Source organism: Pseudomonas sp. P4_B4 (assembly GCF_056402255.1).
This window is the reverse complement of record NZ_JBFUHS010000013.1, coordinates 1-55,231: the sequence shown is the minus strand read 5'-3', so window position 1 is coordinate 55,231 and position 55,231 is coordinate 1. Positions and strand designations below refer to the sequence as shown.

General features: G+C 60.5%; 59 protein-coding genes and 1 pseudogene (1 of these 60 cut by a window edge). 40 read left to right on the top strand and 20 right to left on the bottom strand.

Annotation, left to right across the window (positions count from 1 at the left end; genetic code table 11):
- On the top strand, positions 1–1,654 hold the 3' portion of the coding sequence (locus AC1DVE_RS15550) for an amidohydrolase (protein WP_477784021.1). The gene continues 185 nt to the left of window position 1, outside the view; the window shows 1,654 of its 1,839 coding nt (coding positions 186–1,839); its start codon lies beyond the left edge, outside the window; the stop codon is at positions 1,652–1,654.
- 70 nt (positions 1,655–1,724) lie between these two features.
- Positions 1,725–2,351, top strand: a complete 627-nt coding sequence (gene ycaC / locus AC1DVE_RS15545; protein WP_007977200.1) for an isochorismate family cysteine hydrolase YcaC — start codon at positions 1,725–1,727, stop codon at positions 2,349–2,351.
- A gap of 125 nt (positions 2,352–2,476) precedes the next feature.
- Here ycaC and AC1DVE_RS15540 read toward each other — a convergent pair whose 3' ends face one another.
- Entirely contained in the window at positions 2,477–3,904 is a 1,428-nt protein-coding gene (locus AC1DVE_RS15540) for a mechanosensitive ion channel domain-containing protein (RefSeq protein WP_477784020.1), read from the bottom strand.
- Positions 3,905–4,049: 145 nt separating this feature from the next.
- On the opposite strand from AC1DVE_RS15540, the gene AC1DVE_RS15535 reads away from it, so the two are divergent.
- Positions 4,050–4,946: a LysR family transcriptional regulator gene (locus AC1DVE_RS15535; RefSeq protein WP_223537891.1), complete on the top strand. Its 897-nt coding sequence runs from the start codon at positions 4,050–4,052 to the stop codon at positions 4,944–4,946.
- Between the two features lie 96 nt (positions 4,947–5,042).
- On the opposite strand, the gene AC1DVE_RS15530 is transcribed toward AC1DVE_RS15535, so the two are convergent.
- The 3 genes from AC1DVE_RS15530 to gspG all read right to left on the bottom strand — a co-directional run bounded on the left by AC1DVE_RS15530 (position 5,043) and on the right by gspG (position 7,469).
- Positions 5,043–5,660, bottom strand: coding sequence for a hypothetical protein (locus AC1DVE_RS15530; RefSeq protein ID WP_477784019.1), 618 nt, complete (start codon positions 5,658–5,660; stop codon positions 5,043–5,045).
- Positions 5,661–5,832: 172 nt separating this feature from the next.
- Positions 5,833–7,020 carry a type II secretion system F family protein gene (locus AC1DVE_RS15525; RefSeq protein WP_223458482.1) on the bottom strand — a complete coding sequence of 396 codons (1,188 nt, stop codon included), beginning with the start codon at positions 7,018–7,020 and terminating at the stop codon, positions 5,833–5,835.
- 14 nt (positions 7,021–7,034) lie between these two features.
- On the bottom strand, positions 7,035–7,469 hold the full coding sequence (gspG, locus tag AC1DVE_RS15520) for a type II secretion system major pseudopilin GspG (protein WP_223458484.1): 435 nt from the start codon (positions 7,467–7,469) through the stop codon (positions 7,035–7,037).
- Positions 7,470–7,675: 206 nt separating this feature from the next.
- On the opposite strand from gspG, the gene AC1DVE_RS15515 reads away from it, so the two are divergent.
- Positions 7,676–8,284: a lytic transglycosylase domain-containing protein gene (locus AC1DVE_RS15515; protein WP_223458486.1), complete on the top strand. Its 609-nt coding sequence runs from the start codon at positions 7,676–7,678 to the stop codon at positions 8,282–8,284.
- A gap of 114 nt (positions 8,285–8,398) precedes the next feature.
- Here the strand turns inward: AC1DVE_RS15515 and AC1DVE_RS15510 are convergent, their stop codons facing one another.
- Positions 8,399–8,563: a hypothetical protein gene (locus AC1DVE_RS15510; protein WP_223458488.1), complete on the bottom strand. Its 165-nt coding sequence runs from the start codon at positions 8,561–8,563 to the stop codon at positions 8,399–8,401.
- 40 nt (positions 8,564–8,603) lie between these two features.
- Between AC1DVE_RS15510 and AC1DVE_RS15505 the strand changes: the two are divergent.
- From AC1DVE_RS15505 to AC1DVE_RS15440, 14 genes and pseudogenes are all read left to right on the top strand, one after another.
- Positions 8,604–8,849: pseudogene (locus AC1DVE_RS15505) on the top strand (hypothetical protein); the annotation flags it as partial.
- 27 nt (positions 8,850–8,876) lie between these two features.
- Positions 8,877–9,533, top strand: coding sequence for an SCO family protein (locus AC1DVE_RS15500; protein WP_223458490.1), 657 nt, complete (start codon positions 8,877–8,879; stop codon positions 9,531–9,533).
- Positions 9,530–9,997 (top strand): thioredoxin domain-containing protein, encoded by a 468-nt coding sequence (locus AC1DVE_RS15495; protein WP_223533531.1) that lies wholly within the window; start codon positions 9,530–9,532, stop codon positions 9,995–9,997. The genes AC1DVE_RS15500 and AC1DVE_RS15495 overlap by 4 nt, the downstream gene beginning before the upstream one ends.
- A 9-nt stretch (positions 9,998–10,006) precedes the next feature.
- Positions 10,007–11,557 carry a cytochrome c/ABC transporter substrate-binding protein gene (locus AC1DVE_RS15490; RefSeq protein WP_223543377.1) on the top strand — a complete coding sequence of 517 codons (1,551 nt, stop codon included), beginning with the start codon at positions 10,007–10,009 and terminating at the stop codon, positions 11,555–11,557.
- 390 nt (positions 11,558–11,947) lie between these two features.
- Entirely contained in the window at positions 11,948–12,481 is a 534-nt protein-coding gene (locus AC1DVE_RS15485; protein WP_223458496.1) for a response regulator, read from the top strand.
- An 84-nt stretch (positions 12,482–12,565) separates the two neighbouring features.
- Positions 12,566–14,272: a GspE/PulE family protein gene (locus AC1DVE_RS15480; protein WP_223458498.1), complete on the top strand. Its 1,707-nt coding sequence runs from the start codon at positions 12,566–12,568 to the stop codon at positions 14,270–14,272.
- Positions 14,253–15,056 (top strand): hypothetical protein, encoded by an 804-nt coding sequence (locus tag AC1DVE_RS15475; RefSeq protein WP_223458500.1) that lies wholly within the window; start codon positions 14,253–14,255, stop codon positions 15,054–15,056. The genes AC1DVE_RS15480 and AC1DVE_RS15475 overlap by 20 nt, the downstream gene beginning before the upstream one ends.
- A gap of 1 nt (position 15,057) precedes the next feature.
- The gene (locus AC1DVE_RS15470; protein ID WP_223458502.1) at positions 15,058–15,603 is read left to right on the top strand and encodes a PilN domain-containing protein; all 546 of its coding nucleotides are present in this window, start codon (positions 15,058–15,060) and stop codon (positions 15,601–15,603) included.
- Positions 15,590–16,138, top strand: a complete 549-nt coding sequence (locus tag AC1DVE_RS15465; RefSeq protein ID WP_223458504.1) for a type IV pilus inner membrane component PilO — start codon at positions 15,590–15,592, stop codon at positions 16,136–16,138. Before AC1DVE_RS15470 ends, AC1DVE_RS15465 begins: the two co-directional genes overlap by 14 nt.
- Complete coding sequence (locus tag AC1DVE_RS15460) at positions 16,138–16,656, top strand: hypothetical protein (protein ID WP_223458505.1); 519 nt, start codon at positions 16,138–16,140, stop codon at positions 16,654–16,656. The genes AC1DVE_RS15465 and AC1DVE_RS15460 overlap by 1 nt, the downstream gene beginning before the upstream one ends.
- Positions 16,653–18,479 carry a secretin N-terminal domain-containing protein gene (locus AC1DVE_RS15455; RefSeq protein ID WP_223458507.1) on the top strand — a complete coding sequence of 609 codons (1,827 nt, stop codon included), beginning with the start codon at positions 16,653–16,655 and terminating at the stop codon, positions 18,477–18,479. Before AC1DVE_RS15460 ends, AC1DVE_RS15455 begins: the two co-directional genes overlap by 4 nt.
- A 2-nt stretch (positions 18,480–18,481) precedes the next feature.
- Entirely contained in the window at positions 18,482–18,955 is a 474-nt protein-coding gene (locus tag AC1DVE_RS15450; RefSeq protein WP_223458509.1) for a type II secretion system protein, read from the top strand.
- 4 nt (positions 18,956–18,959) lie between these two features.
- Positions 18,960–19,334: a type II secretion system protein gene (locus AC1DVE_RS15445; protein ID WP_223458511.1), complete on the top strand. Its 375-nt coding sequence runs from the start codon at positions 18,960–18,962 to the stop codon at positions 19,332–19,334.
- Positions 19,309–19,848: a type II secretion system protein gene (locus tag AC1DVE_RS15440; protein WP_223458513.1), complete on the top strand. Its 540-nt coding sequence runs from the start codon at positions 19,309–19,311 to the stop codon at positions 19,846–19,848. The genes AC1DVE_RS15445 and AC1DVE_RS15440 overlap by 26 nt, the downstream gene beginning before the upstream one ends.
- A gap of 1,119 nt (positions 19,849–20,967) precedes the next feature.
- Here the strand turns inward: AC1DVE_RS15440 and ppnN are convergent.
- A complete protein-coding gene (gene ppnN / locus AC1DVE_RS15435) occupies positions 20,968–22,341 on the bottom strand; it encodes a nucleotide 5'-monophosphate nucleosidase PpnN (protein ID WP_223458515.1) in 1,374 nt (457 codons plus the stop codon).
- Positions 22,342–22,575: 234 nt separating this feature from the next.
- Here ppnN and AC1DVE_RS15430 point away from each other — a divergent pair, with 234 nt between their 5' ends.
- Positions 22,576–23,103: a DUF3087 family protein gene (locus AC1DVE_RS15430; RefSeq protein ID WP_223458517.1), complete on the top strand. Its 528-nt coding sequence runs from the start codon at positions 22,576–22,578 to the stop codon at positions 23,101–23,103.
- Between the two features lie 84 nt (positions 23,104–23,187).
- Positions 23,188–24,732 carry a sensor domain-containing diguanylate cyclase gene (locus AC1DVE_RS15425; RefSeq protein ID WP_477784018.1) on the top strand — a complete coding sequence of 515 codons (1,545 nt, stop codon included), beginning with the start codon at positions 23,188–23,190 and terminating at the stop codon, positions 24,730–24,732.
- A gap of 10 nt (positions 24,733–24,742) precedes the next feature.
- Here AC1DVE_RS15425 and AC1DVE_RS15420 read toward each other — a convergent pair whose 3' ends face one another.
- From AC1DVE_RS15420 to AC1DVE_RS15400, 5 genes are all read right to left on the bottom strand, one after another.
- Entirely contained in the window at positions 24,743–25,660 is a 918-nt protein-coding gene (locus AC1DVE_RS15420) for a LysR family transcriptional regulator (protein ID WP_223533534.1), read from the bottom strand.
- 107 nt (positions 25,661–25,767) lie between these two features.
- Entirely contained in the window at positions 25,768–27,432 is a 1,665-nt protein-coding gene (locus tag AC1DVE_RS15415; protein ID WP_477784017.1) for a condensation domain-containing protein, read from the bottom strand.
- A gap of 191 nt (positions 27,433–27,623) precedes the next feature.
- Complete coding sequence (locus tag AC1DVE_RS15410; protein WP_223458525.1) at positions 27,624–27,989, bottom strand: DUF2784 domain-containing protein; 366 nt, start codon at positions 27,987–27,989, stop codon at positions 27,624–27,626.
- Between the two features lie 60 nt (positions 27,990–28,049).
- Positions 28,050–28,925 (bottom strand): 4-hydroxy-tetrahydrodipicolinate synthase, encoded by an 876-nt coding sequence (dapA, locus tag AC1DVE_RS15405; RefSeq protein ID WP_223533536.1) that lies wholly within the window; start codon positions 28,923–28,925, stop codon positions 28,050–28,052.
- Between the two features lie 285 nt (positions 28,926–29,210).
- Entirely contained in the window at positions 29,211–30,146 is a 936-nt protein-coding gene (locus AC1DVE_RS15400; RefSeq protein WP_223533537.1) for a GGDEF domain-containing protein, read from the bottom strand.
- A 168-nt stretch (positions 30,147–30,314) separates the two neighbouring features.
- On the opposite strand from AC1DVE_RS15400, the gene AC1DVE_RS15395 reads away from it, so the two are divergent.
- From AC1DVE_RS15395 to AC1DVE_RS15385, 3 genes are all read left to right on the top strand, one after another.
- Positions 30,315–31,013: an AzlC family ABC transporter permease gene (locus AC1DVE_RS15395; protein ID WP_223458531.1), complete on the top strand. Its 699-nt coding sequence runs from the start codon at positions 30,315–30,317 to the stop codon at positions 31,011–31,013.
- A complete protein-coding gene (locus tag AC1DVE_RS15390) occupies positions 31,013–31,324 on the top strand; it encodes an AzlD domain-containing protein (protein ID WP_167362889.1) in 312 nt (103 codons plus the stop codon). The genes AC1DVE_RS15395 and AC1DVE_RS15390 overlap by 1 nt, the downstream gene beginning before the upstream one ends.
- Before the next feature lie 64 nt (positions 31,325–31,388).
- The gene (locus tag AC1DVE_RS15385) at positions 31,389–31,535 is read left to right on the top strand and encodes a hypothetical protein (RefSeq protein WP_008051909.1); all 147 of its coding nucleotides are present in this window, start codon (positions 31,389–31,391) and stop codon (positions 31,533–31,535) included.
- 60 nt (positions 31,536–31,595) lie between these two features.
- On the opposite strand, the gene AC1DVE_RS15380 is transcribed toward AC1DVE_RS15385, so the two are convergent.
- A complete protein-coding gene (locus AC1DVE_RS15380; RefSeq protein ID WP_223458533.1) occupies positions 31,596–32,276 on the bottom strand; it encodes an SOS response-associated peptidase family protein in 681 nt (226 codons plus the stop codon).
- 197 nt (positions 32,277–32,473) lie between these two features.
- Between AC1DVE_RS15380 and AC1DVE_RS15375 the strand changes: the two genes are divergently transcribed.
- Positions 32,474–33,373 carry a polysaccharide deacetylase family protein gene (locus AC1DVE_RS15375; protein WP_223533539.1) on the top strand — a complete coding sequence of 300 codons (900 nt, stop codon included), beginning with the start codon at positions 32,474–32,476 and terminating at the stop codon, positions 33,371–33,373.
- A 95-nt stretch (positions 33,374–33,468) separates the two neighbouring features.
- Here AC1DVE_RS15375 and AC1DVE_RS15370 read toward each other — a convergent pair whose 3' ends face one another.
- Entirely contained in the window at positions 33,469–34,356 is an 888-nt protein-coding gene (locus tag AC1DVE_RS15370) for a LysR family transcriptional regulator (protein WP_116263588.1), read from the bottom strand.
- A 127-nt stretch (positions 34,357–34,483) separates the two neighbouring features.
- Between AC1DVE_RS15370 and AC1DVE_RS15365 the strand changes: the two genes are divergently transcribed.
- The 10 genes from AC1DVE_RS15365 to AC1DVE_RS15320 all read left to right on the top strand — a co-directional run bounded on the left by AC1DVE_RS15365 (position 34,484) and on the right by AC1DVE_RS15320 (position 43,088).
- A complete protein-coding gene (locus tag AC1DVE_RS15365) occupies positions 34,484–35,623 on the top strand; it encodes a muconate cycloisomerase family protein (protein WP_056723540.1) in 1,140 nt (379 codons plus the stop codon).
- A gap of 10 nt (positions 35,624–35,633) precedes the next feature.
- Positions 35,634–35,924 (top strand): muconolactone Delta-isomerase, encoded by a 291-nt coding sequence (catC, locus tag AC1DVE_RS15360; protein ID WP_060541777.1) that lies wholly within the window; start codon positions 35,634–35,636, stop codon positions 35,922–35,924.
- A 52-nt stretch (positions 35,925–35,976) separates the two neighbouring features.
- A complete protein-coding gene (gene catA, locus AC1DVE_RS15355; protein ID WP_223533540.1) occupies positions 35,977–36,906 on the top strand; it encodes a catechol 1,2-dioxygenase in 930 nt (309 codons plus the stop codon).
- A gap of 196 nt (positions 36,907–37,102) precedes the next feature.
- Complete coding sequence (locus AC1DVE_RS15350) at positions 37,103–38,062, top strand: AraC family transcriptional regulator (RefSeq protein ID WP_477784016.1); 960 nt, start codon at positions 37,103–37,105, stop codon at positions 38,060–38,062.
- Positions 38,063–38,357: 295 nt separating this feature from the next.
- On the top strand, positions 38,358–39,722 hold the full coding sequence (benA, locus tag AC1DVE_RS15345; protein WP_223533541.1) for a benzoate 1,2-dioxygenase large subunit: 1,365 nt from the start codon (positions 38,358–38,360) through the stop codon (positions 39,720–39,722).
- The gene (benB, locus tag AC1DVE_RS15340) at positions 39,719–40,207 is read left to right on the top strand and encodes a benzoate 1,2-dioxygenase small subunit (protein ID WP_223533542.1); all 489 of its coding nucleotides are present in this window, start codon (positions 39,719–39,721) and stop codon (positions 40,205–40,207) included. The genes benA and benB overlap by 4 nt, the downstream gene beginning before the upstream one ends.
- A gap of 10 nt (positions 40,208–40,217) precedes the next feature.
- The gene (gene benC, locus AC1DVE_RS15335) at positions 40,218–41,231 is read left to right on the top strand and encodes a benzoate 1,2-dioxygenase electron transfer component BenC (RefSeq protein WP_223533543.1); all 1,014 of its coding nucleotides are present in this window, start codon (positions 40,218–40,220) and stop codon (positions 41,229–41,231) included.
- Between the two features lie 24 nt (positions 41,232–41,255).
- Positions 41,256–42,029 carry a 1,6-dihydroxycyclohexa-2,4-diene-1-carboxylate dehydrogenase gene (locus AC1DVE_RS15330; RefSeq protein WP_223533544.1) on the top strand — a complete coding sequence of 258 codons (774 nt, stop codon included), beginning with the start codon at positions 41,256–41,258 and terminating at the stop codon, positions 42,027–42,029.
- 42 nt (positions 42,030–42,071) lie between these two features.
- Positions 42,072–42,770: an alpha/beta hydrolase gene (locus AC1DVE_RS15325; protein ID WP_223458549.1), complete on the top strand. Its 699-nt coding sequence runs from the start codon at positions 42,072–42,074 to the stop codon at positions 42,768–42,770.
- Between the two features lie 117 nt (positions 42,771–42,887).
- Complete coding sequence (locus AC1DVE_RS15320) at positions 42,888–43,088, top strand: SPOR domain-containing protein (RefSeq protein ID WP_223458552.1); 201 nt, start codon at positions 42,888–42,890, stop codon at positions 43,086–43,088.
- A gap of 51 nt (positions 43,089–43,139) precedes the next feature.
- On the opposite strand, the gene osmE is transcribed toward AC1DVE_RS15320, so the two are convergent.
- Together osmE and AC1DVE_RS15310 are read right to left on the bottom strand one after the other, a co-directional pair.
- Positions 43,140–43,490, bottom strand: a complete 351-nt coding sequence (osmE, locus tag AC1DVE_RS15315) for an osmotically-inducible lipoprotein OsmE (RefSeq protein WP_223458554.1) — start codon at positions 43,488–43,490, stop codon at positions 43,140–43,142.
- 13 nt (positions 43,491–43,503) lie between these two features.
- Positions 43,504–43,743 carry a hypothetical protein gene (locus AC1DVE_RS15310; protein WP_223458556.1) on the bottom strand — a complete coding sequence of 80 codons (240 nt, stop codon included), beginning with the start codon at positions 43,741–43,743 and terminating at the stop codon, positions 43,504–43,506.
- Positions 43,744–44,048: 305 nt separating this feature from the next.
- On the opposite strand from AC1DVE_RS15310, the gene AC1DVE_RS15305 reads away from it, so the two are divergent.
- Positions 44,049–44,384, top strand: coding sequence for a hypothetical protein (locus AC1DVE_RS15305; RefSeq protein ID WP_223458558.1), 336 nt, complete (start codon positions 44,049–44,051; stop codon positions 44,382–44,384).
- Positions 44,385–44,485: 101 nt separating this feature from the next.
- Here the strand turns inward: AC1DVE_RS15305 and AC1DVE_RS15300 are convergent, their stop codons facing one another.
- Positions 44,486–45,046 (bottom strand): RrF2 family transcriptional regulator, encoded by a 561-nt coding sequence (locus AC1DVE_RS15300; protein WP_223543374.1) that lies wholly within the window; start codon positions 45,044–45,046, stop codon positions 44,486–44,488.
- 310 nt (positions 45,047–45,356) lie between these two features.
- Here AC1DVE_RS15300 and AC1DVE_RS15295 point away from each other — a divergent pair, with 310 nt between their 5' ends.
- From AC1DVE_RS15295 to AC1DVE_RS15275, 5 genes are all read left to right on the top strand, one after another.
- Positions 45,357–46,559, top strand: coding sequence for an NAD(P)/FAD-dependent oxidoreductase (locus AC1DVE_RS15295; RefSeq protein ID WP_223543373.1), 1,203 nt, complete (start codon positions 45,357–45,359; stop codon positions 46,557–46,559).
- A 136-nt stretch (positions 46,560–46,695) separates the two neighbouring features.
- Positions 46,696–47,985, top strand: coding sequence for an NAD(P)/FAD-dependent oxidoreductase (locus tag AC1DVE_RS15290; protein ID WP_223543372.1), 1,290 nt, complete (start codon positions 46,696–46,698; stop codon positions 47,983–47,985).
- A gap of 25 nt (positions 47,986–48,010) precedes the next feature.
- The gene (locus tag AC1DVE_RS15285; protein WP_223458565.1) at positions 48,011–48,565 is read left to right on the top strand and encodes a helix-turn-helix domain-containing protein; all 555 of its coding nucleotides are present in this window, start codon (positions 48,011–48,013) and stop codon (positions 48,563–48,565) included.
- 20 nt (positions 48,566–48,585) lie between these two features.
- Complete coding sequence (locus AC1DVE_RS15280; RefSeq protein WP_223533545.1) at positions 48,586–49,932, top strand: glutamine synthetase family protein; 1,347 nt, start codon at positions 48,586–48,588, stop codon at positions 49,930–49,932.
- Between the two features lie 17 nt (positions 49,933–49,949).
- The gene (locus AC1DVE_RS15275; RefSeq protein ID WP_223533546.1) at positions 49,950–50,195 is read left to right on the top strand and encodes a hypothetical protein; all 246 of its coding nucleotides are present in this window, start codon (positions 49,950–49,952) and stop codon (positions 50,193–50,195) included.
- On the opposite strand, the gene AC1DVE_RS15270 is transcribed toward AC1DVE_RS15275, so the two are convergent.
- From AC1DVE_RS15270 to AC1DVE_RS15255, 4 genes are all read right to left on the bottom strand, one after another.
- The gene (locus AC1DVE_RS15270; RefSeq protein WP_477784015.1) at positions 50,185–50,541 is read right to left on the bottom strand and encodes an EF-hand domain-containing protein; all 357 of its coding nucleotides are present in this window, start codon (positions 50,539–50,541) and stop codon (positions 50,185–50,187) included. The genes AC1DVE_RS15275 and AC1DVE_RS15270 overlap by 11 nt on opposite strands.
- Before the next feature lie 105 nt (positions 50,542–50,646).
- Positions 50,647–51,066, bottom strand: a complete 420-nt coding sequence (locus AC1DVE_RS15265) for a hypothetical protein (RefSeq protein WP_223456814.1) — start codon at positions 51,064–51,066, stop codon at positions 50,647–50,649.
- Positions 51,063–53,702 (bottom strand): hypothetical protein, encoded by a 2,640-nt coding sequence (locus AC1DVE_RS15260; protein ID WP_477784014.1) that lies wholly within the window; start codon positions 53,700–53,702, stop codon positions 51,063–51,065. Before AC1DVE_RS15260 ends, AC1DVE_RS15265 begins: the two co-directional genes overlap by 4 nt.
- A 32-nt stretch (positions 53,703–53,734) precedes the next feature.
- The coding region (locus AC1DVE_RS15255) for a DUF2345 domain-containing protein (protein ID WP_477784013.1) at positions 53,735–55,231 on the bottom strand (1,497 nt) is incomplete at its 5' end.

The window sequence follows — 55,231 nt, the reverse complement described above, 5'->3', positions numbered from 1 at the left end:
GCTCAACGACTCGCACTTGCACCTGATCCGTGGCGGCCTGAACTACAACCTCGAACTGCGTTGGGAAGGCGTGCCGTCACTGGCCGACGCCTTGCGCATGCTTAAGGATCAGGCTGATCGCACGCCAACGCCACAGTGGGTGCGGGTGGTCGGTGGCTGGAACGAATTCCAGTTCGCCGAAAAGCGCATGCCGACCCTGGCGGAGCTCAACCAGGCCGCGCCAGACACGCCGGTGTTCGTGCTGCACCTGTACGACCGCGCCTTGCTCAACCGTGCCGCGTTGCGCGTCGCCGGTTACACCCGCGACACGCCGAACCCGCCGGGTGGCGAGATCGTGCGTGACGCCAATGGCGAGCCGACCGGCATGCTGGTGGCGCGGCCCAACGCGATGATTCTGTACTCGACCCTGGCCAAGGGGCCGAAGCTGCCGCTGGAGTATCAGGTCAACTCGACCCGGCAGTTCATGCGCGAACTCAATCGCCTGGGCCTGACCAGTGCCATCGATGCCGGCGGCGGTTTCCAGAATTACCCGGACGATTACCAGGTGATCGAACAGTTGGCGAAGGACGAGCAACTGACCGTGCGCATCGCCTACAACCTGTTCACCCAGAAGCCCAAGGAAGAGTTGACCGACTTCAAGAACTGGACCGGCAGCGTGAAGCTGCACCAGGGCGACGATTACCTGCGGCACAACGGCGTCGGGGAAATGCTGGTGTTCTCGGCGGCGGACTTCGAAGACTTCCTCGAACCGCGTCCGGACCTGCCGCAAACCATGGAAGCCGAACTGGAACCGGTGGTGCGCCACCTCGTCGAGCAACGCTGGCCGTTCCGTTTGCACGCCACCTACAACGAATCCATCAGTCGCATGCTCGACGTGTTCGAGAAGGTCAACCGCGACATTCCGTTCAACGGCTTGCCGTGGTTTTTCGACCACGCCGAAACCATCACCCCGCAGAACATCGAACGGGTGAGGGCGCTGAGTGGCGGCATTGCGATTCAGGATCGCATGGCGTTCCAGGGCGAGTATTTCGTCGAGCGTTACGGCGCCAAAGCGGCCGAAGCCACGCCACCGATCAAACGCATGCTAGCCGAAGGTGTGCCGGTCGGCGCCGGTACCGACGCGACGCGGGTGTCGAGCTACAACCCATGGACCTCGCTGTACTGGATGGTCAGCGGCCGCACCGTCGGTGGTATGGAATTGCACGCCGAAGGCCTTTCACGCCTGACGGCGCTGGAACTGTTCACCCACGGCAGCGCCTGGTTCTCGTCGGAGCAAGGCAAGAAGGGCCAGATCAAGGTCGGGCAATTGGCCGACGTCGCGGCCCTCAGCGCGGATTTCTTCAGCGTCGATGAAGAGGCGATCAAGTGGATCGAGTCGGTGTTGACCGTGGTCGGCGGCAAGGTGGTGTACGGCGCCGGTGACTTCGAGAAACTCGGGCCGGCCAGCGTACCGGTTCTGCCGGACTGGTCGCCGGTGGTGAAGGTGTCGGGCCACTGGCGCCCGACGTCGCCGATGCAGGCCCAGGTTCACCATTGCAGCGGCCCGTGTGCGGTGCATTCCCACAGTCATGAACGAGCGCGCCTGTCGAACGCGCCGGTCAGCGATTTCGCCGGTTTCTGGGGCGCCTTTGGCTGCTCGTGTTTTGCCTTCTGATCCATTCAAAAAAAGCGCCGGCCCAACAGGTCGGCGCTGACTGCGACAACCATCCATCAAGGAGCTTCCAATGAGCAACGTTCCGTACAAACGCCTGAACAAAGACGATGCCGTGGTATTGCTGGTCGACCACCAGACCGGTCTGATCTCGCTGGTACAGGATTTCTCGCCCAACGAGTTCAAGAACAACGTGCTGGCGCTGGGCGACATCGCCAAGTTCTTCAAACTGCCAACCATCCTCACCACCAGCTTCGACAGCGGTCCGAACGGCCCGATCGTGCCGGAGCTCAAGGCGCAGTTCCCGGACGCGCCGTTCATTGCCCGCCCGGGCCAGATCAACGCCTGGGACAACGAAGACTTCGTCAAGGCGATCAAGGCCACCGGTCGCAAGCAACTGATCATCGCCGGTGTGGTGACCGATGTGTGCGTGGCGTTCCCGACCCTGTCGGCCATTGCCGAGGGCTTTGAGGTGTTTGTGGTGACCGACGCTTCCGGCACCTTCAACACCACCGTGCAACAAGCTGCCTGGGCGCGCATGTCGGCTGCCGGTGCGCACCTGTTGAACTGGTTCTCCGTGGCCTGCGAGCTGCAAGGCGACTGGCGCAACGACATGGAAGGCCTGGCCAACCTGCTGTCCGAGCGCCTGCCGAACTATCGCAACCTGATCAACAGCTACATGAAGTTCACGGCCAAGTAAGACCTGATCACATAACCTGTAGGAGCGGGCTTGCCCGCGAAGGCGTCATGACAGTCAGCATTGATGTTGCCTGAACCACCGCCTTCGCGAGCAGGCTCGCTCCCACAGTTTTTGCGCAGTCCATTTCAGCGGTTCTGCAACCAACTCAAAAACCCACCTTTCCTGACCGCCACCGGTTTGGCCATCAACGCCATCCGGCTGTTCTGCTGGCGCACCGCCTGCAGCTTGTTCAATGCCCGGTCGACTTCCCGTCGTTGCTCCATGCAACTGCGGGTCAGGGATTTGTCGAGGCGGTAGATGATGCTTGAGGTCATGGCGGTGAACCGTGCCTGGGACGGGGTGTCGGCGAGGATGCTTTGTTCGCCCATGACTTCGCTCGGCCCCATGCGCCCGGCTTCGATCTGCGTGCTGCCATCGGGGACGGTGGCGCTGACCACGCCGGTGGCGATGACGAACAGGCTGTCCGGTACTTCTTCCAGATCCAGCACCACCTCACCGGCCGCGTATTGCTGCGCCACCATGTTCTGAGCCAGGCGATCACGTTCCTCGGTGCTCAGGGAACGGAAGATCTTCACTTCATCGAGCAAGGCCCGTGCGCGGGTCGACGGCTCGATCACGCCATCGGGTTGCCGGGAAATGCYGGCCGCTTCGAGGTGCCGATGGGCCAGGTCGAACAGTTGATTGCGCACTTCACCCTTTTTGCCCAATTCGGCGATGAAGCCGCTGGCCACGTATTCGGACATGGTTTCGCCGGCCTCCTTGAGCACGGCTTTCGGCGCCGGATCGAGCAGCAAACTGCTGCTGCCCTGAAGGGTGCGGTCCAGGGCATCGAGCACCCGACGCGGACGGATGTGGTTGGGCACCTGAATGCTGATCGACACGCCGTGCATGTTGGTCGGGCGGCTGAGGTTGACGATTTTCGCCTTGGCCGCCACCGAGTTCGGCACCACCGCCGTGCTGCCGGTGCTGGTCAGCAGGTGGGTGGCACGCCAGTCGATGTCCAGCACCTTGCCTTCGACACCGTCGATGGAGACCCAGTCATCGACCTGGTACGGCTTGGTGGTGTTGAGCACGATGCCGGAGAACACGTCGCTCAAGGTGCTCTGCAATGCCAGGCCCACCACGATGGCGACGACGCCGGAGGTCGCCAGCAAACCTTTCACCGGCAGCTCCAGCACGTAGCCGGCGGCGGCCACCACGGCAATCAGGAACACCAGTGCGCCGATGACATCCTGCAACAGCCGGCCGCTGTGGCCGATGCGCCGCATCAGGACCAGGCCGATCACTTCGGTGAGCACCCGCGCGGCGTACAGCCACCAGAGAATCCCCAGTGCCGTGGCCCCCAGTTGCGCCACGCGATCATCGGCAAACAATGGCGCCTGCAACGGGCTGACGCCGGCGTTGATGAGCACTGCGCTGAACAGCACAAACAGCGCCAGACGCATACCGACCCGGCTGACGCGATGCTTGTATGGCGCGAGGTGCCAGAGCAGGGCGTCGATGGCCAGCAGCAGGGTACCCAGGGAAAGCAAATGATCAAGGAGCAAGGACATGGGGAAACTCCATTTAAATATTTGCGGCAAAAAGATCGCAGCTCCTTCGGGGAAGGTGATTTCAGCGCAGTGAACGAAGATTAATGGTGTGCCTGGAAGGGAAAAAGCGGCTATAAAGTGTTTGACTGTCAACCGGGAAGTGACAATGAACCCCTTCGAAGATATGCGTATTTTTTGCCAGGTCATGGACTCCGGCAGCTTCACGGCGGCCGCCGATCAACTGGGGCTGTCCAAGCAGTTTGTCAGCCGCCGCTTGATGCAGCTCGAAGAGCGCCTGGGCGTGCGCTTGCTCAATCGCTCGACCCGGCGACTGGATGTCACACCGCTGGGGCAGAGCTATTACGAGTCAGCCTTGCGCCTGCTCAGCGAAGTCGAACAAGTGGAGCAGGGTATCGCCGGCCAGACCACCGAACCACGGGGGACCCTTCGTGTGAGTGCACCGCTGTCGTTCGCACTGGCGCATCTGGGCTGCCTGTTGCCGGTGTTTTTGCAGCGCTATCGCGACGTGACGGTGGAGATGGATTTGAGCGATCGTCCGGTGGATTTGCTTGGTGAGGGCTACGACCTGGCGCTGCGCATCGGCACGCTCGAGGACTCGACGCTGATTGCCCGGCGGATTGCCTCCATTGAGCGGGTGTATTGCGCAAGCCCCGCGTACTTGACCGAACGCAGCACACCGCTCAAGCCTGAAGATTTGCACGGTCACGACTGCCTGCCGTACGGCCATGGTCGACAGGTGCAATGGCGTTTTGCGGGGCAGGGCAAGCCATTGAGCGTCAATGTCAGCGGGCGGATGCGGGTCAACAACGGTGAATTGCTCAAGGACGCGGCGATCGCCGGGCTGGGGATCACGTATTTGCCGACGTTCATTGTCGGCTCGGCGTTGAAGGATGGACGGCTGGTGGAGGTGCTGGAGGGTTTCCGCCCCGAGCCGCTGACGTTGTCGGCGGTCTATCCGCAACACCGGCAGAGTTCGCGGCCGGTGCAGGCGCTGGTTGAGTTCTTGCGCGAGGAACTGGATCAGTCTGAGGGTGGGTTGTAAGGATATGGTTCACACAATCTATTGTGGGAGCGAGCAAGTCGGATCGCCGCACCGCCGCTCCCACAGGGTTTTGTGTTGTATGGGAATCAGCGCGGATCAGGTCCTTTTGTCATCGCCGGGTTCGGCATGGGCGCCACGGTCATCACCGGGCTCGCCATTGGCATGGACGCCACGGTCATCGCCGGGCTCGCCATTGGCATGGACACCACGGTCATCGCCGGGCTCGCCATTGGCATGGACGCCACGGTCATCGCCGGGTTCGCCATTGGCATGGACGCCACGATCATCCCCGGGTTCATCATGGGTGCCGCTGCGTCCTGAGGACGAGGCCGTTCCGGAGTGACTCGAACCGCTGTTGGCACTGCCATGGCCGCTGTTGCTGCCATGGTCGCCGCTATGGCCGCTGCCGCTGTTTCCACCACTGCCGCTTCCACCGTGACTGCCGCCGCCGCCACCACCACCGCTGCCTCCACCGCCTCCACTACCGCTGCCTCCACCGCCTCCACTACCGCCGCCACCGCTGCCTCCACCGCCTCCACTACCGCCGCCACCGCTGCCTCCACCGCCTCCACTACCGCCGCCGCCACCGCCGCCACTACCCCCATCCTTGGCCTGAGCACTGGATACTCCGGACAGGCTGTCCGGAATCAATACGGTAGACGCCGACAGAACCGCGCCAATAGCTACTGCCAGTAAAAGCTTATTGATGAGCATGTCGTTCTCCGTCTTTTTATTCAGATTGGAACGTTGATAAACATTGCAATGTGTTGCTTTTTTCCCGTAGGAACTTAATGAACAGTTCAACGAACCGATTTATTCGGTTGCAGCGTTGAAAAAGAATGCGACGTACAGCCGGGCCCAGTTCCAAAGGGGCAGCTCCAAAGGGTCAGTGAATGCTCGAGGCCAGTTCGAAAATCGGGATGTACATCAGGATCACGATCACCCCGATCAACAGGCCGATGAAGGTCATGAGCAAGGGTTCGAACAGCCGCACGAACCATTCGATCCAGCGGCTGATTTCTTCGTCGTAGAAGTCGGCGCTGCGCTCCATCATCTGCCCGAGGTTGCCCGACTGTTCTCCGGCGCGCAGCAGGCGCAGGGACACGGGGGTCACCAGGTGATTGAGTTCCAGCGCGGCAGACAGTGATTGCCCCTCGCGCACCCGCTCGCAGGCCTGGTCCAGGCGCACGCGGGAGGCGACGGTGAGCAGGCCACGGACCATGCCCATGGCGGTGACCAAGGGAATGCCGCCTTGCAGCAGAATCCCCAACGACCGGTAGAAGCGCGCCAGTTCATACATGAAGATGCGCTGGTGCACCGCGGGGAGTTTTTCGATCAGGCGGTCCAGCCCCCGACGAAAGGCCGGTTGGCGCTGGAGCAGGGCGATTGCAACGATGATGGCCAGCAAGCCACCGAAGAATTCTCCCTGGTGGGCGTGCAGGAACATGCCGCTGCTCATCAGGATCTGCGACATCCATGGCAGGTTCGACCCCAGTCCTTCAAACACCAGGCTGAAGCGCGGTACGACATACCCCATCAAAAACAAAACCACGCCACCGCCCACCACCAGCAACAGCAGGGGGTAGATCGAAGCGCTGACGATCTTCTGGCGAACCTCGTCCATGCGCTGGCGATAGCTGACATAGCGGCCCAGGGCATCGCCCACGGCACCGGTCTTTTCGCTGGACTGTACCAGCGCAATGTACAGCGGGGGGAAAACCGCCGACAGCTGCCCCAGGGCCTGGGAAAACGATTTGCCCTCGTAAAGCAGGCGCACCAGTTCACTCAAGGTTTTGCGGGCCTGTGGCGCGGTTTCCTTTTCCGCCAGGCTTTCCAGCGCATCGATCAACGGCAGGCCGGCGTTGAGCAAGGTGGTCAGTTCCTGGCTGAACAACACCAGGTTGAACGTCTCGCGCTTGTGCAGGCGCAACGCGCGCCAATGTCGCTCGGCGTGCAGGCTGACCACCCGCAGGCCCTGGTCTTCGGCGATGCGCCTGGCTTCGCTGTGCCCCGGCGCCTCGACGGTCATCGAGATGACACCGGCCTTGCCGACGGCCTTGAGATGAAAGCGCATGGTCGCCATTCCCGTCAGTTCCAGTTGGTGACTTCGGCGTTCTCGCCTTCGCCGCCGGGTTGCCCGTCCTTGCCCATGGACAACAGGTCGTACTCGCTGTTTTCACCGGGATAGCGATAGCTGTAGTTGCGGCCCCAAGGGTCTTGCGGGAGTTTTTTCTGCAGGTACGGGCCGGTCCAGTGCGGTTCGTCGGCGGGGGCAGTGACCAGCGCCTGCAAGCCCTGTTCGGTCGACGGGTAATGGCCAACCTCCAGGCGGTAAAGGTCCAGGGCTTTGCTCAAGCCTTCTATTTGCGCCTTGGCCACTTTCACTTCGGAACGGCCCAGTTGGGCGAAATACTTCGGCGCCACGATGCCGGCCAACAGCCCCAGTACCACCAGCACCACCAACAGTTCGAGCAAGGTGAACCCGCTTTGGGTTCGCCGGGCATAACACAGTCGCTGATTCATGATGACCTCACACAGTTGGCATCAGAGTTGCCATGCAGTTGCTATGTAACTGCATGCAATTGCCATGCTCACGATTGGTGATCCTTGCGCACCCCCCGTGCTACGGGCCTTCTCACTTACGGCACAGTGCTTGCGTATGGCTGGTGCACGACTGGCCATTGGGGCAATACCCCCAATTTTCGGGGCCGGGAAGGGGAGGTATAACAATGAAATCACTCACCACCGGGTTGCTGGGAATTCTTGTGTTGGCCGGCGCCGCACAGGCCGATGTGTTTGTTTCCGTGGACGCCAATGGCAGCTACGTCCTGTCCAATGTCCACCGCCCCGGACGCCACTATGAACGGGTGATTCATGAGCCCGATGCGGCGGTCGTCAGCCTTGATCAGCAACCGCAGATGATCGCCGCGCAACCCTATGCCGAGCTGGTGGCGGCGGCGGCCACGGCCAACGAACTGCCGGCGGCGCTGCTGCACGCAGTGATCAAGACCGAATCGAGCTACAACGCCCGCGCTACCTCGCCCCGGGGCGCGCGCGGGCTGATGCAGTTGATGCCCGACACCGCCCGCGAAATGGGTGTGACCAACGTCTACGACCCCAAGGCCAACATTCAGGGCGGTGCCCGCTATCTCAAGCGCTTGATGACGATGTTCGACAACGATATCCGCCTCGCCGTGGCGGCCTATAACGCCGGCCCGCAAGCGGTGCTCAGCCGGGGCAACGTGGTCCCGCCGTTCGCTGAAACCCAGCGTTATGTGCCCAGTGTGCTGAACCAGTACCGGCGTTTGCAGGGGTTGTCCGCGGATGCGCCGCTGTGATCGGAAATCGGGGAGCGGGGCGGTTTTCCCCAATAGTGGGGAATAGTGGCCCCGGCGAGAAAGTGGGGGGATTGGGTGGGGAATATCCCCCGGCTTATCAAGTCGTGATTATAACTAGCTGATTAATAACGTAAATTTTTGTGGCATGCGGATTGCTCCGGACGATTTGTCGATAAGTGTTCCCCGATAACCCGCAGCGAGGCCCGAGTCCATGATCGGCATGTCCCACGCTTCGTCCTTGATTAATTTGCTGTTGTTGGTGACATCGATGCTCGGCATCGAGATTGCCGGCTAGCAGATCCTGAAGGGGAGTTTTGACTTGGACAGGACCCTCACAGTCGCTGGCAGCGCGGTGATTCTCGGGATGGCCTTGATCGGGTTCGGGGTATGGCGGACCGCGCCCCCGACTGCACTCAATGAAGTCGCTTTGCCCGACACCTGGAGCGAGCAGACGCTGGAGCGTGAAGGGGTTTCGGTGGCCCTTGCCGACGTGCAATTTCGTGTGACGGACAAAGCCTCGGGTCAACCCTTGTCCGGCGTCGCGCCGGGTGTTCGGGTCGAACCCGGCGATACCCACTAAGAGGAAACTGACATGAACCGATTCGCGCATCGCGCACTGCTGACGTTCTGCCTGTTGGCCTTAGGTATCGACCAGGCCCTGGCTCACTCGACGGACGAGCACACCGGGCACGACATGGTGGTCAGCACCGCCAGCCCGGAGACCGCCCGGATCAGGTTTGCCGACGTGGCCCTGCTGGACCAGAACGGCAAGGTCGTCAGTCTGGAAAAAGACCTGGTGAGCAACAAGATCGTGGTCATGGGCTTCATCTACACCAGCTGCACCACGGTCTGCCCGGTGGTGTCCTCGATCATGGGCAAGGTGCAGAAACAATTGGGTGCGCGGGTCGGCACCGAGGTGCAACTGGTGTCGATCAGCATCGACCCGCAGCGTGATGATCCCCAACGCCTGAACGACTACGCCCGCACCTTCCAGAAGGGGCCGGGCTGGAGCTGGCTGACCGGTTCGCCGCAGTCGGTCAATGCCACACTCGAGGGCCTGGGTGCCTACAGCGGTGACTTCGAGAACTACTCGCCGCTGATTCTGGTGGGGGACGGCAACAACCGATTCTGGACCCGCTACTACGGACTCACCGAACCGACGGAGCTGGCCCGGGCCGTCGAGAAGCTCAGAGGTGAACGCAACGCCCACGCCAAGCACACCGCCATCGCCATGGAGCATCAGCCATGAGAGTCATCGACGGGTTCGCCCTGGGCGTCTGTTACGGCATTTTCAGTTCAATGGCATTTGCCCACGAAGGGCATGAACAGACAACGCCCGCTGCGCAACCGTCCACCGGCACCCACGACGGGAAAACCTGCTTCACCGACACACCGTTGCAGGACCAGAACGGCAGCACCTTTATCTCCCTTACCAGTGATCCGCTGCGCAACACCCCGGCGGTACTCAAGGCTTGCACCTTGAAACAGGGCATCGATGGGCCCCACTGGTTTTTTCTTACCGACGACAAGGTGCAAATGGACCTTGTATTGGGCCGCATCGGCCAGATCGTGCCGACCCCCGAGCAGCACTCCACCCGGTTGATCGTCGGTGACGTGGCGAACAAGCGCTGGAGCAAAATCCGTTCCGATGCCCCGGCCGCCGCCATTGCCCAGCGCTTGCAGTGGCTGACAATGCCCGTGGCCGGGCGCTGAGCCACGGCCATGAATATTGCCCTCGTCCTTTGCCTGCTGCTTCTGGGCGGCATCACGTTCACCGCTCAGGCGTTGCCCCTGAGCCTCAGCGAAAGTGCCGGCAAGCGGTTGTACCACGAAGGCGTGTCGGCCAGCGGCGAGCCGATCATGGTCCGGGTCGGCGCATCGGGCATGCTGTTGCCGGCCACCCGCCTGCCGTGCGCCAATTGTCATGGCGAAGATGGCCTCGGGAGCCCGGAAGGCAGGGTGCGACCGCCGAACCTGAGCTGGTCGCGGCTGACCAGCAGCCATGGCCAGCAGCACATCAACGGCCGCAGTTATCCGGCCTACAGCGAAAGCACCCTGGTGCGGGCAGTGCAGGAGGGGCGCGACCCGGGCAACAATCGGCTCGATCCGTCGATGCCACGGTTCGTGTTGTCGATGAACGATCAACGCAACCTCACGGCGTATCTCAAGCGCCTGGACGAAGACGGCGATCCGGGCCTGGCCCCCGACAGTCTGCACCTGGGCACGTTGTTGCCGGGTTCCGGGCCGTTGAGCGAGGAGGGCGTCACGGTGGCGGCGGTGCTCAACGGCTGCGTGGCGCGTATCAACGAGGCGGGCGGAATTCATGGCCGGCAGTTGCGCCTGACCATCCTCGACCCTGGCGCCGACCGTGCCAGTGCCGAAAAGGCCCTGGACCAATTGATCGATGAAGAACAGGTGTTTGCCCTGATCGCACCGCTGGCACCGGCATTGGACATGGACCTCGCCGTGCGTCTGGAACAGGCCGGCATTCCCCTGATCGGACCCCTGTCCTTGCAGGGCACGCCCCACACCAGTCCGCAGATATTCGAACCGCTGCCGGGCCTTCGCGAGCAATTGATCGCCCTGGCCGACTACGCCGGTGCCAGCCTGCGGGTGCTTCAGGGGCCGACGCTGATTGCCTACCCGGACGAATCCGGCCAACGGCTGACGGCGCAGGAACTCAGCCAATACTTGCAGGGGCACGCCTGGCAAAAGGTGAGCCTGCAAGCCTACGACCCGACCAGGGATGATTTTCCCTTGGGGTCGCGCTCGGTGTTTTACCTGGGCAGCAGCAGCGGCTTCAGTCGTCTGGCCGAACGCTTGCAAACGGCGGGGCAGGTGCCTTACCTGTTCGCCGCCTCGAACCAGGTGGCGGGCAATCTGATGCAGGTGCCCAGCGGATTTTCCCGGCGGGTGTTCCTGGCCTATCCGTTCGTGCCCAGCGACTGGACCCTGGCCGGGCGCCTGGCCTTGACCCAGTTGCGCGAACACCAGGGCCTCGGCGGCCAGCATGCGGTGCTGCAAGTGGGCGCGTTCAGTTCGATGATGCTGCTCAGCGAGGGCATGAAGCAGGCCGGGCGCAATGCCAGTCGCCAGAAGCTGGTCAGTGCCCTGGAAGGCCTGCGTGACTTCGATACCGGGTTGACGCCGCTGATCACCTTTGGTCCGGGCCGGCGCCAGGGCTTGAGCGGTGCCCATGTCGTCACGGTGGATCTGCCGGGCCAGCGTTTCTATCTGGTCGCCCCCTATAAACCCATTGCTGCCAAGCCCTGACCGGAGGCCGATGATGAAACCTGACACCGCCCGGCATACCCTGATCAAGGTAGCGTCCGGTGCAGACGCTTCCACTGTCGAAAACGCGCAGCTACGCTTAAGCGCAATGAGGGCGTCGGCGTCATTGCGCTCGCGCAATCGAATCGAGCGAATTGACGATCAATAGGGGGTTTCCCCAACAGTGGGGAAAAAACTTCAATGCCAATCCGGTCGCTTTCCCCGTTTTTGGGGGGATGGGATTTCTGTACGGGAAGGCATTGTTTTTAAATTCAAGGACATGAAGACCTAAAATTACCGGCGCCCAGCCTGGCGTGAAGTGTGCATTAGTCCTGTCAGGGCGCGCACTCCGTCAGGTTCAAAACCCGGACCTGCGGTTTCAAGGAGTCCACCTTGTTAAACAAAGTACTGGTTGTTGATGACGAACAGTTGCTGGCGGAGAACCTCCAGGGATACCTGCAGGCGCAAGCACTGGAAGTCCGGATTGCCCACGACGGTGCGCAAGGAATCGTTGAAGCTGACGATTTCGCGCCCGATGTGATGGTGTTCGATTACCGCTTGCCCGATATGGAAGGCTTTCAGGTGCTCGATGCCGTCCGCCACAGCAGGAAGTGTCATTTTGTGCTGATCACAGGGCATCCAACCGCAGAGGTTTGCGATCGGGCCCGGCAGCTGGGAGTCAGCCATATCCTGTTCAAACCGTTTCCATTGGCGGAATTGGCCCGTGCCGTGCTTGATCTTCTGGGCAGGCAACGCGAACCCAAAGCGGGGGTGGGCACTTGCGAAGGCTTTGTCGAACGACGCCAGAGCAGGACCGAGAGTTTCCCCCTGCAGTTGTACGACGGTAGCTGGGTGCTTGCAGATCGCCGAAAAAGTACATCGGCCTCCATGGCGCCAGACGACGAACAATTGCTCACCGGGGAGTAGTGGCGCGACAAGACGTTCCGGCCCACGCCGAAATGACTCGCCGCGCCGACAGGGCCCAAAGCCCCGGGCGTTGGAGAGCAAGCCATGGACCGTCTATCCCTTGCCGTAGAACCGGCGCAACCGGAATGTGCACCGACTCGTTTTAGCAGTGAACAACTGGCCCAGGCCCGAGCCCTGGCCACCAGTTCCGGCGAACGGATGCTGGACGCCCTGGGGGGGCTGTGCGAACTGGCTCCCATGCCTTTCATTCAATGCCTCGGCGTAACCCTGCACTACCCGGTGCTCGACACCGACAGCCTGTTCAATTCCACGCCGGTGTTCGACCGGGTGACCCTGGCCCAATGCCTCAAGCGCGAATTCATTCTGTTGCGTCATAACGATGCGGTCATCGGTGTGTTCGCCGACCCCTTCGACAGTGCACGCCTGGCCTGGATCGATGAATGCCTGCAAGGAGCGCCGCTGTATCTGGTGCATGCCGATGACCTGAAGGCCTACCTGGCGCGTCACGAAGAAAGCTTCCATGCAGTGGAGTCGCTCAACGCCCAAAGCGACGCCGGCGCAGAAATCGATAACCTGCAAAGTCTGTCCCTGACCAGCATCAGCGAAGACTCCAGCGTGGTGGTCAAGCTGGTCAATTCGACCCTGTATGACGCGCTGAAAATGCACGCCAGCGACATCCATCTCGGCACCACCGGCAGCGGCCTGGTGATCAAGTACCGGATCGACGGCGTGCTCAACAACATCAGCAAGATCCAGGGCAGCGAGTTCGCCGAGCAAGTGATTTCCCGGGTCAAGGTCATGGCCGAACTGGACATCGGCGAAAAACGCGTGCCTCAGGATGGCCGTTTCAAGATCGGTATCAGCGGCCGGCAGATCGACTTCCGGGTGTCGATCATGCCGAGCATTTTCGGGGAAGACGCGGTGCTGCGGGTACTCGACAAGCAGGACCTGGCGGACAAGGTCTGTGGCGTGCAACTGCAGGCCCTGGGCTTTGAAGAAGAAACCCTGCGCCAGCTGCGCCGGCTGGCCGCCGAACCCTACGGCATGGTGCTGGTGACCGGACCTACCGGTAGCGGCAAGACCACCACCCTGTACGCGATGATTACCGAGATCAACCATGGCGTGGACAAGATCATCACCATTGAGGACCCGGTGGAGTATCAACTGCCGGGCGTGCTGCAGATTCCCGTCAACGAGAAAAAAGGCCTGACTTTCGCCCGGGGCCTACGCTCGATCCTGCGGCATGACCCGGACAAGATCATGGTCGGTGAAATCCGCGACCCGGACACCGCACAGATCGCCGTGCAATCGGCGCTTACCGGCCACCTGGTGTTCACCACCATTCACGCCAACAACGTGTTCGACGTGATCGGCCGATTCACCCAGATGGAAATCGATCCCTACAGCCTGGTCTCGGCACTCAATGCCGTGCTGGCCCAGCGCTTGATCCGCCTGGTCTGCACCAGTTGCAGCAGCCCTTACAGCCCGACAGCAGAAGAGCTGGAGGTCTCGGGGCTGGATCCGCAAAAGGTCGCTCACTACCAGTTCGTCCACGGCAAGGGCTGCGGGCATTGCCGGGGCACCGGTTATCGCGGGCGCAGCGCGATTGCCGAGCTGCTGCACCTGGACGACGAACTGCGGCAGATGATCGTCGAGCGCCAACCCATTTCGAAAATCAAGGCGCATGCCTGCAAACGTGGCTTGCGCCTGTTGCGCGAGTCGGCGCTGGAGATGGTGGAACAAGGCCGGACCACTCTCGAGGAGATCAATCGTGTCACTTTTATCTCGTGAGCAATTTGTCGCCGTGCTCGGCGCCAGCGGTGTTGGCCTGGGGCAACGGCACGGCGCTGCAACCCACTGGCTGGGCAGCGTCGGCTACATCGACGAAGGCTTCCAGGCCTGGGCGGTGGCCCTCGACACCCTCGACCGCTTGCTGGCCGAACACAGCGTTGCCAGGGCGGAACTGACCGTAGTGATCTCCGGGCACTTCTGCCGCTATTGCCTGGTGCCCTGGAGCGAGCAGATCAGCAGCCCGGCCGAATTGCTCGGCTACGCTCAACTGTGTTTCGAAGACCTCTACGGTGCCCCGACGCAACCCTGGAGCCTGGTGCTCTCGGCCGAACCCGCCGGTTACGACCGCATCGCCACCGCGCTGCCACAGGACTTGCTCGAACGCCTGCGCGCCCTGGTCAGCGCTCGCGGATTGCGCCTGCGTTCGGTGCAGCCGTACCTGATGGCAGCGTTCAACCATTTCGATAAGAGCTTTGAGGCCGGGGACTTCCTGTTCGTCGTCGCCGAATCGGTACGCAGCGTGTTGCTGCTGGCCCGGGAAGGGCGCTGGACCTCGGTGCGTTCAGTGGGCAGCAGCGACAGCGATGCTGCGCTGACCGCGCTGATCGGCCGTGAAAGCCAGTTGCAGGCATCCACCAGCGATCGGCCGTTGAATGTCTACCTGCATGCACCGGCGCGCATCGATTCGCCTCCCGACGTGCCCGGTGTGCATCTGCGCACCCTCGAAGAAGACCGGACAGCCGTACGCGATTGCCTGTACGTCATGTCTCGGGCGGTGGCCTGACATGCGCCCCCTGATGCTCGACTTTCAGCCGCGCCGCCGTGCAGGCCCCTTGGGCTGGAGCCTGCTGGCCGGTGGCGTGGTGCTGACACTGGCTTGCCTGGTGGTGCAACAGCACCTGAGCAACGAGGCCGAACAACAGCAAGGTCATCTGCAAACCACACAGCGGGTGCTCACCGGCGATACCGGCACCAAGCTTAGCCTGACACCGGCGCAAATCCGCGAGCAGGCGCAGAACCTGGCCGAAATGCGCAAGGTCTCCCAGCAGTTGCGCCGCCCCTGGGAACGCCTGTTCGCCACCCTCGAAGCCATGCCGCGGGACAACATTGCCCTGCTGGCCCTGACCCCGGACGCCCGCAAAGGCCAGGTGCTGATCAGCGCCGAGGCGCTGGACCTGGAAGCCATGCTCGATTTCCACCGCCGCCTCGAAGCCAGCGACGAGCTGTCCGACGTGTCGCTGCTGAGCCACGAAATTGTCGCCAACGTGCCGGAACACCCGGTGCAGTTCAACCTGTCGGCTACCTGGGAGATCGGCGATGCAAATCCATAAATTGATCGTCCACGAATACCTGCAAGGCCTGGGCGTTCCGGGGCTGGCAGGACTGGCCATGCTAGTGCTGGCGCTGAGCTATGGCGTGGTCGGGTTGTTGCCAGACTGGGAGTCGCTGCAAAGCCTCAGCCAGCAGACGCGCGAAGCCACCGAGTATCTGGCCAAGGTCGAAGACGGCACAGTGGCTGCGCCGGTGGTGCCGCAGCGCCAGCTCGACGATTTCCGCAGCAAGTTGCCGTCCCAGCCTCAGGCCACTGTGGCCATCGACAAGATCTACGCCCTGGCCGCCCAGGAACGCATCACTTTGTCCCGGGGGGAATACTCCCTGGGCGTGGACCCCAAGACGCACCTGGCCCGTTATCAGATTCTGTTGCCGGTACGTGGCAGCTACCCGCAACTGCGGCGTTTCCTGCACGCCTTGCTCGGCCAGTTGCCGGCGGTGGTGCTGGAGGATGTGGAGTTTCAGCGCAAGAATATCGCCGATACCGACCTGACCGGGCGGATCCGCATGACCCTTTACCTGTCGAGGTCATGATGAATACCAAACGAGTGGTGGGTTGGGTGGCGTTCCTCGGTGTAGCGGCAGCGCTCGCCTGGCTCCCCGATTACTTCAAACAGGCTGACGACAGCGACCCTGCGGTGGTCGCCGTGGTCACGCCAGACAAGGGCAAGATCCCTGGTGCATCGGCGGCTGCATCGAGCGCCGCGGCGGCAGCGCCGATCAAGGACCTGAGCCCGGCAGGCGACCTGTTCGCCGCCCGCAGCTGGAAAGCGGCGCCGGCCCTGGGCACCGTCACTGAACAACCGGTCGACGTGACTCCGGTGGTGCAAGTCCCCACTGCACCGCCGTTGCCCTTCCAGTTTGTCGGCAGGCTGGATGACCGTTCCGATCTGCAGGTGTTTTTGCAGAACGGCGAAAAAATATACGTCGTGCGCAAGGGGGATGTCATCGACAAAACCTGGCGGATCGAGCGGATTTCCGATGAGGAACTGAGCCTGGTTTACCTGCCTCTGCATTTATCTCAGACCTTGTCTGTGGGGAGTACGGAATGAACAAATCCCGTTTGCTGATGAGCCTGTGTCTCTGTGCAGGGCTGGCCGCATGCAGTTCGGCGCAGGTTGCCAGGGATGAAGCTTCCGCCCTGATCGAGTCGGGCCAGTACGAAGCCGGTCTGGCCCGCATCGAAGAGGGATTGCGCGAAAACCCTCGCGATACCGATCTGCACATGGCCCTCAACAACGGACGGGCCCTCGCCGTGAAGGCGCTGCTGGCCCAGGCCGACATGGACCGGGCCCAGCGTAATTTCGCCGGGGCCCGCATGACTTACAGCCGGGTCTTGAACATCGAACCGAACAACCGTCGTGCCCAGGATTCCCTGCGCCAGCTCGACTATCTGCGCAGCATGGATGAGAAACTCGAACTGGCCCGTGGCGACCTGCGTCGCGGTGACATCTACGGTGCCGACCGCCAGGTCAAACAGATTCTCGAACTGGACCCGAAGAACGACGGCGCTCTGGAACTACAGGACAGCATCCGCCTGGTGCAGAGCCGCAACGTGGTGCAGTACCCGCAACTGCGCACGCGCCTTGACCGGCCGGTGACCCTGGAGTTTCGCGAGGCCAACCTCAAGACCATTTTCGAAGTGCTGTCCCAGGTCGCCGGCCTGAACTTCATCTTCGACAAGGACCTGCGCCCGGACATGAAAGCCACGATCTTCGTACGTGACGTGCGTATCGAAGACGCCGTGGAGCTGCTGCTGCAACAGAACCAGCTGCATCAGAAAGTGGTGAATGAAAACACCGTGCTGATCTACCCGGACTCGCCGCAGAAGATCAAGGATTACCAAGAGCTGGTGATGCGCACCTTCTACCTGACCAGCATCGATGCCAACACGGCGCTGAACATGATCAAGACCATGCTCAAGACCCGCGACGTGTTTGTCGATGAGCGCCTCAACACCCTGACCATGCGCGATACCGGTGACGCGGTGCGCATGGCGGAAAAACTCCTGCAATCGCAGGACCAGTCCAACCCGGAAGTGGTGCTGGAAGTGGAAGTGATGGAAGTCGCCCGTCAACGCATTCTCGACCTTGGCCTGCAATGGCCCAACACCTTCGGCGTGGTCAACAGCGACGGCTCGGCGGTGACCATTCTTGATCAACTCAAAGGCATCGACTCCAGCCGGATTACCATCTCGCCATCGCCGCAGGCCAAGATCAATGCCCAGGACAAGGACATCAATACCCTGGCCAGCCCTGTGATTCGGGTGAGCAACCGCGAGCAGGCGCGCATCCACATCGGTCAGCGCGTGCCGATCATCAGCGCCACCTCGGTGCCTTCGACCCAGGGCCCGGTGATCACCGAAAGCGTGACCTACCTTGACGTCGGTCTCAAGCTCGAAGTGCAACCCATCGTGCACCTGAACAACGAAGTGGCGATCAAGATCGCGCTGGAAGTCAGTAACGCCACGCCGCTGACGCCGACCGCTCAGGGCACCATTCCGGTCCAGGTCGATACCCGCAACGCCCAGACCACCTTGCGTCTGCATGACGGCGAAACCCAGATCCTCGCAGGGCTCGTGCGCAACGACCACGGCGCCACCGGCAACAAGATTCCCGGCCTTGGCGACATTCCCGGCCTGGGTCGCCTGTTCGGCAGCAACAAGGACGACGTCAGCAAATCCGAACTGGTGCTGTCGATCACCCCGCGGATCGTGCGCAACCTGCCGTACCAGAGCCCGTCGGACATGGAATTCCCGACCGGTACCGAAACCAGCATGCACATCCAGGCACCGGACCGTTCGATGAGCACGACGGTTCAGTCCGGCCCCATGAGCGCACCGATCGCCACCACCGTTACCGTTGGGAAGCCTTGATCATGAATGCCTCACAACGCGGTTTCAGCCTGATCGAAGTCGTGGTGACGCTCGCCCTGGTCGGCCTGCTGGCCGGCATGGCCGCACCGCTGACCGAGACGGTGGTGCGCCGGGGCAAAGAGCAGGATCTGCGGACTGCGCTGTACGAGATCCGCGATGCCATCGACGCCTACAAACACGCCTTCGACGCCGGCTACATCGAGAAGTCGCTCGACAGCAGCGGCTACCCGCCGAACCTGAAAGTGCTGGTCGAGGGTGTGCGTGACACGCGCAGCGCCAAGGGTGCCAAGTTCTACTTCCTGCGACGCATCCCCCGTGACCCGCTGGCAGTCGTCAAGCGTGACGACGAGGGCGGCTGGGGCCTGCGTTCCTATGACAGTTCGGCTGAGAACCCACGGGAGGGCCAGGACGTCTATGACGTTTACTCCAAGGCCCGGGGCAAGGGTCTCAACGGTATTGCCTACCGAGAGTGGTGAGCCTATGCGTCGGCAAAAGGGTTTTACCCTGATTGAACTGATGGTGGTCCTGGCAATCATCGCGACCCTGATGACGATCGCCTTGCCACGCTACTTCAACAGCCTGGAGGCCTCCAAAGAGACCACCCTGCACCAGAGTCTGTCGTCTATGCGCGAGGCGCTGGATCACTACTACGGCGACACCGGGCGTTATCCCGATTCCATCAATCAACTGGTCGAACTGCGCTACCTGCGTAACCAGCCGCTGGATCCGATTGCCGAGCGCAAGGACACCTGGATCATAGTCGCGCCACCGGATGGCGTGGCGGGTGGGGTGGCCGATATCAAGAGTGGGGCCAGCGGGAGGGCGCGTGATGGCAGCCTGTATTCCGAGTGGTAAACCTTCGAGCCAGGACGGCTTCACCTACCTGGGTGTGCTGTTTCTGATCGTTGTGATAGGCATGGGTCTGGCCAGTGCCGGCGAGTTGTGGGCCACCGCTTCGCGCCGGGATCGCGAAAACCAGTTGCTCTGGGTCGGTACGCAATATGCCCAGGCGTTGCGCAGCTATTACCGCAGTTCGCCCGGTATGGCCCAGTACCCGAAAGAACTCTCGGACCTGGTACAGGACGAGCGCTTCCCGACGGCCAAGCACCATCTCCGGCAGTTGTACCCGGAGCCGATGACAGGTGGCGAGTGGGAGCTGATGCGTGATTTCGACGGGCGGATCAGTGGTGTGTACTGCCCGTCCGAGCAGAAGCCGCTCAAGCAGGCGAACTTTCCCAGCGAGTGGTCGGACTTCAACGGCATGGCCAGCTACAAGGATTGGCAGTTCGTGGCCGAGAAAGTGGTCCTCGATGGCACCAGTGGACCGCCGAAAGCACAGTCCACCGCGCCCCAGGCATTGCAGCCTTGAGCCTCGGGAGCGGGTTTGACAGCCAACACATTTTTGCCAGATGTACCCGGTCCAATTGTGGGAGCGGGCTTGCTCGCGAAGGCGGCCTGACAGCCGACCTGTCTTTTGTTGACCGTGTACATATCCATTCCTGCGGTAACGGCCACTTATGGTTTCGCCCTTACGGCGAGTCCCTTTGGCAAACGCCCCAAAGGAACCAAAGGTCTCGCCCCTTACGTACGGCCCCTCGCCTGGGCTCGGGGTTCCTTCGCTCCGGCATTCATCCGGGGGCATTGCCCTCCGGTCTGCTTCGCGACGACCTACATGCAATGAGTTCGACTGCGTCGAACGGCGCTGCGCGCCAATCCCCGGATGAACACCTCCACTCAGCCTCCCGAGGGGGCGGGTGGATCAAGATCAAGAGCTGCAGGCGAGCTAACGCTCGGCCTGATGAGTGGTGAGAAGCGTGGGTGTATGCCGATCTGCCTTTGCTCTTCTGTGGGAGCGAGCTTGCTCGCGAAGGCGGCCTGACAGCCGACCTGAATCTGGCGGATGTACCTCGACCCTGTGGGAGCGGGCTTGCCCGCGAAGGCGGCCTGACAGTCGACCAATCTTCCGAAGGTGCGTCACAGATAAACGAAGCCCGCAATCAGGCCGGCCGGTAGGCCGCCTCGCTTTTGCTGTTGCGGTGCACGCCCCCTCGTGAGGCCGAGCGCAGGTTCTGCGCAGTGGGCAACCCGGCATGGATGCCGGGTTAGCCGCCACCGGCCATGGATGGCCGATGGCGGCGGGCCCACGGAGCAGGACCGGAGCGAGGGCATGCCGAGCCACAGCGAGGCACCGAATGTCAGGGGCAAGAGCCCTTGGTTACTTGGGGTTGGGCGGCATTCCGTTTTTCCAAGTGACCCGCTGTAAGAGCGGAACCATAAGAGGCCGTTACCGCAAAAACGGATATGTACACCCTCAAAAATCCATGCCGCCTGCCACACCGCCATCGCAAGCAAGCCCGCTCCCACAGAGACCTTCAGTGGCCACAAGTCCCGCGTAAAACTGGGAACCACAATGTGTGGGAGCTTGCTCGCGATAGCCATGGCTCAGTCTTCACTGTGGCCCGCAGTGGTAAAGCTCATACCGTTTTTGCTACGCCACCACCCGATAACACGGCACATACGCCGCGCCGCCCGGCAGTTTCATGCGGTGCTGGGCGACGAAGGCTTTGAGCAGCAGGTCCAGCGGATGCATGATCGCCGCGTCGCCACGGATCTGGTACGGCCCGTGTTCTTCGATCAGGCGGATGCCCTTGTCCTTGACGTTGCCGGCGACGATGCCGGAGAACGCGCGGCGCAGGTTGGCCGCCAGTTCGTGGGACGGCAGGTCGAGGCTCAGTTTCAGGTTGGCCATGTTTTCGTGGGTCGGGTCGAACGGGCGCTGGAAGCCTTCGTCGATTTTCAGCAGCCAGTTGAAGTGGAACGCATCGTTGCGCTCGCGGCGGAACTGCTTGACCGCTTTGAGGCCCTGGGTCATCTGCCGCGCCACTTCGGCCGGGTCATCGATGATGATCTGGTAGTGCAGCTTGGCGGTTTCGCCCAGGGTCGCACCGACGAACGCGTCCAGTTGTTCCAGGTACGGCGCGGCATGTTTCGGCCCGGTGAGGACGACCGGGAAGGGCAGGCCTTTATTGTCCGGGTGCATCAGGATGCCCAGCAGGTACAGGAACTCTTCGGCCGTACCGGCACCGCCTGGGAAGATGATGATGCCGTGGCCGACGCGGACAAAGGCTTCCAGGCGTTTTTCGATGTCCGGCAGGATCACCAGTTCGTTGACGATCGGGTTCGGCGCTTCGGCGGCGATGATCCCCGGCTCGGTCAGGCCCAGGTAGCGGCCGCCGTGGATGCGTTGCTTGGCGTGGGCGATGGTCGCGCCTTTCATCGGGCCTTTCATCACGCCGGGGCCGCAACCGGTGCAGATGTCCAGGCTGCGCAGGCCCAGTTCGTGGCCGACTTTCTTGGTGTATTTGTATTCTTCGGTGTTGATCGAGTGCCCGCCCCAGCACACCACGATCTTCGGCTCGACGCCGGGACGCAGGGTGCGGGCGTTGCGCAGCAGGTGGAAGACGTAGTCGCTGATGCCCTGGGAGTTGCTCAGGTCGATGCGTTGGCTGTCGAGTTCGTTTTCGGTGTAGACGATGTCACGCAGGGCGCTGAACAGCATTTCCCGGGTGCTGGCGATCATTTCGCCGTCGACGAAGGCGTCGGCCGGGGCGTTCAGCAGTTCCAGGCGTACGCCGCGGTCCTGCTGGTGAATGCGGATTTCAAAATCCTTATAGGCTTCAAGGATGGTCTTGGCATTGTCGACATGGGCGCCAGTGTTGAGGATGGCCAGGGCGCACTGGCGGAAGAGGGTGTAGGTGCTGCCGGAACCGGCTTCGCTCAATTGCTGGACTTCCCGTTGTGAGAGCGTTTCCAGGCTGCCTTTGGGACTGACGGAGGCGTTGATTACTTGGCGTTGGGTCATTCAATGATCCTTAAAACGATGTCATTCACGCAGCAACCACGAATGGCATCCGAATAATGTGTATTCATGAAAGAAGATGGCACGAACTGCGCGGTCTCGCCATGTCCCCTGCTTGACGATGAAAAGATGAAAAGGAGCCCCAGCATAGCTAAATCCCACGCAGAGGCGATAATGGCCTGCTGTCTTTTTGCCTCAGACCCCTTTTTACCATTGAAGCTCAGGAAACCCGACGCAATGTTCGAAATCCAGCCGATGAACGCCCAGACCTACCGACAACAGACACGGCGCAGCACGGTCATCATTGCCCTGATCTTTCTGGCGCTGGCGATGGTGCTGTCCACGGCGGCAGTGGCTCTGTTCGGCACGCCGGGGGGCGACAATCTGCGTTTCAACGTCGGTGGTGTGTTTGTTGCGGTGCTGGCGATGGCGGCGCTGATGCGCCAGGTGTTCTGGCGCCAGGAATGGATGGCGCCAGCGGTCTATAGTTGGCAACTCAAGCGCAGCCTGATGAGCATCACCAATGTCATGCATCATGTAACGGCGGCCGTGGAAAAGGCTGATCCGGTTGCCATGAAGCTGTTGCGTTTCTACCATTTGGGGTTGAACCAGATGCATCAGCTCGATGGCAACTCCAGCGACCACGGCCAGTTGATCCGCGAAATGGATCAGCACAAGGAACGAATGCAAGCGCTGGGGATCGATACCGAACAGACGCGGCTGGATCCGGCGTGGCTGGAGGCGGTAAAGCAGGCCATCCGCTAACATCATCGCGAGCCTGGATCAGGCATAGTGAGCAACAGCGGCGATCAGGAAGACTCGTCCGGTCATAGGCACTCAGGGAGCACCATGGGACATCCGTCGATCAACGATCATATTGAAATGCTCCGGCCAGCCGTGACCCGGCTCAAGGTCCGCTCGGCGGTGATCCTGCTGGTCGCGGTGTGCCTGTCGATGACGGCGATCGTGATCTGGGAAGCCTGGAGCTCGCGCCAGTACTACCTGCATGACAAGGAAGTGGCGATGTCCAACCTTGCGCAGACCCTGGCATCACAAGCGCAGGCAACGATCAAGCAGGCCGACACGCTGCTGTTCACCCTGGTCGATCGCCTGGAGCACGACGGTGTGGATCAATCCCGGTTGCCGTTATTGCTCAACGCCCAGCGCAGTGAGTTGAGCCAGCTCCATGGCGTATTTGTTTTCGACGAAAAAGGGCAGTGGATCGCCAATTCCAATGGTGCCGGGCAAACCGGCGTCAACAATTCCGACCGTGAATACTTCATCTTCCATCGCGATAACCCCAGCCGTGGGCCGCACATCGGGCCGTCGATCAAGAGCCGTTCGAGCGGTGAATGGATCATGACGGTTTCGCRCCGGGTCAATCATCCCGATGGCAGCTTTGCCGGGGTGGCGCTGGCGACGATTTACCTCAGTCATTTCCTGCAGCTCTACGACAGCATCGACATGGGCAGTAACGGCGTAATCAACCTGATCGCCGACAATGCCACCATTATCATTCGCAGACCCTTCAAGGAGACGGAGATCGGCACCAGCCTCGCCAAGAGCCCCTTGTTCACCCAGTTGTTGTCCAAGGGCGATGCGGGGACGGCCACGATCAGGTCGGTCATCGACGGTGTCGAACGGGTGGCGGGGTATCGCCGGGTCGAGGGTTATCCGTTGACCGTTTTTGCCGCGCTGAACAAGGATGAAGTGCTCGGCAGCTGGCGCAAGGAAACGCTGCTCAGCGCCGGCATCGTCACGCTGTTGCTGGGATTTCTCGGGGTACTGGGGTTGCGGCTTATCAAGCTGATGAAGCAGCAGAATCTGGTGCAGGTCGAGTTGCTGGACACCCAGGACAGGCTCCTGGAGGTCAATCGCAACCTTGAAGGCCTGGCCCTCAAGGACGCACTGACGGGGCTGCCCAACCGGCGTCAGCTCGACGCTTTCATCGAAACGGAAATGGGACGTGCCCGGCGCAGCCAGACCGAGTTGGCACTGCTGATGATTGATGTCGATCATTTCAAGCCGTTCAACGACCGCTACGGCCACCTGGCCGGTGATGAATGTTTGCGCAAGGTCAGTGCGATCATCACGGACAATATCAAGCGCCCCGGTGGCCTGGCTGCCCGTTATGGCGGCGAAGAGTTCGCCGTGGTGCTGCCCGGCACCGACTACGTGGGGGCATTTCTGGTGGCGGAGAAAATCCGCCACGCGGTGCTACAGGCCGACATTGCCCACAGCGACAGCCCGGAAGGCACCGTGACCGTCAGCGTCGGCGTATGTGCCTGCAATACCGCTTCCCAGGTCCGCCCCGAAGACCTGATCGGTGCGGCAGACAAGGCGCTGTACGTGGCCAAGGCCGGTGGGCGGAACATGAGCGTGATTGCCAACTGAACGTCCGGCGTCAGACAAGCCGGTCCGTTCCCTGAACCAGTCGGGTGGCCAGGTGCGATTTTTTGAGTTGCTCCAGCCACCAGCCAAGGGCGCGACCGTCATGATCGCCACGCCAGCCGGCGTACAGGATGTTCGGCTCGCGCGGGTCGGCCATCGGTTTTTCAACCAGCGTGCCGTTTTTCAGCAGTGAGCCAACCCTATGCCGCGGCAGCCAGCCCACTCCCAGCGCATTGCACTGGGCGAGGATTTTTGCGCGCATGGTCGGCACGGCCAGCACCGGTTGGCCCCCGGTGACGCCGTAGGTGCTGCCCTCGGTGACTCTGGACGAATCGGCCACCACAATCGCCCGGTGCTGCGCGACCATGGCCCGGGTAATCGGGCCTTTGGCCTTGGCCAGCGGGTGCTTGGGCGACACCGCAAACACCCATTCCATTTCCCCCAATTGCATCCAGCGCAAGTTGGCAATGGCCGGCGGTTCATTGGTGGCACCAATGACCAGGTCCGCACGGCCTTCGCGCAGGGCTTCCCAGACCCCTTTGAGCACTTCCTGGGTAATGCGCAACGGCACGCCGGATTGCAGCGCATCGAATTCGTGGATCACCGGGATCAGGGTTTCGAACTCCAGCAGTTCGTCGGTGACGATCCACAAGCGGCTCTCCCAGCCGTTGGCGACTTGCTGGACCCGTTGGGTCAGGCGCGAGACGTCCTGCATCAGCCGCGCCGCTTCGTTGACCAGCAACTCGCCCGCCGGGGTCAGCTGCAAACGGTAGCGGCGGCGGTCGAACAACAACGCATCAAAGCGCTCCTCCAGTTGCCGCGCCGCATAGGACACGGTGGACGGCGCCTTGCCCAGGTGCGCCGCCGCCCGCGACAGGCTGCCGGTTTCGCGGATGGCTTCGAGCAGCGCCAGGTCTTCGGTCGACAGCATGTGCAAAATCCTTGAGGGGCAATACGGTATCTACAGAAGAATATGCGTTTCCTGAGTTTCGTGGGTGGCAATAAAAACCGCGCTCATCCCCAAGGGCTGCTACGCGATTATTGTTGCAACCCGGTCGCCTGGTTGGCGGTGCCTTCCTGGTTGAAGTAGGTGCTGTCGCCGACAAGTACGCCGGGTGGGATGGCAAGCAACTCGTCCAATGCCTGCTTGAAACTGACCAACAGGGTTTGCACACAATCGTCAGGAATGGCGTCACGGTAGTAGGAAAGACTACCGACCAATCCGCTTTCGGTACGTAGTGTGTTAAGCGAAACATCGGTCTTGATCCCGCTGGACGGAACCCCGATACCGTGGAGCTGTGATGTGCCTAATTGGCACTGCCGCGAGGGATAGTTATGGTGGTTATACCAATAGGGAAATCGGGAGCCGTAAGCGACAGCGCGGGGCGAACAGTTGGCTTCAAAAATATGCGGCGGCAGCATGGCGTGGCCATAGGCATCCAACACACAATGATTGACCTGCTCCAGCAGCCGCAGAGAGGGCGACCATTCACAAAGCCGGGGGCGAATCACCATGGGGTGAACAAAATACCCCACTACCGGCTCCAGGGCCGCGTCGGTCCGGTTAGCCACCGGAGAGCGTACGTAGAGGTCGATCGTGCTTGTGTTTCTGGCGAGAGAAACCAGGAACGCGGTGAGGATAACGGTATAAAGGCTGAAGCCCGTTCGGCTGCACAATTGCGCAATTGCGGGGTATTGCACATCCAGATTGAGCGGTAGAACGGCACTGCGATAGGTAAATTGCCGAGGCCGCTCAATAGCGCCGCGCAATGGAAAGGGTTCGGGCAGTTGTTTCAGTGTCTCTTGCCAAAAATCGTTATGTTTATCCAGCAGGTTTTCAGCCAAACGTTGATGTTGGGCATCGGTATAATCTGCGTATTGCAAGCAGTATTTGGCTTTGTCAGGCACGCCGGTAGCGAGTAATGACTGATAGTGCGCGCAAAGCTGGTCCATCAGTACCGCACCTGACCAGCCATCGAATGCAATGTGATGGGCGGTGATGATCAGCACGTCGTCCGTCCCTTGGCATTCAAGGTAGGTTGCCCGAATCAACGGTGGATGTTTCAGGTCAAAAGCGGTCAATGTTTCTTCAACGATCAGATCGGCCACGGCTCGGCTGATATCGCATTCAAGCGGCAGGTTTATCAGGTGAAAAGGCAACGGGAACTCATCAAGGGCGTGTTGTGAACGACGCCATTGGTCGTGATAGTTGAATTCGAAACTGCAACGTAACGCCGGTTGCTGTTCAAGTACGGTGCCGAAGGCTTCGCGAACCCTGGCCACTGAACACTCGCCTCGAACGTAAAACGCCATCACCACATTTTCCAGATAGGCTGGGGTTTCGGGGGGCTTTTCAAGGACCTCGCGTTGAGCCAGTCCGGGCGTATCGTCACCTTCTCGCTTGCGCCAGGCATGGGCGTCCAGCAATAGGCTGTTTTCACTACCCTGGCGTGCGCTGCCGTTGAGCAAGTCCGTCTGCTGAGCCAGTGTCGGATGGTCGAAAATATCTTCGGGGGTCAGGTCAACATTGAACAGGTTGGCAATTCTGCCAAGCAGCATCATGACCGACAGGGAAGTCGCGCCGCATTCAAAAAAATGGCTGTCGGCCGAGATGGCCTGGTGGCTGAGGATTTCTTTCCAGATAGCTTGTAATCGATCGAATGTCGAAGCGTCGCCAGTGACTGACGGTGTGGTGCGATTCATGATGCCCCCTTTACAGTTTAAATTTTCCATAATAGGGGGGGTACTATTGACGATTGTAGATGGGTTGTTAAGTCGGATTGTTCCTGCGTTTTCAGCTCCTTTTCCATTTATCGAGTGAGTCAGTTCCTACAAATTACTCGCCCGATTCAACTCTTTGCTCTGGAAAAGGAGCTACCGCAGACTGCGATCTTTCAGAGGCGCTTCCACTTCCCGATCACTCGAAGATAAACCAGCGCATTGAGTACCAGTACCACAGCGGCCAGCCACAGTTGAATAGCCGGAGTCAGCCCGTCCGGGTAAATGACCGGCCACACATAATGTTCGATAAAGCTCGCGCCATAGCCGGTTTGCCCGGCTTCATGGCGCATGCGGTTTTCCCAGTCGGTCAGCGGGCAGGGCAGGTGGAAGAATTCCACCGCCATACCCCACAGCGCAGCTGGCGGATGCCACCAGATCAGGTGACGCCATTTGAGCACCAGCAACCCGCCGAACAACACGAACACAATGAACAGCAAGTGAAACAGCATCAGCCCATCGGCGGCGATTCGGTACAGCATGTCGGTGCCCCTGAAGGCTGAACGAATCGCTCCATGGTACTCGGGCCGGCGGCGGACGCTCTATCGATTGTCGCGGCCCAATGCGCCGAGCACGCCTTTCAAACGCTCGGTCATCGATTCGCTGCTGCGTTGCATCGGTGCGCGCAGTTCGTCACCGATCAAACCTTCCAGGGCCAGCGCGGTTTTCACCGGGGCCGGGTTGGGCTCCAGGAACAGGCTGTTGATCAGCGGCAGCAAACGGAAAAACGTGGCGCGGCCTTCAGCCAATTGGTTGTCGCGGATCTGCCGGTGCAACTGCACGAACAGTTCGGGATGGACATGCGCCGACGCGGCAATCGCACCTTTGGCGCCCAGGCACAGGGCATTGAAGATCTGGTTGTCTTCGCCGCACAGCACGTCGACATGGCCGCTATTGAGCAAAGCGAGGGTGTTCGAAAAATTACCGCCGCAATCCTTGATGGCGACAATGCGCTTGTGGGTGACGATGTTGAGCAGGGTCGCCTGTTCGAAGGCCACGCCGGTACGGTAAGGGATGTCGTAGAGGATCAGCGGAACGCTGGAGGCATCGGCGACCGTGCGGAAAAACGCTTCGAGGCCGGCCTGGGAAGGGCGGATGTAATACGGCGCCGGCACCAGCAGGCCCGCCACCGGGCGCTTGAGGATCTCGCTCTGGAAGTGCAACAACTCGGTCAGGTTGTTACCGGCCAGGCCCATGACCACCCGTTGCGCCGGCACCAGCTCCAGCACCGCATCCAGCACCGCCAGTTGCTCATACTTGCCCATCGCCGCCGGTTCGCCGGTGGTGCCGCAAACGATGAGACCGTCGACACCTTTTTCCAGCAGATGGCTGACCAGCCGGCGTAAGCCGACGAAATCGATGGCGCCGTTGTGGAACGGTGTGACCAGTGGAACCCAGATACCTTGAAACGCTGACATGCACTTTCTCCTGATGGTTGACCGATTTCGTCACCGTCAGGAGCGTGGAAGGAGAGTAAGCAAGGGGAGGGTGGTCCGTCGCGCTCAATGTCCTGTCAGCTCATCTGACGGGACAGCGCGCCCCGGTCACATGAGCGACTGTTTCTTCGATTTGAGGGCGTGCGCAACGCAACCTTGCGCCTTGGCAATCAAGCCAATGACGGAAGAGTCGAGATTGAAGGTTGCGGACATACTTGCTTACACCCTGAGTGAAGCGCCCAGTTTTAAAAGCCGGCGCGCCGTTTGTCAATCACGAAAATCAGCGAACTCGGCGCGCATCCGGCCTTTGTGCTTGGCCTTGTAGAGCAGGTGATCGACCTGTTCGACGAACTCCAGCGCCGTGGCATGCGGTGAAACGGCGGTGGTACCGACACCGAGGCTGACGCTCACCAGGTTCGACACCCCGGAGAATTCATGGGGGATCTGCTGCTGGCGAATCAGGTGCAGGCATTTGTGCGCCACCATCCGCGCGGACTCGGCATCGGTTTCCGGCAGCAGCCAGACAAACTCTTCACCGCCGATCCGCGCAATGAAATCCCGTGGCCGGTTCGCCGCCAGGGACAAGGTGTGCGCGACGCGGCGCAGGCATTCGTCGCCCTTGATGTGGCCGTAATGGTCGTTGTACTGCTTGAAGTAGTCGATATCCAGCACCAGCACCGACAATGGCAAACCGGTGCGCTGGGCGTGGTTCCACTCGCGCTCCAGCACGGTGTCGAACATGCGCCGGTTGGCGATGCCGGTCAGGCCGTCCTGGAAGGAATACTCTTCAAGCTGTTTTTGCAGGCGGATCAGGTGCTCTTCGGTTTTCTTGCGCTCGCTGATATCGAACATGAAACCAACCAGCGCCTCGACTTCACCGCTCTTGCGCACCACATGCACCACATCGCGGATCCACACGTACTCGCCGCTTTCGGTGAGTGCGCGATAGTCGGCTTCGTGATCGAGACCGGCGCGTGATTGCGAGACGCAGTAGTCCATCACGTAGTCGCGGTCATCCGGGTGCATGCGCTCGACCCAGTCATTGACCGAGACCCAACTGTGCTGCTTCCAGCCCAGCAGTTCTTCGATCTGTGGCCCGATGTAGCTGAACGTCATGGTTTTCCAGTCGATGCGCCAGGGAATCGCCCGGGTTGACTCAAGCAGGGTTTTATAAACGTCGCTGTCGGTTTCGACTGAACTCATGAAGGGCCTGCCTCGATGAAAATGCAGCGCAATCATGTTGCTAGCACTTTGGCGAATCAAGCGGGCAGCCGATGAATGGCACGTTGTCGTATCAGTGAGCAAGATTGTTCAAGCCTTCGGCCGCGACTGCTGGCACAGTCTGGGGTCTTTCCCTGTCTGTAGAACGTTATGTCCAACTCAATCATGCCGCGCAGTGCCTTTTTGCGCGGTGCAGCGGCGATCATGCCGTTGTCCCTGGCCACAGCGCCCTGGGGCTTGCTGGCCGGTTCCATGGCCATCGAAGCCAACCTCACGCCCCTGCAAGGCCAGGGCCTGTCGGGCATTGTGTTTGCTGGTGCCGCGCAACTGGTGGCCATCGGCATGCTCAAGGGCGGTGCCGGGATTTTTTCGATTCTGTTGACCACGCTGCTGCTGACCTCCCAGCATTTGCTCTACGGGATGAGCATGCGCTCGGTGATTTCGCCATTGCCGGGGCGCTGGCGTGCAGGGCTGGGGTTCTTGCTCACCGATGAGTTGTTCGCCCTGACCAGCCAGCACGACAAACAGCAGTTCAACCGCTGGTACGCCTTGGGCGTGGGCCTGACGTTCTACATCGCCTGGAACCTGTTCACCCTGGCGGGCATTGTGCTTGGCAGCAGCATTCCCGGCCTTGAACACCTGGGCCTGGATTTCTCCATCGCGGCGACCTTCATCGCCCTGATCACCCCGGTGGTACGCAACGTGCCGACCGTGGTGTGCGTGGCGGTGTCGCTGTTCTGTTCGGTGCTGTTCAGCTACTGGCAATGGGGCTCGGCGCTGGTGCTGTCGGGGCTGGCGGGCATGACCGCCGGGTTTGTCTGCAATAAATTCTACGGTGGACGCACATGATGGTCTGGGCAGTGATTATCGGAATGGGCGTGTTGGTGTTCCTCAACCGCTATGTTTTTCTGGAACCGCGACTGCCGCTACGCTTGAGCAGCAATGCCCGGCAGTTCCTGGGGTTTGCCGTACCGGGCATGTTGACTGCCATCTGCGGGCCGATTGTGTTCATGCCGGAGAAACAGCTGAATCTGCATTGGGACAATCCCTATCTGATCAGCTCGCTGGTGGCGGTCGGGCTGGTGCTTTACACGCGCAATACGTTGCTCAGCATGCTGTTGAGCATGGGGTTCTTCTTTTTGCTGCGCTGGTGGCTCTGAGCGGGGCAGGGGAACTGATCTAAGCTTAAATTGATGACCGATCCCTTCAGGAAGCGAGGTGAACATGGCCAATGAACCCAAGCAACCGGACCTGGAAGAAGACGAGGACGAACCCACGGAAGAAGAGATTGAGCAGCAGAAGCGTTCGGTACCGGACTGGAAGCATCCTGACGACGGTAAGGAACTGTCGGAGCCTGACCGCAAGTTCTGACCGGCACGCGAATACGACAAAGCCCCGCCATTGAGCGGGGCTTTGTCGTGATTGATAAGTTCATGGAACTTTATTGATGAGCACGGCGCCCTGGTTCCTGACATTGCCAACGGCCTTGTCGACCTTGTACCACTCAAATACCTCACTGACCTCACCCTGGGATAACGCCATTTCTTCGGCTCGCTCCTTGGGCGTGGCCGGGTCCAGCCATTCCCGCGCCAGTTCGGGCGAGAACACCACCGGTCGCCGGTCATGCACGTCAAGCAGGCCGCCTGCGCTGTCGGCCGTCAGGATGACGAAACCATCGTGCTCCCTGTGAGGCGCTCCGCCGATGGGGTACTGGCCGATGGCCGCGCAGAAAACCGGTGCCCGGTTCCGTCGCCGGATCAACCACGGTTGTTTGTTGCCGTCACCGGCGTCGACCCATTCGAACCAGTTATCAATCGGGCAGATCGCACGATGGGGCCAGATCGCCCGGAAGTACGGGCCGTGGGCGACTTTCTCGACCCGGGCATTGACCGGCTCCACGCGATCCGTCGACCAGTGCGGTCGCCAACCCCAGCGCACGGCGTCGGCGTGCAGTCGCTCATTCTCCAGGTGCAACAGGGCGAGTTGCGTGGTGGGGGCGGCGTTGTAGTGCGCCAGGGGTTCATTGCCGACGTGATTGATCAGCGCGTCGGGGATGCTCAGCACCGCCACGAAGTCGTGGATTCCGCGGTATTGCGACAGTCGTCCGCACATGGCCTGGTACTCTGGTTGAGCATTTTTTTCAGTTTAGTTGGTGGCGACGAAACGGGCTTGGCAAGCACTGGAACCAAACCCTGTGTACCTTATCCAAACTCGGCCCGTCGTCTCGATGCGGGCCGACGACGGATGAGCGGGCGAAGGATCCTTGCCCATTGAAGTATCGACCGTGATGGTCTGGCCCAAGGCAAAAGATGAAACGACTGTTCAAGTGTTTAACGGTGTGCGCCCTGGCAGTTGGCCTGCTGGGTTGTATCGCAGCACCGATCGAAATGACTCCGCAGACCGAGCAGCGTTTGCAGGCGCAACCGCCTATACGGTTTCTGCTGACGTTCGATGACGGCCCCAGCGCATCGAGTTGGTGGAATCCGACCGTCACGGTACTGGAGAGCCTGGCGCAAAACCCGCTGCAACCGAACATTAAAGCTGTGTTCTTCGTGCAAACCCGGGCTCCGCGAGCCGGTGGCAGCGAATTGGGCCGAGACATCATGCGTCGTGAACATGCCGAAGGTCACATTCTGGGGTTCCACACGGCGACGCCCTGGCACACCAATCATCGCTCGCTGGAGCCGCAGGAGCTGGAACAGTCCCTGACCGATGGCAGCGCCGACATCGCGGCGATCACCGGTGCCCCGCCAACCCTGCTGCGCCCGCCATTCTGGAACTACGACAAACGCACCTTCGCCGCTTATCAGCGGCATGGCCTGCATGTACTGCTGACAGACTTGAGCGCCAATGACGGCAAGATCTGGGGCTTCAACGCCAGCCCCCGGCGCCGCTCGCACATGCTGCGCTCGATGTCTGAAGTTCGCGAACGCATTGCCCGCGGCGAATTGCCGGTGGTCGATGGGGTGATTCCGGTGGTGGTGACCTTTCACGATCTCAACCGCTATACCGCCCGGCATACCCGTGAATACCTGCAGATTCTGCTCGACAGCGCCCGGGAGACCGGGGTGAAGACCGCCGCCAAGCCGTTTTACGACGATCAGGCAGCGCTACAGCGTGCGGCCATGGCGCGAACCGTGCGCGACGATTCGCAGCCGGTCGAATTGCCGGGGTTCTGGAACTGGATCTGGGGCGGGAACGCCCATTAGAAAACGTGCGGATAGGGCCGCTACGCAGCCCGGCGGGGCGGTGCGGCGTTCCGACAAGCCCCCTCGCCACAATATTGGCCAGCCGCTCGATTCGCTTAAGAGGTCGGTGGCAATAGCTCATCAATCATCCGCAAACAATGGTTCAACCCCGGCGATACGTCGCCCACCCGTCGGCTGAGAATGATCGGCGAGGTGGCGTTGTCTTCCAGCAGCGGGGTGAAGCCGATGTCGTCACGGTGCAGCAACTGCACCGAGGCCGGCACCAGCGTGACCCCGATGCCTGCCCCCACCAGACCGATCGCCGTTTGCAGCTCGTTGGTCCATTGCGCGACGTGGATGCTCACGCCGTAGGACTCGAACAGGGCAATCACATGGTCGGCGTAACTCGGCCGTGGATTGCCGGGGTACAGCACAAAGGGTTCCTTGGCCAGTTCCCGCAGGCTGATGGGACCGGCGAGCAACGGATGGCCGGCGGGCAGGGCGGCGACCAGGCGGTCTTCGGTGAGCACGGTCTGGACGATGGCCGGGTCGTCGATACGGATTCGACCGAAACCGATGTCGATGCGCCCGGCCTTCAACGCCTGCACCTGTTGCAGGGTGGTCATTTCCGACAGCCCCAGCTCCAGCTCCAGTGGCTCGCCACTGCGTAACCGGCGGATCAGTTCCGGCAGCACGCCGTACAGCGTCGACGGCGCAAAGCCGATCCCCAGCCAGGTTTTCTCACCCAACCCGATGCGCCGGGTGTTGTCGCAGACCTTGTTCAGTTGTTCGAGCAGGGCGGTGGAGTGCTCATGGAAAAACCGTCCGGCGTCGGTCAACTTCAGCGGTCGGCCGCGCTCCAGCAGCATCACCCCCAGTTCGTCCTCCAATTGCTGGATCTGCCGGCTCAAGGGCGGTTGGGCGATGTGCAGCAGCTCGGCGGCGCGGGTGAAGTTGAGGGTTTGAGCCAATACCTGGAAATAACGCAGGTGACGCAGTTCCATGGAGCCTCCAGACGCGGATCGGTTGCATACCTTTAAGGTATCAAGTCAGACCAATTCTATATTGGCATCGGGAAAAAAGCCGTACGAGAATCGATTCCAGAACTTCAAGAACCTGACGGGTATCGAAATGCTTGCAACAGCCATTGAATCGATCGAGACGATCATCGTCGATCTGCCGACCATCCGCCCGCACAAGCTGGCGATGCACACCATGCAGAACCAGACCCTGGTGATCATTCGCGTGCGTTGCGCCGACGGCATCGAAGGCATCGGCGAATCCACCACCATCGGTGGCCTGGCCTACGGCAATGAAAGCCCGGACAGCATCAAGACCAACATCGACACGCACTTCGCACCGCTGTTGATCGGCCAGGACAGCAACAACGTCAATGCTGCCATGTTGCGCCTGGAGCGCAGCATACGCGGCAACACCTTCGCCAAATCCGGTATCGAAACCGCATTGCTCGATGCCTTGGGCAAACGCCTCGGCCTGCCGGTCAGCGAGTTGCTCGGCGGCCGTGTTCGCGACGCGCTGCCCGTGGCCTGGACCCTGGCCAGTGGCGATACCGAGAAGGACATCGCCGAAGCGGAAAAAATGCTCGACCTGCGCCGCCACCGCATCTTCAAACTGAAGATCGGCGCCGGGGAGGTCAACCGCGACCTGGCTCACGTCATCGCCATCAAGAAAGCCCTGGGTGACCGTGCCAGCGTGCGGGTCGACGTCAATCAGGCCTGGGATGAAGCGGTGGCACTGCGGGCCTGCCGGATCCTCGGCACCAACGGCATCGACCTGATCGAACAGCCGATCTCGCGCAACAACCGCGCTGGCATGGCTCGCCTGAATGCGATGAGCCCGGCGCCGATCATGGCCGACGAATCCATCGAATGCGTGGAAGATGCGTTCAACCTGGCCCGCGAAGGCGCGGCTTCGGTGTTCGCCCTGAAGATCGCCAAGAACGGTGGCCCACGTGCTGTATTGCGCACCGCCTCTATCGCTGAAGCGGCCGGTATCGCCCTGTACGGCGGCACCATGCTTGAAGGTGGCCTGGGCACCATGGCCTCGGCCCATGCCTTCGTCACCCTGAACAAACTGGCGTGGGACACCGAGCTGTTCGGCCCGTTGCTGCTGACCGAAGACATTCTCAGCGAACCGCTGGTGTACCGCGATTTTGAACTGCACGTGCCGAACACCCCGGGTCTGGGCCTGAGCCTGGATGAGGAGCGCCTGGCGTTCTTCCGCCGCGACAAGACCATTCATCAAGCCTGAGGAGAGCATTATGCTGTTCCACGTAAAAATGACCGTGAACCTGCCGGTCGACATGAACCCGGAGGCAGCCGCCAAACTCAAGGCTGACGAGAAAGCCCTGGCCCAGCGCCTGCAGGAGCAGGGCAAGTGGCGCCACCTGTGGCGCATCGCCGGGCACTACGCCAACTACAGCGTGTTCGATGTCGACAGCGTTCAGGAACTGCATGACCTGCTGATGCAATTGCCACTGTTTCCGTACATGGCCATCGAGATCGACGCGCTGTGCCGGCATCCTTCTTCCATCCGTGACGATGACCGCTGAGCCCAGCCTGTTCAGCGCGCTACCCTAATAATTACAAGATGAGGAACCCAGAATGAACGTCAAGATTTCCCACACTGCCGAAGTCCAGAAATTTCTCGAAGAGGCCAGCGGCCTGCACAACGACGCTGGCGACCCACGGACCAAGGCATTGGTCTACCGCATCCTGCGTGATTCGGTAAACATCATCGAAGACCTGGCCGTTACCCCGGAAGAGTTCTGGAAAGCCGTCAACTACCTCAACGTGCTGGGCGCTCGCCAGGAAGCCGGGCTGGTGGTGGCTGGTCTCGGTCTGGAGCACTACCTCGACCTGTTGATGGACGCCGAAGACGAGCAGGCCGGCAAGTCCGGCGGCACCCCGCGCACCATCGAAGGCCCACTGTACGTGGCCGGTGCGCCGCTGTCGGTTGGCGAAGCGCGTCTGGATGACGGCGTCGATCCGGGTGTGACCCTGTTCATGCAAGGCCGCGTGTTCAACACCGCTGGCGAACCTTTGGCCGGCGCCGTGGTAGACGTCTGGCATGCCAATACCGGTGGTACCTACTCGTACTTCGACACCGCCCAGTCGGAATTCAACCTGCGTCGCCGCATCGTTACCGACGCCGAAGGCCGCTACCGTTTCCGCAGCATCGTGCCGTCGGGCTACGGTTGCCCACCGGATGGTCCGACCCAGCAACTGCTCGATCAACTGGGCCGTCATGGCCAGCGCCCGGCGCACGTGCACTTCTTCATTTCCGCGCCGGATCATCGCCACCTGACTACCCAGATCAATCTGGATGGCGAAAAGTACCTGCATGACGATTTCGCCTACGCCACCCGTGACGAGCTGATCGCCAAAATCACCTTCAGCGATGATCAGCAGCGCGCGGCGGCCCATGGTGTGAGCGGTCGCTTTGCCGAAATCGAGTTCGATTTCACCCTGCAGTCGTCGGCCCAGCCTGAAGAACAGCAGCGCCACGAGCGGGTCCGCGCACTGGAGGACTGATAACAAATCCATGTGGGAGCGAGCCTGCTCGCGAAGACGGAGTCAGCTTCAACTTCAATGTTGACTGACACTCCGCTTTCGCGAGCAGGCTCGCTCCCACAAGGGGTTTTGGTTAACTGTCTGGAAAACCTCAAGCGACTGATGCAGTGTTCTAGAATGGCCCGACGCAACCTATAACAACAATGAGAGTGACCCGATGATGCAAGCTCAACTGTTGAGTCAGCGCAGCAGAGTATTCGACCAGGCCGACCCTTATGCGGTGTCGGGCTACGTCAATCAGCACGTCGGTAACCACTGCATTCTCATGCCCCGAGCCGGCAGCCCGCTGGCCAGCCTTGATCATCGCAAGTTCGCCAGCCTCGACCTGTGCCGCATCAGCTACGGCGCCAGTGTGCGCGTGACATCCGGTGCGCTGGACAGCATTTATCACCTGCAAGTGCTGCTGCGCGGCAATTGCCTGTGGCGCGGCCACGGCCAGGAACATTACTTCGCCCCCGGCGAGCTGCTGTTGATCAATCCTGATGATCCGGTGGACCTGACGTACTCTGACGATTGCGAAAAATTCATCCTCAAAGTCCCGACCCGCTTGTTTGAATCGGTCTGCGATGAGCAGCGCTGGCGCTATCCGGGGCAGGGCGTGCGGTTTCTGGAAAACCGTTATCAGCTCAATGAACTGGAAGGTTTCGTCAACCTGTTGGCGATGATCTGCCAGGAGGCCGAATCCACCGAGCAGATCCCCAGGGTGCAGGAGCATTACACGCAGATCATCGTCAGCAAGATGCTCAGCCTGATGAAAACCAATGTCTGCCGCCTCGAACTGGGCTCGCAGACGGCCACGTTCGAGGCGATTGCCGATTACATCGCCAATAACCTCAAGCAGGACATCGACAGCGAAGCACTGGCGCGCCAGGCGCACATGAGCCTGCGCTCGTTGTACGGACTGTTCGAGCGCAATGCCGGCCTTACGCCGAAAAACTACCTGCGCCAGAAACGCCTGGAACGCATCAACGCCTGTCTCAGTGACCCGACCTGCAACGTGCGCAACGTCACCGAAGTGGCGATGGATTACGGCTTCCTGCACCTGGGGCGGTTCTCCGACAGCTACCGCAAGCAGTTCGGCGAATTGCCATCCGATACCCTCAAGCGCCGGCATTGAGGCCGACACTTCCAACATTCATGTCGCCTGACCCGACGCCTTCGTCGGAGCGCCGCCCGGAGCAAGCCCGCTCCCACAGGTTTAGTGGCTGGACACAAGTTTTGCGTTCAACCCAAATCACTGTGGGAGCGGGCTTGCCCGCGAAGAGGCCCGTACATTCAACATTGATGTCGCCCTGACACAACGCCAAACCCCTGCACAAAACGGATAAAGGTCTGCACCCCGCGGATATTCCAGCCTGCCCCCTCGTCCTAGCATGACCCCTGCCTGAACAATAACAATGGAGGCGGCGGCCATGACCCTGCGACCCGAATACGTGCATTCCCTGCTTGAAGACGATCCCGAGCAGGGCCTCTATCGCTGCAAACGCGAGATGTTCACCGACCCCCGGTTGTTCGACCTGGAGATGGAACACATCTTCGAGGGCAACTGGCTCTACCTGGCCCACGAAAGCCAGATCCCCAACATCAACGATTTCTACACCACCACCATGGGGCGCCAGTCGATCTTCATCGCGCGTAACAAGGACGGTGTACTCAACGCCTTCATCAATGCCTGTAGTCACCGCGGCGCGACCCTGTGCCGACACAAGTCCGGCAACAAGAGCTCATACACCTGCCCGTTCCACGGCTGGACCTTCAACAACTCCGGCAAGCTGCTCAAGGTCAAGGATCCGGCCAACGCTGGCTACCCGGCGAGCTTCAACTGCGAAGGCTCCCATGACCTGACCAAGGTTGCGCGTTTCGAGTCCTATCGCGGCTTCCTGTTCGGCAGCCTGAAAGCCGATGTGCTGCCACTGGTCGAGCACCTGGGCGAGTCGGCGAAGATCATCGACATGATCGTCGACCAGTCCGCCGATGGCCTGGAAGTGCTGCGCGGCTCCTCCAGCTACATCTACGAAGGCAACTGGAAACTCACCGCCGAAAACGGTGCCGACGGCTACCACGTCAGCTCCGTGCACTGGAACTACGCGGCCACCCAGAACCAGCGCAAACAGCGTGAAGCGGGTGACACCAACCCGACCATGAGCGCCGGCAGCTGGGCCAAGCAGGGCGGCGGTTTCTATTCCTTCGACAAGGGCCACATGCTGCTCTGGACCCGTTGGGCAAACCCCGAGGACCGTCCACTGTACGAGCGTCGCGATGAGCTGGCGCAAGACTTTGGCAAGGCCCGCGCCGACTGGATGATCGAGAACTCGCGCAACCTGTGCCTGTACCCGAACGTGTACCTGATGGACCAGTTCAGCTCGCAGATCCGCATCGCCCGGCCGATCTCGGTCAACCGCACGGAAATCACCATCTACTGCATCGCCCCCAAAGGCGAAAGCGATCACGCCCGTTCGAGCCGGATTCGTCAGTACGAGGATTTCTTCAACGTCAGCGGCATGGCTACGCCCGACGATCTGGAAGAGTTCCGCTCCTGCCAGACCAGTTACCAGGGCAGCGTCACCACCTGGAACGACATGTCCCGTGGCGCCGAACACTGGATTGAAGGTGCCGACGAGGCAGCCAAGGAAATCGACCTGCATCCGCTGCTCAGTGGCGTGCGCACCGAAGACGAGGGCCTGTTCGTGCTGCAACACAAGTACTGGCAGCAGACCATGCTCAAGGCCCTGGCGGCCGAGCAGTCGAAGTTGATCGCCGTGGAGGACGTGCAATGACCATTTCCTATGAAGCAGTGCGCGATTTCCTCTTTCGCGAAGCACGCTACCTCGATGACCGCCAGTGGGACGAATGGCTGGAAATGTACGCCCCCGACGCGACGTACTGGATGCCGTCCTGGGACGACAACGACGAATTGACCGAGGACCCGCAGCGGGAAATCTCGCTGATCTGGTACGGCAACCGCACGGGCCTGGAAGACCGCATCTTCCGCATCAAGACCGAGCGCTCCAGCGCCAGCGTGCCGGACACCCGCACCTCCCACAACATCAGCAACATCGAGCTGCTCGAACAGAGCGACGGACTGTGCAAGGTGCGCTTCAACTGGCACACCCTGAGTTTTCGCTACAAGACCGTCGACAGCTATTTCGGCAGCAGTTTCTACACCCTCGATATTCGCGGTGAAAATCCGCTGATCAAGGCCAAGAAAGTGATCCTGAAGAACGACTACGTTCGCCAGGTCATCGATGTCTACCACTTGTGAGACTGCCGTCATGACCCATTCCATTGCGTTCAATTTTGAAGACGGCGTCACCCGGTTCATCGACGCCAACGCCGGCGAAACCGTGGCCGATGCCGCGTACCGCCAGGGCATCAACATCCCGCTGGACTGCCGCGACGGCGCTTGCGGTACCTGCAAGTGTTTTGCCGAAGCCGGCACCTACGATCTGGGTGAGGAATACATCGAAGACGCCCTCAGCCCTGAAGAGGCCGCACAGGGTTTTGTCCTGACCTGCCAGATGCGTGCGCAGAGCGATTGCGTGGTGCGCGTACCGACGTCCTCTGAGGTCTGCCGTACCCGTCAGGCCAGCTACGACGCGACCATCAGCGCCGTGCGCCAGTTGTCCGACAGCACCATCGCGCTGTCGATCAAGGGCGATTCCCTGAGCAAGCTGGCGTTCCTGCCGGGGCAATATGTGAACCTGGGCATTCCCGGCAGCGAGCAGACCCGCGCCTACTCGTTCAGCTCGTTGCAGCGCGACGGCGAGGTCAGCTTCCTGATCCGCAACGTGCCGGGTGGCTTGATGAGCAGCTTCCTGACCGGCATGGCCAAGGCCGGCGACTGCATGAGCCTGGCAGGTCCCTTGGGCAGTTTCTATCTGCGTGACATCCGTCGGCCGCTGTTGCTGCTGGCCGGTGGTACCGGGCTGGCGCCGTTCACTGCGATGCTGGAGAAGATCGCCGAGCAGGGCAGCGATCATCCGCTGCATCTGATCTACGGCGTGACCCACGATTTCGACCTGGTGGAAATCGACCGCCTCGAAGCCTTTGCCGCGCGCATCCCCAACTTCACCTTCAGCGCCTGCGTCGCCAGCCCCGAGAGCCAACACCCGCTCAGGGGCTACGTGACCCAGCACATCGAGCCAAAGCATTTGAACGATGGCGACGTCGACGTCTACTTGTGCGGCCCGCCGCCGATGGTCGAGGCCGTCAGCCAGTTCATTCGCGAACAAGGCATCGCGCCTGCCAACTTTTACTTCGAAAAATTCGCCGCCAGTGCGGCGTGAGTCGCGTTGTTGTGGGAGACAGAGATGAACAGATTTCACGAAAAAGTCGCCCTGATCACCGGCGCTGCCCAAGGCATCGGGCGACGGGTGGCCGAGCGTATGGCCGCCGAAGGGGCGAAGCTGATCCTGGTGGATCGCTCCGAACTGGTGTTCGAAGTCCAGCAACAGTTGGCGTCAACCACCCAGGTACTGGCCCTGACCGCCGACCTTGAACAATACGAGGAATGCAGTCGGGTGATGCAAACCGCCGTCGAGCGCTTCGGTCGCCTTGATGTGCTGGTCAATAACGTCGGCGGCACGATCTGGGCCAAGCCGTTCGAGCACTATGAAGCGTCGCAGATCGAGGCCGAGGTTCGCCGTTCGCTGTTCCCGACCTTGTGGTGTTGCCATGCCGCGCTGCCGTTCATGCTGGAGCAGGGCAGTGGTGCGATCGTCAACGTATCTTCCATCGCCACCCGCAGCCTCAACCGCGTGCCCTACGGTGCGGCAAAGGGAGGGGTCAATGCCTTGACCGCTTGTCTGGCGTTTGAAACCGCCGGTCGCGGCGTGCGGGTCAACGCCACGGCGCCTGGCGGCACCGAAGCACCGCCGCGACGCATACCCCGCAACGGTGCCGAGCAGAGTGAGCAGGAAAAACTCTGGTACCAGCAGATCGTCGACCAGACCCTCGACAGCAGTCTGATGAAACGCTACGGCACCCTGGATGAGCAGGCGGGGGCTATTCTGTTTCTGGCCAGCGACGATGCGTCCTATATCACCGGCATGGTCATGCCCGTGGGCGGTGGCGATCAGGGCTGAGGCGAGCGACAGACAATCCCATCCGCAAACGGAGTCATGGTGATGAGTGACAAACCCACGATCGTGCTGGTCCATGGTTTTTGGGGCGGCGCTGCCCACTGGAACAAGGTCATCGTCAAATTGCTCAGCCGGGGCGACACGCACATTCGTGCTGTCGAGTTACCGCTGACGTCCTTGGCCGAGGATGCCGAACGCACGCGCAAGATGGTCGCCCAGGTGCCCGGTCCGGTGCTGCTGGTGGGGCATTCCTATGGTGGCGCGGTGATTACCGAAGCTGGCGACCAGCCGAATGTGGTGGGCCTGGTGTACATCGCCGCTTTCGCGCCGGACATTGGTGAAAGTCCCGGAGGCATCACGCAACGGCACCTGCCTGCGGCAGCGGCTAACCTGACGCCGGATAGCGACGGTTACCTGTGGGTCAAGCCTGAGCTCTACCACGAGAGCTTCTGTCAGGACCTACCGGCGACTGAAGGGATCGTCATGGGCCTCACCCAGAAAGCGCCGCTGGCGAGTACCTTCGGCGACACCATTGGCACGGTGGCCTGGAAGAACAAGCCATCGTGGTATCAGATCTCGACCGCAGACCGGATGATCGCGCCACAGAACCAGCAATGGATGGCCGCGCGACTCAACGCCCGGGAAATTCTGACCTTGAATGCCAGCCATGCGTCCTTGGCGTCGATGCCCGCCGAAGTGGCGGCATTGATCGACAGGGCAGCGACGGCGTTGACCCAAGGCTAGGGTCCACATGCAACCGGAGTGGGGAGTTTCCATGGCGACGTCTGGTCGGTATTTTGGACAAGGGTGGGTGTAAGGTAAGCAAGTCAACCTGAGATCACTGCCCAAGAGGAGGTGACTATGAGCGTTCCGATGCTGAACAAAATGCACATGAACGGTTACGACGTACTCAGCGTCAACAACGGCCCCTGGCGGGTGTGCACCCAGGGCGACCGGCTGGGCTCGTTTGCCAGTCGGGAAGAAGCACTGGCGTTTGCCGCGTCGCTGCCCGGCTACAGGGCGCGTGCTGGCAGGCCTGCGGGCAGCCTTCAAACAAAATGAAATCAGGCCCGAAGCCCCGGTTCTCCGGGGCTTTTTCATGATGCAACGACGCTAGTAGCCGCCGCCTCCGCTGGGGCGGGAGGGTTCCCGGGCCTTTTGTTGCGTGTGGCTCCATTCCGCGCAGGTCATGAAGCTTTTGTGGTCGACCATGCCCCGGCCGTCAAAGCTGACATTGAACGTTTGTTGATGGCCGGACTGAGTCAGTTTGTAGTCAAAGCACGTACCGGGTTCGACGCTACGATCGCTGATCGCCAGCGGCTGGCCGCCGATTTGCCGGACTTGCTCCTGGGTCATGCCGGTGTCGACTTTCGCGACCAGCGGCTGATCCTGGTAGATCGAGTTGGTGCTGCAGCCTGCCAACGCGGTCAGTACGACGACCAGCGTGAATAGAGGCCTGTTCATGGCAGCGCTCCCGCTATTGAGTCTTGTTGCGGCTAATGACCTTGGCTTTCACTTCCTCGGCGTAGCCGGACAGTTTTGCTTCATCTCCCTGAAACAAAGAACACAGTTTCTGAACGGCTTGCGCGTCGATGTCGTTGCCGAGCAGGCGCAATTGCTGCTCGATGCGCAACAGCTCCACGGCCGACCAGCGCAAATCTGACGCAAGCCCTTGCAGATCACGCCGAAGTTCCTGTTCCGATTCGTTAAGCCACATGATGACCTCCTGAACTCCTCACTCCGGAATTTTAGACCTGTTTTGCGTGCCGGATGTTGTGTTTGTCTGATTCAGCGGGGTTTCCTTTGGTCGGGAAAAAACTGATATCGGCTCATCAACTCATCGGGCCGCAATGGGAGCGAGTCATGCAATGGCCGCATGGAGCCTGCGAAAGATGGATGCCTTATCTGAACGCAAGGAACTAACCGGGCAAAGTGATATCAATGAAAGTCGCCGAATCGTTGGGGATGGATGTAGGGACGACGGCGAGCTACATTCTCTTTTTTCTAATTTAAGGAAGCAGCATGCGGATGTTGATGGGGGGAGTCGTGCTGGCATTGCTGGCCGGGTGTTCGTTGCCCGCTTCACTGGTACCGGGCGAGCCGAATGTCAGCAAGCACAGCGCGAAGGTGCCAAAAGAGTATGCGGCGTGTGTTTTGCCTGCCTGGCAAAAGGAAGTAGCGAATACGACCCAGGTTTCGATATCCAACGGATTTCGCATCACTGCGCCGAGTGTGATCACGGCCGACGAAGTACTGGATATCGTGAAGTACAAGGACGGCAGCCAGATTTCACTGTATCAGGGGCCACCTTGGGCCAAATCTGGCGACCTGCGCAAAATCGTGCACGACTGTTTGTAAGTTGTAAGCGCGGGACAGTGAAAATCGGTCGCCGACCGTTTTTCGACTCAATTGAGAAAAAACCGGATGCCTGGCGTGCATCCGGTTTTTTTTTGTGTGGATCAGTCTACAAGGTTGGTAGTCGGGATGATTTGCTCGCTCGCCTGGGCAGCACTTTTACGTTCCCGACGCTCGTTCATCCAGCTTTCCACTTTGACGCCGAACTCCGGCGGGGCCTTGCGCCCGAATTTCCTGGCGATGTCGAGGATGGTTTGTTGGGCGAGGGCTTCTTCCATGCGTTTCTGCGCAACCATCATCGCACCATTGATCGCGCACAGTCCGTCCAATGCCCATTCCGGCGGGGTGCCGTCAAACACTGCGCAACGGCCACGGATCTCCCGGCAATCGAAAATCGACTTGCGGCCGTCGATGGCATTGACGATATCCAGCAAGGTGATTTCGTCAGCGGGCCGGGCCAGCTTGAAGCCGCCGCGCACGCCTTCGGTGGCGACCACCAGATTGGCCTTGGCCAGCTTGGTGAAGATTTTCGCCAGATAGTCCTGGGGGACGCCTTGCAGATCGGCAAGGTCGCGCACGCTCGCTTCGCGCGAGTCGCCGCCATTGCCCACCAGGAAAAGCAGGCAGTGGATGCCGTACTCGACACCCGCGCTGTAAAGAGACATGCAGATCTCCGACTGAGTTAGTCGCAAATTCTAGCAGCCGAAAGCAAGTCAGGCAACGAATCCCTCCTCGTTCAATCTTTTTTCATGACAGCGAACGCATCTTCTGATGCGCTGAATACAGGGTGTTCAGGTGATGGATCAGGGTTTTCGATGGTCACCATCGGTAAAAACCTGTTGCAGGATTTAACTTGGATTAATAGAGTCGTAGTTATTCGATAGGAGTGGCAGGCACTTATCCGGGTACAACCCGGCGGCGGTCCGTAACGCACTCAACGATTTTCAACACTTGGTTATCCCCCAGGAGTCAAAAATGAAGCAGCACATTCTGGTAATCGGCGCAGGTTTCGGTGGCATGTGGACCGCTTTGAGTGCCACGCGCCTGTTCGACATTCACGGCCACAACGACGTTGAAGTGACCGTGCTGGCTCCTCAGGCCGAACTGCGTGTGCGTCCGCGCTTCTATGAGCCGAACGCCTACCAACTGGCCGCGCCGATTGGCGACTTGTTCGATGCCGTAGGGGTCAAGTTCATCCAGGGCGCGGTGCAGACCATCGACGTCGAGCAAAAACAGGTCGGCTATGTCGATGCCACAGGTGCCCGGCAAGTCTGCAGCTACGACAAACTCGTTCTGGCCACCGGCAGTCGCCTGGCTTCGCCGAACACTCCGGGCGTGGCCGAACATGCGTTCGACGTCGATCAGATCGAACAGGCCGTGCATCTGGAAAACCACCTCAAGGCGCTGGCCAATCAGCCCGAAAGCAAGGCGCGCAACACCGTGGTGGTAGCCGGTGGCGGTTTCACCGGGATCGAAACGGCGACTGAAATGCCGAGCCGCCTGCGGGCCATCCTCGGCGACCGTGCCGACATCGATGTGATCATCGTTGACCGCGGCGATAGAATTGGCGGTTCGATGGGTGAGGAAATCGCCGAATCGATCGTCGAGGCCAGCCTGGCAACCGGCGTGAAATGGCACTTGAAAGCCTCGGTTGTGTCGGTCGATGCCAACGGCGTGACCCTGTCCGACGGTGCTCGAATCGACGCAAACACCGTGGTCTGGACCACCGGCGTTCGCGCGAGCTCCCTGACCGAGCAGATTCCGGCCGAGCGCGATCACCTGGGGCGTCTGCATGTCGACGCACACCTGAAAGTCATTGGCCAGGACGACATCTTCGCCACCGGCGATGTCGCCTACGCGGCCAGTGACGAGATCGGCAACCACGCCTTGATGACCTGCCAGCACGCCATTGTCCTGGGGCGTCACGCCGGCAATAACGTGGCGGCACAGATCCTCGGTGTGGACCCGACGCCGTACAGCCAGCCGAAATACGTGACCTGCCTGGACCTCGGGGCCTGGGGCGCGGTGTACACCGAGGGTTGGGATCGTCAGGTCAAGTTGGTCAAGGAGGAAGCCAAGTCGCTGAAAACCCAGATCAACACCCAATGGATCTACCCGCCAGCAGCGAACCGCGACACCGCGTGGGCCGCAGCGGATCCGTTGATCCCGATTGCCTGATACGGTCGCTGACGCGTCTGATTAAACCTCCCGCCCAGGTCTTCTTGGGCGGGTTTTTTTTGCGTGGCATTTGCCTGTGTGAAATTTACCGTGTATTTTTTCATGAAATTAAAAATACAAAATTTCATGAGGCCGTATGTTTCAGCAATCCACCCGGCATGTCGCCAGTTACTACGCCCATACCTGCGCCGATCGTCTGGTCGATCGAGCCGCACTGGAAGGTGAGCAAGACACTGAAGTGCTGATCATCGGGGCCGGTTTCAGTGGATTGCACACGGCTTTGCGCCTGGCGCTGGCCGGCAAGCGCGTGACCTTGCTCGAAGCCAGCCGGGTGGCCTGGGCCGCGTCCGGGCGTAATGGCGGCCAGGCGATTCTCGGCTGGTCGTGCGACATGCCACCGCTGGAAGCGGCGCTGGGTTACGAACGGGCGCGGCGCTTGTGGGACGGCATGCGCTGGGCCGCACGCGAGCTGCGTGACTTTCCCGGCCGCCATGAGTTCGATTGCGACTACCGCGCCGGTCATCTCTGGACCTCGGTGATGCCCCGTCGGGTAGGCCTGCTGACCGAATGGCAACACGAGGCCAGCCACAAGTGGGGCCACGACAAACTGCAATTTATCGAACGCAGCGATTTGCCGCAGTGGGTTGCCAGCGAGCGTTATCAGGCCGGCCTGTTCGATCCCGAGGGCGGGCATCTGAATCCGCTGAAACTGGCCCTGGGCCTTGCCGAAGCGATCGAGCGGGCCGGTGGGCGCATCCACGAGCAAAGCAAGGCGCTGAACTATGGCGAGGAGGGCGACGGGTTTGTGGTGACCACCGAGCGCGGTCGTATTCGCGCCGATGTGCTGGTGCTGGCGTGCAACGCTTACCTCGACCGACTCGACCCACAACTGGCCAGTTGCGTGTTGCCGGTCGGGACCTATCAGGTCGCGACTGCGCCGCTCACCGAGGAGCAAGCCACCGCGCTGCTGCCGAGCAACGTGTGCGTGACCGACAACCAGTTCGTACTCGATTATTTCCGGCGCACCCCGGATAACCGCCTGTTGTTCGGCGGCGGTTGCACTTACTTGGGCGGCATGCCGAAGGACATCGCCGCCGCGACCCGGCCGTTCCTGGAGCGCGTGTTCCCGCAACTCACCGGCGTCGGGCTGGAGTTTGCCTGGGGCGGCCACATCGACCTGACCCTCAAACGCACGCCGGATATCGGCCGCCGTGGCGATCTGTACTGGATGCAGGGGTATTCCGGGCATGGCGTGCTGCCGACACTGGCCGCGGCGCGGGCGGTGTCCGACGCGGTACTCGGTCAGCCCGACGAGCTGTCCCTGTACCAAGGCCTGAACAACGGCAGTTTTCCCGGCGGCAAATACCTGGCCGCGCCGCTGGAAGCCATCGGCAAGGCCTGGTATCGACTGCGCGACAGCATTTGAAGCGACACTTTCTGGAAGCCTCTTGATGGACATGCAAGAAGAAATCTCGGCGCTGGCGATCCTGATCCAGGACCTGCGCAAACACAAAAAGTACACCCTGAAGGAACTGGCGGACAAAATCGGTCGCTCCGTGGGTTTTCTGTCCCAGGTCGAGCGCGGCCTGTCGCGCCCGACCGTGGCGGACTTGACCGCCATCAGCGAAACCCTGGGGGTGCCGACCACCTATTTCTACAGCCTGCCCAAACCCATGGCCTTGTCCTGGGTCACCCGCCCCGACGAGCGCCGCACGCTGTACTACGCCGACGGCATCACCGACATCCTCGTCTCGCCAAAGATGCGCGCGTCCTTTTCGATGCTCGAAAGCCAGCTCGAGCCTGGTGCCAGCAGCGGTGACCGGCACATGAAGGACAGCTCCGAGCAGGGCGGTTACGTCCTGGAAGGGCAGTTGACCCTGTGGCTCGACGACAATGACCCGGTGACCCTGCATCCCGGCGACAGCTTTCAACTGGCCAGCCATGCGCACTGCCGCTACGGCAACCTGTCCGACCAACTGACCCGTGTGCTTTGGGTTTACACCTGATAACGACAAGGAACAAAACGATGGATGCTGTGTGCTCTGAACTGCTGGCCGAGGTTCGCAATTTCCGCCACACCAACCCCGAAGTGCGTTACGTCGACCTGATCTCCCTGGACATTCCGGGGCATTTCTACGGCAAGCGCTACCCGATCGAGATGCTGGAAAAAGTCGCTGCCGGCAGTGCACTGAAGCTGCCGCAGAACTGCGTGCTGCTCGGCACCCAGGGCGGGCTGTTCAAGATCGGTGATTACTGCTTCAACGATGGTGACCCGGATGCGCTGCGCCGTTTGGTGCCTGGCACCTTGAAGCTGGTGAGCTGGGAAAAGCAGCCCTTGGGCCAGATGCTGATCACCTCCGACGGCACCGAAAAACCTATTGAATTCGAACCCCGCGAAGTGCTGGCGCAGGTGCTGGACCGGCTCAAGCGCAAGGGCATTTTCCCGGTGGTGGCCTTCGAGCTGGAGTTTTACCTGTTCGACAGTCGCTTGAAGGACGGCTTGCCGCAGTTCCCCCGTGATGAGCTGACCGGCGATGCCGATGATCAGCCGAACATGCACATCGAACGCTTGTCGCGCTTCGCCCCGGTGCTCGATGAAATGGTCGAGACAGCGCGAGCCCAAGGCGTCGATGCCACGGTGATCACCGCCGAGCTCGGCCCGGGCCAGTTCGAAATCAACTTCGGCCATTGCGATGACGGCCTGCGCGCCGCCGACTGGGCGGCCCTGTTCTGCCGCAGTACCCGGGGCGTGGCGCTCAAGCACAACTACCGCGCCAGCTTCATGGCCAAACCTTACTTGCAACACCCCGGCAGCGGCATGCACGTGCATGTCAGCCTGTATGACCAGGCTGGCAACAACCTGCTGGCGGCGAACGGCCAGCGGGCGCTGCGCCATGCGGTGGCCGGTTGCCTGGATGTATTGCCGCACTGCATGCCGATTTTTGCTCCGAACCACAACGCCATGCGCCGCTTGAGCGCCACGGTGAACGTCGCGTCCCGCGCCAGTTGGGGCTTCGAGGATCGCGATGCCTGCTTGCGCATTCCGGAGTCGGACATCAAGAACCTGCGCATTGAACATCGCCTGGCGGGCGCCGATGCCAACCCCTATCTGGCGTTGGCGGCGATTCTGGTGGGGTTGGAGCAAGGCCTGGAAGGGGAGCGCGAGCCGATTGCACCGCTCAACGAAGACCGCAGTAGTGGCATCGATTTTCCGCTGGAAATGCTCGAAGCGGTGCAGTCCATGCAAAATCATGCATCGCTGCGCGAAGGCTTGGGGGCGGAGTTCGTGGACGTCTACTGCGAAAACAAGCGTCAGGATCATCTGGCATTTCTGCATGACATCAGCGCACGGGAGTATCGCTGGTTTCTGTAGTCGCCCCTAGAAAATATGTGGATATTGAAGGGGTTAGAAAGATTAGTAACTGGATAGTGAATAAAAATATCTTGTTACAGGCCGAAATATTCCGTAATATCCGCGCCGCGTTCACCACCACGGTTTATGCATTTTTAAATCCCAGGCGTCCATCAGCTGCCTGGGATTTTTTTTGCCTGAAAATTGAGACCGCCATGGCCCCCTTCATGGGTGTCGGCCGAGCGACCGGACAGGCGGGTTTTCTCTCGATTCCTATTTCATGATCCTCTGTTTCTCCGCCAACCAGTTCAAGTGCGGAGTCGAACCGCTATGGCCAAGCAAGTCATCCAGCGCGTTCCACTTCTGTGGCTGGTGATACCACTCACTTTCCTTGTGGATGATCAGTTGCGAAATTGACTGCGCATGGGCCGGCAGGCGGATGGCTGCCTGCAGTTCCTCGGCGGTCATTTTGCCGTCGCGGTTGCGGTCGATGATGTCGAAGAGGCGGCTCTTTACCGGTCCCTTGTCTTCAGCGTCGGCCATGAGGCGGTAGCGTTCGAGTTGCGTTTCGTTGAAGTGGCGGATGTTGCTGTAGCACGAGGCCGGGACCAGGGGGTTGAGCCGAGGCAAGGTACCGACTTCTTCGCGTACCCAGCCGTCGAGGCAATACCCGTTACCAATTCTTTGATTAGAACTCTTCAGTACCGAGTTTTTTCAATTATTTCTTCCGCTAAGTCAGTTTAGTCTCCTTGCGCTAGAGCATTGGAGATCGCTAATGTTTCCCTCTGCAATTGGGATTACGCATTCCCTTACTTCCTCACCCGTAGGTTCCAAAGGCGTAATGCTTAAAGTTAAGTGGATGCCATCTTTTTCAAAAGTTATATCTTGAAAACCTGCATAAGCAAATCCTGTTGAGAACGGCTTACCTTCAAAGCTACATAAATGCATGCTTGATAGCACGCTAAGCTTAGCGCCTGCATTCACTACCTCGACTTCAAGGCAATCATCTTCGAATGTCTTTATATATCGAACCAGCGTGCCTTTAATTCTTCCGGAGTTTACTTCGGATGCTGCGGAGTAATTCACCTCAGCTCTTGCAGTTTGAAATGATGCAAGAGCAAGGAGAAAAATATACACTAATTGTTTAATTTTCAATTCTCCAAATATTCAGAGCGCTTGTAGAATCTATCGTTCGGGACAGTAGTCCAGTTTTCTCGCGTACGTACAGCTTTTGAAAAGTTTACAATGTCATTTTCAGCAATGAATGACTGTAAGGCTCTTCTTGAATCACTAGTGTAGTCCCCTCTATATATGAGGTCGATCGTTATGTCTTTGATTTTTTCATCGGTTGCCTCCCAATTTACTTCTCCATACAGTCTGATGACATCAGGCTTTTGAGAGATGCGTAAAACTTCATTTTTCATAAAATCATATATAGGTAAAAACAAAACGTACTGCTGTCTTCTAGATATAATCGTGGTTTTTATCTCGTTGCTAGCACCATCTAGGTAGTTTTTAGCAACTTGACCTTTTAACCCTTTAGCACCGACGAGCCAACTTAGGAAAGGTTCAGTTATTCCTACATGTACTAGGTCCGCTTGGGGGTTGGGGCGTTGTCCAAGGTCATAACCTCGTCCAATTGTGATCCCCGAAGCGCCACCTGGCCAATGCACTTTTCGACTAAAGTAACGATGTCCCGTATGCGAGGGGTCTGCAATATCATTACCTTCCACATCAAAGGTCAGTTGACCATAAGGCACTTTTAACCAACTTAAGTCATTATCATCAACAATTGCGAAAAAGCTCCCCGCCAACCCCACCGGTTGAAAGTGAAACACCTTCCCCCATGACGGTAACCCGACTTTCTCCGCCACCTCACTCCACCAACTTATCTGCTTGATCCGCTGCTTCTCCGCCAACCAGTTCAAATGCGGCGTCGAGCCGCTATGGCCGAGCAACTCGTCCAGCGCGTCCCACTTCTGTGGCTGGTGATACCACTCACTTTCCTTGTGAATGATCAGTTGCGATATCGATTGCGCATGGGCCGGCAGGCGGATGGCCGCCTGTAGTTCCTCGGCGGTCATTTTGCCGTCGCGGTTGCGGTCGATGATGTCGAACAGTCGGCTCTTGACCGGTCCCTTGTCTTCAGCGTCGGCCATGGGGCGGTAGCGTTCGAGTTGCGTTTCGTTGAASTGGCGGATGTTGCTGAAGAACGAGGCGAGGGCATGTCGAGGCGTGCCGTAGTCGTAGATGATGTCGTAGCCTTCCCAGGACCATGGGCTGAGCCATGGTGTGACACCGACTTCTTCGCGCACCCAGCCGTCGAGCAGGTTGTTGTCCGCGTCGTGTAGCAGCCCGTCTAGGCGATACCAGGTGCGGGCGTTGTGGCTCGGGCTGGCCGGCACCTGGATTTTTCGGTCGGCCGGCAGAGCATCCAGCACATTTTTGGGGAGCAACAGGTCGGCGGTGCTGAGTGGGCTGGAGGCACTCGCCATCTGCAGGCGGGCGGCAGTGGCATTGTCTTCATGAGTCACCACGGCCGTGCCCTTGGCCAGCTTCAGCCAGGTCTTGTCTTTATCTGGCAGGCGCTGAGCCCAGGCACGACTGGCCTCGATGAAAATATCGACGTCATCGCCACTGAACACTTCCAGGTGCAGTTTCTCTTCCGGGTACTCGGCACGGCATTCGTGATATTGACCGATATGGCCTATCAGATTCCCGGCCTTGATTGGCACCGGCTGGTCGAGCACCACCACCTGATCCGTCAACGCTGCCGGCTCACCTTGCAACGACGCGGCCAGCACGTATTGGCTGATGCTTTCCAGCTTGCGAAACTCGCCTTCACCACTGATGGTGATTTCTGTTCCTTGCCTCAATATGAGCAAATCACGACCGTTGAGATCGAAGCGGGACCGAACATTCATGTGGTCACCGGAAGAACTGACCCGATAGGTCGCGCCACTGACATGTTCCAGGTTGCGGAAGGCAACATAGCCTTGCAGAGAGCCGTCGGCGTTACACAGTGAAGCCGGGCCCCGGGAGTGTTCCAGCTTGCGGTACTTGCCCTCGCCACTGACCACCACCGGCGTGCCGGGTGGCAGCAGGTCGAGGTCAAGCATATGACCGCCTTCAGCCGGCTTGGTGAGCACTATCAACCCTTTGGGTGTCGAGGTGCCTACGCGAGTGTTGGAGACGTCCGCTCTGACTCGCAGATTACGTTCTGGCCAAAAGGCCGGACGTTGCAGCGCAGCGTCTGCTTTATAACTCGCCCAATCCCGCAGGTGCATGTACAAGCTGTAGAACGTCAGGCTGGGTGGGGTGTCCGGGCTGCCTTCGATTTTCGGCGGCTGAAGGCGGTGGCGCACCAGCACGAAGTTGCGCGAGAACGGCTTCTCTACGGACTGTTTGTTGACGATGTAGGGCGTGGTCGGCGAATGGGTGTCGATGCGGTAGGCCACCACTTCTCCATCGGCCAGGCAATGCACGCTGGATTGATCCAGGGGGCCGGCAGTGCCGCTGTCAAAATGCACGCCGCCGTGCCAGAGGCCGTTTCGACCCAGGGGGTAGTAGCCCGCGGCTGCGTTTGCCATGTGGGTCAGCTGCCGCAGCGGATCGCGCTTGTCCTTGAACGGATGGCTCCAGTTTTTCAACGGTTGCAGTGCTTCGCTCTCTGGTTCTGGCGGTGGGGCTGCTTGAGTCGGTCGTGGCTGGGCGGGAGTAACGGGGACCTCTGATTGTGGGTGGCGGTCAAACGCCTGAGTCCCAAAAAACCAAACAAGTAAATCGCGCATGATGTGTTTTCACTCCTTGAGTGGCATAGGGGTCAGCCAGAGAAATCCGTAAGCCCCAGGGACTCGTGGTCGTGCTCGGTCAATGGGGATAGCTGTGGTATTTCGAGTATTTGTTTGGCTGCACCGCTGTACTCGAAGTGCGCCGACTTCACCTTGTGATCGCCGGCCGTACCCGATTCGATGCCACTCGCTTCCAGAGTGAGGTAGCTGCCGCCGCCGTTGAGGACGATTTTTTTCTTTGCAGTGATGTGGATTTCGTCTTCGGTGCTGGTGATGTTCAGACCATGCTGGGCGATCAGTTCCAGGCGATCGTTCTGCGCCTGCACGCTCACCGGGCCTTGGTTGGCGATCAGCTTGATGCCGAGCTTGCGCACGAACAGGCTCAGGCCCTGGCCGACGCCGACGAACAGGCGCTTGACCACGCTGAGGTCGGCTTCACCGCCGGCGTTGAGCATCAGGTTTTTCTCGGCGGCCAGTTGCAGGTGCTGGCCGCTGGTCAGGGCGATGCCTTGCGGGGCGCTGAGCAGCAGGACCTGGGATTTGAGTTGTTCGAGGTCCTGGCGCAACAGGTTCAGTTGTGCCGCGACGTCGGCCGGATCGGCGTTGGCGGTTTGGGCGTCGACCGACAGTTGTTGCAGTTGTTTGCCGGCCTGTTGCAGGCGGCCGACGGCAGCATCCATGTCGAGTTGCGCACCCTTGGCTTTCTCCTGTTTGTCCGCGCTGATGAAAAGGCCCTTGCCGCCTCTGATGGCGCCCCAGTCATCCGTACGCAACTCAAACCCTTCCCCCCGCTTCTTCCGCTGGCCATCCACCAGATGCCCCAGATTGAGCTGACTCTTGCCGCCATACTCGGTACTGAGCTTGATGTGCTCCTGCCCCCGCGTGTCATCCAGGCGCAACTTGTTGTTGGCCGGCGTACGCAGCACGTTGCGGTGGTCGTTGCGCTGGGTCACCAGGTCGGGGTGCTGGTCGTCGTGCAGGGCGTGGGCGATGTAGGGTTTGTCCGGGTCGCCCTGTTCGAAGGCGATGGCCACTTCGGTGCCGGCGATCAGCGGCAGGTGCAGGCCGTAGGTGTCGCCGGCGTAGGCGCGGGCCTGGCGCAGCCATTTGCTTTCGCGGCCGGCGGGCCAGGTGTCGCGGTCGAAGAGAAACTTGACCCGGTAGCGCCCTTGCATGTCGATTTCGGTGTACAGCGGGTTGCTCTGGGGGTGGGTGACGCGTGCCGGGAGGGTGCCGGCGATTTGCGGTTTGGCTAGCAAGGGTGGGCGAAAGCACAGGCGCAAGGCGTAGGGCATGGCTTCGAAATCGCAGGTCAGGCTGCGGTCGCGGGCGGCGCGGGTGGTGATCTTTGTGATCACCACCCGGGGGGTGAAGGCCTTGGGGGCGTCGCCGCTGATGGTCAGGACCTGACCCGTGGCCAGGGTGGCGCTGCTGCTGGTGCCGCTGAGGTGGGTCTGGTTGTTGAGGTAGCGTTCGTGGCGCAGGCGCGCGTAGAAAAAGCCGCTTTCGCTTTGCAGGTCTTCGTCGCG

Bases quoted from the DNA above. Each gene is read 5' to 3' on its own strand.
- gspG (WP_223458484.1), bottom strand. From the start codon at position 7,469: ATGAATCAGCGACTGTGTTATGCCCGGCGAACCCAAAGCGGGTTCACC.
- AC1DVE_RS15515 (WP_223458486.1), top strand. From the start codon at position 7,676: ATGAAATCACTCACCACCGGGTTGCTGGGAATTCTTGTGTTGGCCGGC.
- AC1DVE_RS15285 (WP_223458565.1), top strand. From the start codon at position 48,011: ATGGACATGCAAGAAGAAATCTCGGCGCTGGCGATCCTGATCCAGGAC.
- AC1DVE_RS15420 (WP_223533534.1), bottom strand. From the start codon at position 25,660: ATGCTGTCGACCGAAGACCTGGCGCTGCTCGAAGCCATCCGCGAAACC.
- osmE (WP_223458554.1), bottom strand. From the start codon at position 43,490: ATGAACAGGCCTCTATTCACGCTGGTCGTCGTACTGACCGCGTTGGCA.
- AC1DVE_RS15430 (WP_223458517.1), top strand. From the start codon at position 22,576: ATGTTCGAAATCCAGCCGATGAACGCCCAGACCTACCGACAACAGACA.
- AC1DVE_RS15295 (WP_223543373.1), top strand. From the start codon at position 45,357: ATGAAGCAGCACATTCTGGTAATCGGCGCAGGTTTCGGTGGCATGTGG.
- AC1DVE_RS15300 (WP_223543374.1), bottom strand. From the start codon at position 45,046: ATGTCTCTTTACAGCGCGGGTGTCGAGTACGGCATCCACTGCCTGCTT.
- AC1DVE_RS15280 (WP_223533545.1), top strand. From the start codon at position 48,586: ATGGATGCTGTGTGCTCTGAACTGCTGGCCGAGGTTCGCAATTTCCGC.
- AC1DVE_RS15410 (WP_223458525.1), bottom strand. From the start codon at position 27,989: ATGCTGTACCGAATCGCCGCCGATGGGCTGATGCTGTTTCACTTGCTG.
- ppnN (WP_223458515.1), bottom strand. From the start codon at position 22,341: ATGACCCAACGCCAAGTAATCAACGCCTCCGTCAGTCCCAAAGGCAGC.
- AC1DVE_RS15455 (WP_223458507.1), top strand. From the start codon at position 16,653: ATGAACAAATCCCGTTTGCTGATGAGCCTGTGTCTCTGTGCAGGGCTG.
- AC1DVE_RS15350 (WP_477784016.1), top strand. From the start codon at position 37,103: ATGATGCAAGCTCAACTGTTGAGTCAGCGCAGCAGAGTATTCGACCAG.
- AC1DVE_RS15525 (WP_223458482.1), bottom strand. From the start codon at position 7,020: ATGCGCTTTCATCTCAAGGCCGTCGGCAAGGCCGGTGTCATCTCGATG.
- AC1DVE_RS15460 (WP_223458505.1), top strand. From the start codon at position 16,138: ATGAATACCAAACGAGTGGTGGGTTGGGTGGCGTTCCTCGGTGTAGCG.
- AC1DVE_RS15305 (WP_223458558.1), top strand. From the start codon at position 44,049: ATGCGGATGTTGATGGGGGGAGTCGTGCTGGCATTGCTGGCCGGGTGT.
- AC1DVE_RS15415 (WP_477784017.1), bottom strand. From the start codon at position 27,432: ATGAATCGCACCACACCGTCAGTCACTGGCGACGCTTCGACATTCGAT.
- benB (WP_223533542.1), top strand. From the start codon at position 39,719: ATGACCATTTCCTATGAAGCAGTGCGCGATTTCCTCTTTCGCGAAGCA.
- AC1DVE_RS15535 (WP_223537891.1), top strand. From the start codon at position 4,050: ATGAACCCCTTCGAAGATATGCGTATTTTTTGCCAGGTCATGGACTCC.
- catA (WP_223533540.1), top strand. From the start codon at position 35,977: ATGAACGTCAAGATTTCCCACACTGCCGAAGTCCAGAAATTTCTCGAA.
- AC1DVE_RS15445 (WP_223458511.1), top strand. From the start codon at position 18,960: ATGCGTCGGCAAAAGGGTTTTACCCTGATTGAACTGATGGTGGTCCTG.
- AC1DVE_RS15480 (WP_223458498.1), top strand. From the start codon at position 12,566: ATGGACCGTCTATCCCTTGCCGTAGAACCGGCGCAACCGGAATGTGCA.
- AC1DVE_RS15465 (WP_223458504.1), top strand. From the start codon at position 15,590: ATGCAAATCCATAAATTGATCGTCCACGAATACCTGCAAGGCCTGGGC.
- AC1DVE_RS15495 (WP_223533531.1), top strand. From the start codon at position 9,530: ATGAGAGTCATCGACGGGTTCGCCCTGGGCGTCTGTTACGGCATTTTC.
- AC1DVE_RS15400 (WP_223533537.1), bottom strand. From the start codon at position 30,146: ATGAGTTCAGTCGAAACCGACAGCGACGTTTATAAAACCCTGCTTGAG.
- ycaC (WP_007977200.1), top strand. From the start codon at position 1,725: ATGAGCAACGTTCCGTACAAACGCCTGAACAAAGACGATGCCGTGGTA.
- dapA (WP_223533536.1), bottom strand. From the start codon at position 28,925: ATGTCAGCGTTTCAAGGTATCTGGGTTCCACTGGTCACACCGTTCCAC.
- benC (WP_223533543.1), top strand. From the start codon at position 40,218: ATGACCCATTCCATTGCGTTCAATTTTGAAGACGGCGTCACCCGGTTC.
- AC1DVE_RS15395 (WP_223458531.1), top strand. From the start codon at position 30,315: ATGTCCAACTCAATCATGCCGCGCAGTGCCTTTTTGCGCGGTGCAGCG.
- AC1DVE_RS15320 (WP_223458552.1), top strand. From the start codon at position 42,888: ATGAGCGTTCCGATGCTGAACAAAATGCACATGAACGGTTACGACGTA.
- AC1DVE_RS15370 (WP_116263588.1), bottom strand. From the start codon at position 34,356: ATGGAACTGCGTCACCTGCGTTATTTCCAGGTATTGGCTCAAACCCTC.
- AC1DVE_RS15440 (WP_223458513.1), top strand. From the start codon at position 19,309: ATGGCAGCCTGTATTCCGAGTGGTAAACCTTCGAGCCAGGACGGCTTC.
- AC1DVE_RS15390 (WP_167362889.1), top strand. From the start codon at position 31,013: ATGGTCTGGGCAGTGATTATCGGAATGGGCGTGTTGGTGTTCCTCAAC.
- AC1DVE_RS15500 (WP_223458490.1), top strand. From the start codon at position 8,877: ATGAACCGATTCGCGCATCGCGCACTGCTGACGTTCTGCCTGTTGGCC.
- AC1DVE_RS15310 (WP_223458556.1), bottom strand. From the start codon at position 43,743: ATGTGGCTTAACGAATCGGAACAGGAACTTCGGCGTGATCTGCAAGGG.
- AC1DVE_RS15450 (WP_223458509.1), top strand. From the start codon at position 18,482: ATGAATGCCTCACAACGCGGTTTCAGCCTGATCGAAGTCGTGGTGACG.
- AC1DVE_RS15290 (WP_223543372.1), top strand. From the start codon at position 46,696: ATGTTTCAGCAATCCACCCGGCATGTCGCCAGTTACTACGCCCATACC.
- benA (WP_223533541.1), top strand. From the start codon at position 38,358: ATGACCCTGCGACCCGAATACGTGCATTCCCTGCTTGAAGACGATCCC.
- AC1DVE_RS15325 (WP_223458549.1), top strand. From the start codon at position 42,072: ATGAGTGACAAACCCACGATCGTGCTGGTCCATGGTTTTTGGGGCGGC.
- AC1DVE_RS15365 (WP_056723540.1), top strand. From the start codon at position 34,484: ATGCTTGCAACAGCCATTGAATCGATCGAGACGATCATCGTCGATCTG.
- AC1DVE_RS15385 (WP_008051909.1), top strand. From the start codon at position 31,389: ATGGCCAATGAACCCAAGCAACCGGACCTGGAAGAAGACGAGGACGAA.
- AC1DVE_RS15330 (WP_223533544.1), top strand. From the start codon at position 41,256: ATGAACAGATTTCACGAAAAAGTCGCCCTGATCACCGGCGCTGCCCAA.
- AC1DVE_RS15510 (WP_223458488.1), bottom strand. From the start codon at position 8,563: ATGCCGAGCATCGATGTCACCAACAACAGCAAATTAATCAAGGACGAA.
- AC1DVE_RS15470 (WP_223458502.1), top strand. From the start codon at position 15,058: ATGCGCCCCCTGATGCTCGACTTTCAGCCGCGCCGCCGTGCAGGCCCC.
- AC1DVE_RS15530 (WP_477784019.1), bottom strand. From the start codon at position 5,660: ATGCTCATCAATAAGCTTTTACTGGCAGTAGCTATTGGCGCGGTTCTG.
- AC1DVE_RS15375 (WP_223533539.1), top strand. From the start codon at position 32,474: ATGAAACGACTGTTCAAGTGTTTAACGGTGTGCGCCCTGGCAGTTGGC.
- AC1DVE_RS15380 (WP_223458533.1), bottom strand. From the start codon at position 32,276: ATGTGCGGACGACTGTCGCAATACCGCGGAATCCACGACTTCGTGGCG.
- catC (WP_060541777.1), top strand. From the start codon at position 35,634: ATGCTGTTCCACGTAAAAATGACCGTGAACCTGCCGGTCGACATGAAC.
- AC1DVE_RS15490 (WP_223543377.1), top strand. From the start codon at position 10,007: ATGAATATTGCCCTCGTCCTTTGCCTGCTGCTTCTGGGCGGCATCACG.